This is a genomic window from Metabacillus niabensis (genome assembly GCF_020524345.1).
GTDB classification, from domain to species: domain Bacteria; phylum Bacillota; class Bacilli; order Bacillales; family Bacillaceae; genus Metabacillus; species Metabacillus niabensis_B.
The window spans coordinates 115344-157543 of the sequence record NZ_JAIVLH010000015.1; the positions used below are offsets into that span (position 1 = coordinate 115344).

At 37.1% G+C, this 42200-nt stretch carries 42 protein-coding genes (1 of these 42 only partly in view); 37 read left to right on the forward strand and 5 right to left on the reverse strand.

All coding sequences use genetic code 11. The features are described from left to right. Positions 1-1887, forward strand: partial view of a glucosaminidase domain-containing protein gene (locus LC095_RS27145; protein WP_226529262.1) — the 3' portion only. The gene continues 1182 nt to the left of window position 1, outside the view; the window shows 1887 of its 3069 coding nt (coding positions 1183-3069); the start codon falls outside the window, past its left edge; its stop codon occupies positions 1885-1887. A gap of 40 nt (positions 1888-1927) precedes the next feature. Here the strand turns inward: LC095_RS27145 and LC095_RS16985 are convergent, their stop codons facing one another. Next, on the reverse strand, positions 1928-3892 hold the full coding sequence (locus LC095_RS16985) for a S8 family peptidase (protein WP_226529263.1): 1965 nt from the start codon (positions 3890-3892) through the stop codon (positions 1928-1930). 87 nt (positions 3893-3979) lie between these two features. On the opposite strand from LC095_RS16985, the gene LC095_RS16990 reads away from it, so the two are divergent. The 4 genes from LC095_RS16990 to LC095_RS17005 all read left to right on the forward strand — a co-directional run bounded on the left by LC095_RS16990 (position 3980) and on the right by LC095_RS17005 (position 9373). Beyond that, entirely contained in the window at positions 3980-5983 is a 2004-nt protein-coding gene (locus tag LC095_RS16990; RefSeq protein ID WP_226529264.1) for a L,D-transpeptidase family protein, read from the forward strand. Between the two features lie 85 nt (positions 5984-6068). Then, the gene (wecB, locus tag LC095_RS16995) at positions 6069-7214 is read left to right on the forward strand and encodes a non-hydrolyzing UDP-N-acetylglucosamine 2-epimerase (RefSeq protein WP_226529265.1); all 1146 of its coding nucleotides are present in this window, start codon (positions 6069-6071) and stop codon (positions 7212-7214) included. Positions 7215-7365: 151 nt separating this feature from the next. Beyond that, complete coding sequence (locus LC095_RS17000; RefSeq protein ID WP_226529266.1) at positions 7366-8088, forward strand: hypothetical protein; 723 nt, start codon at positions 7366-7368, stop codon at positions 8086-8088. 475 nt (positions 8089-8563) lie between these two features. Next, positions 8564-9373 (forward strand): hypothetical protein, encoded by an 810-nt coding sequence (locus LC095_RS17005; protein WP_226529267.1) that lies wholly within the window; start codon positions 8564-8566, stop codon positions 9371-9373. 219 nt (positions 9374-9592) lie between these two features. Here the strand turns inward: LC095_RS17005 and LC095_RS17010 are convergent, their stop codons facing one another. Further along, positions 9593-10798 (reverse strand): glycosyltransferase family 4 protein, encoded by a 1206-nt coding sequence (locus LC095_RS17010; RefSeq protein ID WP_226529268.1) that lies wholly within the window; start codon positions 10796-10798, stop codon positions 9593-9595. Between the two features lie 56 nt (positions 10799-10854). On the opposite strand from LC095_RS17010, the gene LC095_RS17015 reads away from it, so the two are divergent. Further along, a complete protein-coding gene (locus tag LC095_RS17015; RefSeq protein WP_226529269.1) occupies positions 10855-12021 on the forward strand; it encodes a glycosyltransferase family 4 protein in 1167 nt (388 codons plus the stop codon). 169 nt (positions 12022-12190) lie between these two features. After that, on the forward strand, positions 12191-13264 hold the full coding sequence (locus tag LC095_RS17020; protein ID WP_226529270.1) for a glycosyltransferase family 4 protein: 1074 nt from the start codon (positions 12191-12193) through the stop codon (positions 13262-13264). Positions 13265-13337: 73 nt separating this feature from the next. Here LC095_RS17020 and LC095_RS17025 read toward each other — a convergent pair whose 3' ends face one another. Next, complete coding sequence (locus LC095_RS17025; RefSeq protein WP_226529271.1) at positions 13338-14357, reverse strand: LCP family protein; 1020 nt, start codon at positions 14355-14357, stop codon at positions 13338-13340. A gap of 17 nt (positions 14358-14374) precedes the next feature. Then, positions 14375-15013 (reverse strand): YigZ family protein, encoded by a 639-nt coding sequence (locus LC095_RS17030; protein ID WP_226529272.1) that lies wholly within the window; start codon positions 15011-15013, stop codon positions 14375-14377. A 164-nt stretch (positions 15014-15177) separates the two neighbouring features. On the opposite strand from LC095_RS17030, the gene LC095_RS17035 reads away from it, so the two are divergent. From LC095_RS17035 to LC095_RS17110, 16 genes are all read left to right on the forward strand, one after another. Further along, positions 15178-16314, forward strand: a complete 1137-nt coding sequence (locus LC095_RS17035; RefSeq protein ID WP_226529303.1) for a sensor histidine kinase — start codon at positions 15178-15180, stop codon at positions 16312-16314. Between the two features lie 81 nt (positions 16315-16395). Continuing rightward, the gene (locus tag LC095_RS17040; RefSeq protein WP_026559741.1) at positions 16396-17082 is read left to right on the forward strand and encodes a response regulator; all 687 of its coding nucleotides are present in this window, start codon (positions 16396-16398) and stop codon (positions 17080-17082) included. A gap of 508 nt (positions 17083-17590) precedes the next feature. After that, positions 17591-18433 carry a DegV family protein gene (locus tag LC095_RS17045; RefSeq protein WP_413467509.1) on the forward strand — a complete coding sequence of 281 codons (843 nt, stop codon included), beginning with the start codon at positions 17591-17593 and terminating at the stop codon, positions 18431-18433. A gap of 125 nt (positions 18434-18558) precedes the next feature. Continuing rightward, a complete protein-coding gene (locus tag LC095_RS17050; protein WP_226529274.1) occupies positions 18559-18768 on the forward strand; it encodes a Myb-like DNA-binding domain-containing protein in 210 nt (69 codons plus the stop codon). Next, positions 18765-20252, forward strand: a complete 1488-nt coding sequence (locus LC095_RS17055; protein WP_226529275.1) for a DEAD/DEAH box helicase — start codon at positions 18765-18767, stop codon at positions 20250-20252. The genes LC095_RS17050 and LC095_RS17055 overlap by 4 nt, the downstream gene beginning before the upstream one ends. Positions 20253-20336: 84 nt before the next feature. Continuing rightward, a complete protein-coding gene (locus LC095_RS17060) occupies positions 20337-20594 on the forward strand; it encodes a late competence development ComFB family protein (protein WP_226529276.1) in 258 nt (85 codons plus the stop codon). A gap of 269 nt (positions 20595-20863) precedes the next feature. After that, on the forward strand, positions 20864-21301 hold the full coding sequence (locus LC095_RS17065; protein WP_226529277.1) for a ComF family protein: 438 nt from the start codon (positions 20864-20866) through the stop codon (positions 21299-21301). Between the two features lie 58 nt (positions 21302-21359). Further along, positions 21360-21776: a TIGR03826 family flagellar region protein gene (locus LC095_RS17070; protein WP_226529278.1), complete on the forward strand. Its 417-nt coding sequence runs from the start codon at positions 21360-21362 to the stop codon at positions 21774-21776. 83 nt (positions 21777-21859) lie between these two features. Beyond that, positions 21860-22123 (forward strand): flagellar biosynthesis anti-sigma factor FlgM, encoded by a 264-nt coding sequence (flgM, locus tag LC095_RS17075; protein WP_226529279.1) that lies wholly within the window; start codon positions 21860-21862, stop codon positions 22121-22123. A gap of 24 nt (positions 22124-22147) precedes the next feature. Then, positions 22148-22633: a flagellar protein FlgN gene (locus LC095_RS17080; protein ID WP_226529280.1), complete on the forward strand. Its 486-nt coding sequence runs from the start codon at positions 22148-22150 to the stop codon at positions 22631-22633. A 22-nt stretch (positions 22634-22655) separates the two neighbouring features. Continuing rightward, the gene (gene flgK / locus LC095_RS17085; RefSeq protein ID WP_226529281.1) at positions 22656-24215 is read left to right on the forward strand and encodes a flagellar hook-associated protein FlgK; all 1560 of its coding nucleotides are present in this window, start codon (positions 22656-22658) and stop codon (positions 24213-24215) included. Positions 24216-24226: 11 nt separating this feature from the next. Beyond that, entirely contained in the window at positions 24227-25108 is an 882-nt protein-coding gene (flgL, locus tag LC095_RS17090; RefSeq protein ID WP_226529282.1) for a flagellar hook-associated protein FlgL, read from the forward strand. Between the two features lie 213 nt (positions 25109-25321). Then, complete coding sequence (locus tag LC095_RS17095) at positions 25322-25891, forward strand: DUF6470 family protein (protein ID WP_226529283.1); 570 nt, start codon at positions 25322-25324, stop codon at positions 25889-25891. 3 nt (positions 25892-25894) lie between these two features. Continuing rightward, positions 25895-26332, forward strand: coding sequence for a flagellar assembly protein FliW (gene fliW, locus LC095_RS17100; protein WP_226529284.1), 438 nt, complete (start codon positions 25895-25897; stop codon positions 26330-26332). 11 nt (positions 26333-26343) lie between these two features. Beyond that, the gene (gene csrA, locus LC095_RS17105) at positions 26344-26577 is read left to right on the forward strand and encodes a carbon storage regulator CsrA (RefSeq protein ID WP_226529285.1); all 234 of its coding nucleotides are present in this window, start codon (positions 26344-26346) and stop codon (positions 26575-26577) included. 172 nt (positions 26578-26749) lie between these two features. Continuing rightward, positions 26750-27994: a flagellin gene (locus LC095_RS17110; RefSeq protein ID WP_226529286.1), complete on the forward strand. Its 1245-nt coding sequence runs from the start codon at positions 26750-26752 to the stop codon at positions 27992-27994. A 448-nt stretch (positions 27995-28442) separates the two neighbouring features. Here the strand turns inward: LC095_RS17110 and LC095_RS17115 are convergent, their stop codons facing one another. Next, positions 28443-29315 (reverse strand): DNA endonuclease, encoded by an 873-nt coding sequence (locus LC095_RS17115; RefSeq protein ID WP_226529287.1) that lies wholly within the window; start codon positions 29313-29315, stop codon positions 28443-28445. A 172-nt stretch (positions 29316-29487) separates the two neighbouring features. On the opposite strand from LC095_RS17115, the gene flaG reads away from it, so the two are divergent. From flaG to cccB, 14 genes are all read left to right on the forward strand, one after another. Continuing rightward, positions 29488-29826, forward strand: coding sequence for a flagellar protein FlaG (flaG, locus tag LC095_RS17120; RefSeq protein WP_226529288.1), 339 nt, complete (start codon positions 29488-29490; stop codon positions 29824-29826). 12 nt (positions 29827-29838) lie between these two features. Beyond that, positions 29839-31353 carry a flagellar hook-associated protein 2 gene (locus LC095_RS17125; RefSeq protein ID WP_226529289.1) on the forward strand — a complete coding sequence of 505 codons (1515 nt, stop codon included), beginning with the start codon at positions 29839-29841 and terminating at the stop codon, positions 31351-31353. A 22-nt stretch (positions 31354-31375) separates the two neighbouring features. Beyond that, positions 31376-31777, forward strand: a complete 402-nt coding sequence (gene fliS, locus LC095_RS17130) for a flagellar export chaperone FliS (RefSeq protein WP_226529290.1) — start codon at positions 31376-31378, stop codon at positions 31775-31777. After that, positions 31778-32131, forward strand: a complete 354-nt coding sequence (locus LC095_RS17135) for a flagellar protein FliT (protein ID WP_226529291.1) — start codon at positions 31778-31780, stop codon at positions 32129-32131. Between the two features lie 9 nt (positions 32132-32140). Further along, positions 32141-32527 (forward strand): hypothetical protein, encoded by a 387-nt coding sequence (locus LC095_RS17140; protein ID WP_226529292.1) that lies wholly within the window; start codon positions 32141-32143, stop codon positions 32525-32527. Between the two features lie 112 nt (positions 32528-32639). After that, positions 32640-32777: a hypothetical protein gene (locus LC095_RS17145; RefSeq protein ID WP_319005811.1), complete on the forward strand. Its 138-nt coding sequence runs from the start codon at positions 32640-32642 to the stop codon at positions 32775-32777. 408 nt (positions 32778-33185) lie between these two features. Beyond that, the gene (hpf, locus tag LC095_RS17150; RefSeq protein WP_226529293.1) at positions 33186-33740 is read left to right on the forward strand and encodes a ribosome hibernation-promoting factor, HPF/YfiA family; all 555 of its coding nucleotides are present in this window, start codon (positions 33186-33188) and stop codon (positions 33738-33740) included. 52 nt (positions 33741-33792) lie between these two features. After that, on the forward strand, positions 33793-34683 hold the full coding sequence (gene rbsK / locus LC095_RS17155) for a ribokinase (protein WP_226529294.1): 891 nt from the start codon (positions 33793-33795) through the stop codon (positions 34681-34683). A 107-nt stretch (positions 34684-34790) separates the two neighbouring features. Next, positions 34791-35393 (forward strand): CBO0543 family protein, encoded by a 603-nt coding sequence (locus LC095_RS17160; protein ID WP_226529295.1) that lies wholly within the window; start codon positions 34791-34793, stop codon positions 35391-35393. Positions 35394-35899: 506 nt separating this feature from the next. Further along, on the forward strand, positions 35900-38410 hold the full coding sequence (gene secA, locus LC095_RS17165) for a preprotein translocase subunit SecA (protein WP_226529296.1): 2511 nt from the start codon (positions 35900-35902) through the stop codon (positions 38408-38410). Positions 38411-38713: 303 nt separating this feature from the next. Then, positions 38714-39815, forward strand: a protein-coding gene (prfB, locus tag LC095_RS17170; protein WP_226529297.1) for a peptide chain release factor 2 whose coding sequence is annotated in 2 segments (ribosomal slippage) — positions 38714-38785 and positions 38787-39815 — 1101 coding nt in all. Because the reading frame shifts where the segments join, the coding sequence is not laid out codon by codon here. A gap of 140 nt (positions 39816-39955) precedes the next feature. Beyond that, entirely contained in the window at positions 39956-40549 is a 594-nt protein-coding gene (locus LC095_RS17175) for a hypothetical protein (RefSeq protein ID WP_226529298.1), read from the forward strand. Between the two features lie 249 nt (positions 40550-40798). After that, the gene (locus LC095_RS17180; RefSeq protein WP_226529304.1) at positions 40799-41656 is read left to right on the forward strand and encodes a YitT family protein; all 858 of its coding nucleotides are present in this window, start codon (positions 40799-40801) and stop codon (positions 41654-41656) included. A 61-nt stretch (positions 41657-41717) separates the two neighbouring features. After that, positions 41718-42050: a cytochrome c551 gene (cccB, locus tag LC095_RS17185; protein ID WP_226529299.1), complete on the forward strand. Its 333-nt coding sequence runs from the start codon at positions 41718-41720 to the stop codon at positions 42048-42050. Positions 42051-42200 lie beyond the last annotated feature (150 nt).

Genomic DNA, 42200 nt, shown 5'->3' on the forward strand with positions numbered 1-42200 from the left:
GAATATACAAGCTGGTATAGTGTACTAGTTTCCGGTCGTGTGGGTTATGTAAGGAAAACAGATGTTAAGACAAATTTCTTTAGTACAGATAACTATTTTAAAGTTGTTAGTGACGGATTAAAGTTACCAGTCTACTCAAGTCGTGATGATGCTTCAAACGTAATCGGTTATTTGTATAATGGACAAGAATATCCACGTACTCAACAATATTCAGGTTGGCATGGTATTAAGTTTGGAGGAATTACAGGGTATGTTCGCTCTACCTCAACTACGCCTTCAAAAGGTTCTGCCATTAAAAATTTAGGAGATGGAAAAGCAACTAATATATCCATAACACCTCGCTGGGATTCAGTAGTATATGATAATACAAAGCCTGGCCCACTAGTTCCTTTCGCTGTTGTAAGAAGTAATAAATCTTATAAACTAATTAAGGAATATACAAGTTGGTACTCGTTTGAGGTGGCCGGAAGAATTGGATATATTCGTAAGAGTAATGCAATAAAAGAGTTTACTGAAAATGATAGGTTCTTTAAGGTAGAAGAAGAGAGTCTACCTATCTATGATAATCGTTCTGGTAAATTAGTACAGGTCGGATTAGTAACAAAGAACCAATCATATGAAAGAACCGGTAACTACACAAGTTGGCATCAAATCGAATTCGGTGATTTTAAAGCTTATGTCCCAAAAGAGGGGACTATTCCGGATAATGGTGGAAATATTAACAACTTGAATACGAAATATAAAAACACTAAGAAAACTTTTACAGCCTTAAAGGATTTAGAAGTAATGGATAATACAACCACTCCTTTAACACCGTTTGGTACAATTAAAGAAGGTCAAAGTTATCCTGTAATCAGTGAAGGAACAAAGTGGTGGGGCATTATATTGGCTGGTCGTGTAGGTTATGTGAAAAAAGATGATGCCCTAGGCGGAATCTATAAAGAAGTAACATATACAAACTATGATTATTCTCTTGACTATATGGTAGAGAAGCAAATGAAAGTCAATCCGCAAACAGACAAGTATCGAATTCAATATGCATATGTTGCGGGTTACTTGATATCTGCTACAGAAGTAAAAGACACGTATCCAAAACAGGCAGTTGTAAAGAGTACATCCGGAGTTAATTTACGGGAAGCGCCTAATTCTAACTCTTCAACATTTGTTTATAATACTGTACCATATGGTAAGACTTTAACAATTGTAGATTATGCTGGTAACGGCTGGTACAAAGTAGAATACCCTACTCATATCTTTGGTGGCTTTAGTGCTGCGTATGAGTCAGATGTTAGAGAATATGTAGATCCTATTAATTTTGATTTAACAACAAAGTCTATGTATCAATTTGTTCTACTATCTAAGTATGCAGGTGCTAATCCTTCTGAATTAAACAAGCTGTTAGAAGGCAAGGGTATTTTAGAAGGGAAGGGAGAAGCATTCTCTCAAGGTAGTAAACTAGTAGGTATTAATGAAGTATATCTAGTTTCTCATGCACTTTTAGAAACTGGAAACGGCACTTCTCCTTTAGCAACTGGTGTGAATTACACAGCACCAAACGGTAAAACTTATATGGTATATAATATGTTTGGAATAAACGCTAATGATGGGAACGCTACTGCAAATGCTTCGAAGTTTGCATACGAGCAAGGTTGGTTTACTCCGGAAGATGCTATTATTGGTGGTGCCAAGTTCGTTGCTGATAAGTATGTTTATAATGGATATGGACAAGATACCATCTATAAAATGCGTTGGAACCCTGCAAATCCTGCAACACATCAATACGCAACAGATGTAGGTTGGGCAGAAAAACAGACAAATAACTTTATGAAAATGTATAACCAATTAACAAGTTATCAGCTTTATCTTGATATACCAAAATATCAATAAGTAATAAGGGGCAACCATTTGGTTGCCCCTTATTACTTTATTATCGTCGAACAAATCCTGTTCGACCAGCAATATTAATTTCATACCAGCTTGTATAAGTCTGGATAATTGGATATTTAATTCCTTTTTTCAAGGTGAGAAACGGTATGAGTTTTCCTGATGAATTATCATAAACAATGTTATCTGACTTTGTAATAAAATACCGTCCCGTTTGAGGTTTTTTACTTTCAAGTTTTGCGTTAATGGAAGTAGCGGGCTTGGTACCAATTTTTCGGACGAAACCGCTAAAGTCACCAAAGGAGATTTCATGCCAACTTGTATAATCTTTTTTTCTACTATAAGTCTCTCCTTCTGTTAAGTAACCAACAATAACTAGTGAGCCTGACCTGTTATCGAACACAGGAATATCTTTTTCTGTTACCTTGAAATAACGGTCAGTGGATTTAAAATCAATTGAAATATCATTTGTGCTTACATATCCAACTCTTCCAGCAAAATTAACGCCGATCCAGCTTGTATAAGTAGAGGTGATAGAGAAAGATGTACCCTTTTTTATAGTCCCAAACGGAATCAAAGAACCTGATGAGTTATCATAAACTGGTGTATCGTTTAAAGCTGTAAATTGGCGATTTGATGTCTTTACCGAAGAAGAAATGTTTTTAAGGGTATGACTTGAAACTGGCAACCCATCACTTCTTCTTATAAATGCAGAGTAAGATCCAAAACGTATTTGATACCAACTAGTAAAGTGCCGTTCAATAGGGTAAACCTGGTCTTTTTTGAGATATCCAACTATGACAAGTGAGCCGGAACGGTTATCATACACAGGAACTTTTTCATTAAGCACTTTGAAGTAAGGCAGGTTTTGAGATACTTCTTTTCCCGTGTCGACAGATTCTTCTTCTGAAATAAAGCTTTGAATTAGTCCAAATCCATAATTAGAATCGCGTCCAACAATACCGAGATCTAATGTGTTTTTACCAAGTAAAGATCTAATTTCATCATTAGTTTTTGTAGGATATTTTTGCTTTAATAATGCCAGGTATCCACTTACATATGGAGTGGCCATAGAAGTGCCGTCCATTGTTTTATACTGATTGTTTATATAAGTGCTTCTAACTCCTACACCCGGTGCGGTTACTTCTATCTGTGGACCAGTATTTGAGAAATCAGCCAACTTTTTATTCTTATTGATTGCTCCAACAGCAATGACATTTCGGTTACTAGCAGGAAAAGATATTGAATTTTTCCCTTCATTACCTGCTGCCCCTACAATTAATATGTTTTTCTTATAGGCTTTATTGAGTAGTTCTGAAATAATTGGGTCACTTCCACTAAAACCAAAACTCATATTAAGTATGTCCATTTTATTCTCTATTGCCCAATCAATCGCATTTGCTAGATCTGTTGTTGATCCTTCGCCATTTTCATCTAGGAATTTTAGTCCGTAAATTTTTGCATCTGGAGCCACACCTAAAGTGCCTATCTTGTTATCTAAAGCAGCAATAATCCCAGCAACATGTGTTCCATGACCATTATCATCATTATATGCACTATTATTTTCAATGAAATTTTTTCCACCTGCAACATTAAGGTCCTGGTGTGCTTTATCTATTCCGGTATCAAGAATGGCTATTTTTATCTTATTACCTGTTAGAGAAGCACTTTTTATGAGCGGTATTCCTATCATGTTGTAACCCCAGTCAACAGACTGGATAGACGATATGCTTACTGTTTTTTCAGTATTAATTAACTCAATATCTGGAATATCTTGTATTTCTTTTATCTCATCTGCAGTTAGTAGTGCTGAGTATGCGGGAATCGTATCAAAATGATAAGTAATCCGATTGCTAGGTACAATAGATAAATCAACGTTCTGATGGAATAGAATCGTTACTTTCTCATACTCCTGGTGAGGTTCATCTGCGAGAAAAGTTGTTCCTCCGTAAGATATTAAGAGTAAAAATGTGGTAATAGCAAATATCATTTTTAAATAAGAATACATGAACAATTTCCTCCAGCTGAATTTATATTTTTTGATATCTAGATTATAATAGTTTAGTAGAATGAATGTAAAAAGATGGAGGTTGTTATGAAGCGCATATTATATGCATTAGGGTTCATACTCTGTTTCTCTTTACTCGCTTCTCATTATAATGCTTTTGCAGAAGATAATCTTGTGACATTTACTGTAACTTCGGATGAAGCAAGCATTTACGAAAAACGAAGTGGGTCTTTAGAACAGGTTGGTACTTTGGCTAAAAATCAAATATTTGCAAGTGAGCGTGAATACACTAGTTGGTATCAATTTAAACTGGCCGGTAAAGAAGTGTATATTCATAAAAATGATACGAAGCCATATGGAACTAGTAAAGTCATTTCTACTAACAAAGTGTCAGATAAAGAAATGACGATTACGACAGATACAATCGTTTATGATAATTCCGGTAAGCAATTAGTCCAATTTGCAACATTAAAGTCAGGTTCTAGCTATCATGTTCTAAGGGAATATACTAGTTGGGTCAGTATTCAGTTTTCTAACCGAATCGGTTTTGTGAAAAAATCAGATGTAAAGATAACCGTAAGTTCTACTAAACAAGAAACCGAACCGAAGAAATCATCCTTTTCTGCTAAGGATAAGTATTTCAAGGCCTCAGAGGACTTATTGGTTTATAAAAAAACATCGAGTGGGCTAAAGAAAATTGGGGTTTTAAAACAAGGACAGACATATCCAAGACTGAAGGACTTTTCAAGCTGGCATGAAATTCAGTTTAATGAAGGCGTGGCTTATGTTTCAAAAGCTAATACCGTACCAGGTGAGGAAAATAGCTTTAAGAATGAGGCAAATAAACAAAACGGTATAGGTAAAACAATAAAAACAACGGGTACTACGAATGTGTATGATAACTCTTCTGGTAAACTAGTGTCCTTTGCGGAAATTGATGAAGCAGTCACTCTTACCGTTGTGAAGGAATATAGTAGCTGGTATGAAGTCATTTTTGCTAATCGAAAGGGTTTTATAAAGAAAGATAAAGTCAAAATGATTTATACAAGCGATACCAATTACTTTAAAGCAAATGTTGACACTGGTATCTATGTGAAAGGAAAAACAAAGCTTCAACATATTGGTACAATAAAAAAAGGACAGATTTATCCTGTTGACAGGCACTATAGTAGTTGGATTGCAGTATCCTTGAATGGGAAAACAGCTTATATTCAAAAGGGGAAAACGTCACCAGTTCAGAAAGCCTCTTTAAAGAGTGAAGCGAAGACAAAACAGCCAGATGTTGGTACGGTCAAAATGAAAACGACAACTGTTGTTTATGATAATACTTCGGGAAATCTGGTTCCATTCGCTACTTTAAATAAGTCAACTACAATTAATGCTACAGATGTTTACTCTGGTTGGTTTAAAGTAGTAGTAGCAGGAAGAATTGGTTACATAAAGAGGAGTAATGCTACTTTTGAAAGTGGGTTTGATCAATATCTACAAAGTAAAGGGGTTAACTCAAAGCAAGTGATCGTTGTAGAATCGAATTCTACAAAATCAAAAGTTGCGAAATTAAGTGTGTATGAAAAAACAGGTGATACTTGGAGTAGAACTCTAAGTTCCAATGCGGTACTTGGGAAAAATGGGTCAACTAGTAAAAAGCGAGAAGGAGATGGCAAAACTCCTATTGGGTTATTCCCTTTAAGAACAGCTTTTGGAACAAGTTCAAAGCCAACAAATGTAACGTACCCTTATAAAAAAACAACATCAAATGATTACTGGGTCGATGATACTTCTTCTGCTGACTATAACAAATGGGTAACTTATAAAGGAAATCCTGCTTCAAAGTGGATGTCTTATGAAAAGTTAGCTATACCTCTATATAAATATGCGGTTGCGATTGGCTATAATGATGACCCTATTGTAAAAGGGAAAGGAAGTGCCATTTTCCTTCATGTTTGGAGAAGTTCAACAAGTCCAACGCTGGGCTGTGTAGCAATTCCAGAAAGTAATCTTGTAAAAGTTCTTAAAGAATTAAATTCAGACAAGAATCCACATATTCTAATTGGAACAAAGGATGTGCTTCCCAAAATTTTCACTGAATAAAAGGATATTTGTAGAAATTTCGCTGATATGCTAATTTAGTAAGTAGAATACTTATTATTGAAATATTAAAGGAGTTTTTAAACATATGGATCGAAAAATTAAAGTTATGACAATCTTTGGAACAAGGCCAGAAGCGATAAAAATGGCACCGCTTGTGCTTGAATTAGAAAAATATCCTGATGAAATCGAATCAATTGTGACAGTAACAGCTCAGCATCGTCAAATGCTTGATCAAGTCCTAGAGCTATTTGAAGTAACACCAGACCATGATTTAAATATTATGAAAGATCGTCAAACGTTAACAGGTGTGACAACACGTGCTTTAGAAGGTCTGGATGAGGTGATGAAAAATGTGAAACCAGATCTTGTTTTAGTACATGGTGATACTACAACAACCTTTGTTGCAAGTTTAGCAGCATTTTATAATCAAATAGCAGTTGGACATGTTGAAGCTGGATTAAGAACCTGGAACAAGTACTCTCCATTCCCTGAGGAAGTTAACAGACAAATCACAGGTGTTATAGCAGATTTGCATTTTTCACCAACAGATAAGTCTGAGCAGAATTTACTTCAAGAAAATAAAAAAGCTGAAACAATTTATGTAACAGGTAATACAGCTATTGATGCCCTTAAAACAACAGTGAAAGATTCTTACACTCATGAAGTGTTAGAAAAAGTAGGTTCTGACCGCATGATACTTCTTACAGCTCATAGAAGAGAAAACCTTGGAGAGCCAATGAGAAATATGTTCCGCGCTATTAAGCGCCTTGTAAATGAACATGACGATGTTCAAGTTGTCTACCCTGTTCACTTAAATCCTGCTGTACGTGAGGTTGCGGATGAAATCTTAGGTGATGACTCACGTATTCATTTAATCGAGCCACTTGGTGTATATGATTTCCATAATTTCGCATCCCGTGCTCATATTATCCTCACAGATTCAGGTGGCGTGCAAGAAGAAGCACCTTCTTTAGGAGTACCAGTTCTTGTACTTCGTGATACTACAGAAAGACCTGAGGGAATTGAAGCAGGAACATTAAAGCTTGCAGGTACAGAAGAGGAAACAATCTATAATCTGGCACATGAGCTTTTAAATAACAAAGAAGCATATGAAAAAATGTCTAAGGCTTCAAATCCTTATGGTGACGGTAATGCATCAAATCGGATTGTAAGAGCAATCCTCCATCATTTTGGAAAGCAAGATGACAAGCCTGTACCATTTCAATCATAATAAAAGGAAGCCCTACTCTGAGAAAAAGAGTAGGTCTTTTTTTGTAACTTTTTTCCTTACGAGTACGTCTCCTTCAATGACTATGTATTTAATTGAAAAGGGGAGATTTCGACTGAGAAAAATTGCCTATGTTTTATTTTGTATAATTGGATTGATAGGTTGTTCAAAAGATGCATCAGGTCCAATAAATGGGAATGTGTCTAGAAAAGTAGAAAGTCAATCGGTTATCTATGAAACAGACAATAATGGGTTGTTACTAAAAACAGAAATATCGACAAGTGCTCTCGAACCTAATAAGGAATTAATAGTCAAAGCAACTATAGAAAACATCAGTGATAAAACTTTACATTATAACGGGAGATGCGGTAATCCAATAGGAATCTCAGTTTTTTCTTCTACAGAATATCTCCATCTTTGGAGTGGAGAAGATATCGATATTGTTTGTAATGACATCTATGACCCAGATGACATTGTCTCTTTAGAACCAAACGAAATACTCTCAAAGGAGGCTACTTACCATCCTAACATCAGAATAGACCAAAGGAACATAATTGAGGCACCTGAAGGAGATTACAATGTTATCTTTTCTTTTATGACAGAGGAGAAAATACAATTAGATGCTACTTATCCAATAAAAGTTAAGAATACAGATTTTCCTTTACTTCCCTTAGAAGAAGCGATAAGCATTGCTAAAAAAGATCCTAGAGTGATGAAGTGGATGGAAACAATAGACCAACAGTATGTAAGAGGAAAACCTATCCTTTCTGAAGGGAATTGGCATATACCCTTTAAGAGTCAAAAGAGTCAATATGATCGAATAATTATTGCTATTGATTATCAAACAGGAGAGGTGCAGGATGTAAATGAAGTGTAAGGTTGTCTTATTCTTCCTTTTACTGCTTTTATATGGTTGTTCTAACATTGTTCAAAAAGAAACGATTAATGACGATAAAGTGGACAAATCTGATATTCGAGGCGGAATCCTAAGACTGTAGCTTTGTCTTTTGGCTGATTCGAAGTGCTTATATGGTATATAGAGAAAATACGAAAATTATTTGATGATATGTATATGTCATTGAGGCTGACGTTAAATCCTATTTTGGTACTATTCCAAATACCAGATTATTGGAAGAAGATTGAGCTGAAATTGTGGATGAGAGTATACTTTCTCTTTTGGAAAAGTGCGCCTACTCTATTTTATGAACAGATTCCCTTAAAGGGAGAGGGATTGAAATTAACTGAAAATTTTTGAATTGTGTTAGTTCTTAATACCCGTTTATTGTTATAGACATGATTTTGACTTTAAAGTAAACTATTAGTAAAATATGCATAAATTTGGGGGATACTATATGAAAAAATTATTTTCTATACTATTGGGAATTACCTTAGTCTTAAGTTTTTTTGTAATTCCAGGCAATATTGCTCATGCTGAAAAAATAACTACTGTAAATTGGGGAAAAGTTAAATTAACTTCTTCTCATGTTGGAAAGGTGACCTTATCAAAAGATGTCTATATTTATAGAGTAGACAAGAATAAGTCTCAATTGTTAAAAGTTTCTACAGCAAAGGCAGGATCAGAATATGCAGTTTATTCAAAAAAAGATACGAAGTATGGAGTTCTATATGCAATAGGATCTGGTAAATACATAAAACATCATAGTTCTATTTCTTATAAAACTCCTCATAAATCTTTAACTGAAATACTGGATAAAGATAGAGTTTGGCTAAGAAACCCTATTGATATTGAAAATTATGCGGGTAATCCTGTGAATATAAAAAATCTTACAGAAGCAATTATTTTAAGTAAAAAAACTGATACGTTGGATAAAAGCTTGTATGATGTAAAAATAAAAGTAGGAAAATATTATTATACGATGAAATATGTTGATAAAGATAATCAATCAGCATACTATACAGCTACAAATCCCTTTAAAAAGTATAAGTTTTCAGATTCAATGTGGAAATTAATCAAAAATGAAGAAATACTAATTGGTATGACTGAAACTCAAACTCTTCTGTCTTGGGGATATCCAACTGAAATAAATTCATATAGTGATAAATACGGATCTTTCGATCAATGGGTTTACGGAGATCCATTGTATGACTCTAGCTATCTTTACTTTGAAAATGGTAAACTAGTCTCTTGGCAAGAATTTTGACCTGAAACTGTGATAAATGGATGTCTCTCAAACGACTTGAACGAGTTAACGAATTGTTATTGGAGACTCAATATGATGAAAAAATTTAAGGATTATTAGTCAAACAGTTTAAAAGGGTTCGGAATATTTTATATTCCGAACCCTTTTGTATTTAAACTAAGTTTGAGTTTTATAATTACAACTTTCTTGAATTAAAATTTAATTTTCCTGAAACACTTTTTAAGTTCCTTCCGTCAAATGTTCTAGAGTCTTTGAAAGCTCCTTTGCTTGAATTTCGCGGTTGAACGATTTAAGAAGCCTGCCCTTTACATGATAAGTTATATCTTTTAGTTTTTCCGGACGACTCTGAGCATCCTTCAACACCCGAACAAAATCATCAGCATTTTCAGGTTCAAAGTAAAATCCGGCTTCATGCTCTTCAACAATTTCTTTTGCTTCTCCATCAACACCTATAAGAATCGGTGTTGACATCGACATGTAGTCAAAAACCTTAGAAGGAATTGTTATTTCAAACAAAGGATGTTTTTTTAACGAAACAATACCAACATCAGCTGCTTCATAATAGCCAAGGAGTTCTTCCTTTCTTTTGCTTTCTATAAACAATACGTTTGAAAGGTTGAGGGATGATGTTTTTTCCATCAATTTTAGCTTTTCAACACCTTCACCGATGAACATAAAAACAACAGATGGATCATCCTTTAATTTCTCAGCTGCTGAAATAATCGTTGTTAATCCTTGTGCAGCCCCGATATTTCCAGCGTATAACACAAGGAATTTATCTTCTATCCCATACTGGTGCTTTACAGAGGATGTACCTTTTAAGGATGGCAAAGAATTAGGATTAACACCGTTAGGTATGACAGTAATTTTTTCTTCCTGGATTCCAAGGTCGATGAGTCGTTGTTTATAACCGTGTGTTACAACAACGATATGATCTGCTTTCTTATAAAGAAAGCTTTCAAGCTTTCTTGCAAGCTGCAGAAGTTTTTTGTTTTTGAATTGGCCTAATAGTTCAGCAAAATCAACCCAAAGATCACGAATTTCAAAGACAAATTTCGCTCTGTGAATTCTGCTTAAAAAGTACCCTGTTACTCCTTGAAATAATTGAGGTGAGGTTGCATAAATGACATTCGGTTTTTTTACTAACAAGCCGGACATGCAACTTGAGACCATAAATGATAGGTAATTTGCAAGTCTGCGAATGGAGCTTGTTTTTGTATCTCGTATACGGAAGGATCTGTACACTGTCAAATCATTAATGTTTTCCTTCTTAAAGAATTTTTTTATCGGTTTTGAATTAGGAAAGGTCGTCAGCACATGCAGATCATGACCTAAATTTGAAAGGTTAGAGCTCATGTCATATGCCCGTCCTTGTGCAGCACCTATTTCAGGTGGGAAATGCTGAGTGATATAAACAATTTTCATAGAGATCCCTTTCCATAAAAAATTAGGAATTATTAATATAATAGTGTAAAGTATTAGTGGAAAAGTTACAACTTGGATATGTAAAAGGAAATGATATTATGACGAAAATTTGCGTAATTACAACTGTCCATCAGGCTTATGATGGACGAATCTATCATAAACAATGTAAATCTTTAAAAAAGGCAGGGTATGATGTCATACTTCTTGCTCCTAAGCCTGACAAACAAATAAAGGATGACGGAATCAACTTGGTACCGATTGAGAAGCCTAAAAAGGAATGGAAGAGATTTTTACATACTTTTACTGTATTTAAGCAAGCGAAGCAAACAAATGCAGACTTGTATCATTTTCATGATCCTGAATTGCTTCCAGTCGGAGTCTTACTACGTCTCTTTACAAGAAAGCCGGTAATTTTCGATGTTCATGAGCATTATCCTAATGCAATTATGAGTAAAAAATATTTAAAGAATTGGATGAAGAACCCTGTTCGTATAGCTTACGAAGTAATAGAAAAGATCTCATTGCCTATTCTATCAGGCATCATCTATACAACAGAAGAGGTAGGGGAGCGGTATAGAAAATATACGTCATGTAAAATTGAAAACTATCCCTTACCTGAGATGTTTCCGCCGACAACTCGGGTAAATAAAAAGGATGAAAACCTTTTATATTTAGGGGGTATAACCGCTATTAGGGGAATAGAGGAGCTGATTGAAGGGTTCTCACATGTTTCAAAGCAGAAGCCTGAAGCAAAGCTTTTATTTGTTGGCAGTTTTGAATCTACCTCATTTGAAGAGAACATACATGAAAAAATTAGTATGTTAGGTATAAAGGATAAAGTCGAATTTAAAGGAAAGGTCCCTTACCAGGAAATAGAAAAATACTTATCAGAAGCGACTATCGGTATTATTCCCTATTTACCTGTTCCTAACCACCTGGTATGCTTACCGAACAAACTATTTGAATATATGGCAGCAGGAGTAGCTGTTATAGCGTCGGATTTTCCGCATTATCGCAAAGTTGTTGAATCTTCCAACAGCGGGCTGCTTGTGAATCCGGAAAGGCCTCAGTCCATTTCAAAGGCGATGCTGACTTTATTAGAAAACGAAAGCTTAGCTAAAGAAATGGGGGGGAATGGAGAAGTTGCTTTTTTAAATACGTATAATTGGAGATCTGAGGAAGAAAAGTTATTTTCTTTCTATAAAAAGCTTTTAAAGAAGTAGGTAAATATTTCATTGAACTTTAATAGGCTATATGTTTTCATTCAAATGTCCATCCTAATTATATTGGTAGGCATTTGTCATATAACTTTAAGAAAAAAACAATTGAAACTTCATATATTTTTGCTATGATGTAAGAAGTGAAAATTTCTCACACAAGTGGGGGTAAACGATGCATTCTTATATTGACTATATTGTAGCTTTTATTCTTTCTTTTGCTGTCGCTGTGCTTATTACACCATTAGTTAAAAAACTCGCGATCAAAATTGGGGCTACAGATCAACCGAATAAAAGAAAAATCCATAAGGATATCATGCCTCGACTTGGTGGTCTTGCGATCTTTATTGGAGTTATTGCCGGGTTCTTATATTTAAAACCTCAATCCATGTATATGACTGAGGTTGTTATCGGAGCGGTTATCATCATCATTGTCGGAATCTTAGATGATCGTTTTACATTACCAGCTCATTATAAATTTTTAGGTCAACTTGTAGCAGCGATTGTAGTTGCTTCTTCTGGTTTACTTATCTCGAAGCTTACAGTTCCCTTCTTTGGGGTTATTTATTTAGACTATTTTAGTTATCCTGTTACAGTTTTATGGATTGTTGCGATTACGAACGCGATTAACTTAATCGACGGCCTTGACGGATTAGCAGCAGGGGTCTCATCTATAGCGATGGTGAGTATCCTAGTAATGGCAATTGCTGATTCTCAAATTGTCGTTATTGCTTTATGTACCATTCTGATTGGCAGCTCATTAGGTTTTCTAGTTCATAACTTTTATCCGGCTAAAATCTTTATGGGTGATACGGGTGCCTTGTTCTTAGGATACTCAATATCAATCATATCAATGTTAGGATTGTTTAAAAATATTACGTTATTCAGTTTTATAATTCCAATTATTGTTTTAGCAGTTCCTATATTTGATACCATTTTTGCGATAATTAGAAGGTTTTTGAATAAACGCAGTATTGCAGCACCGGATAAACTTCATCTTCATTATTGTTTAGTGGATTTGGGGTTTAGTCATAGAGCAGCAGTGCTGGTGATTTACTTCTTCAGTGCCTGTTTTGGATTATCAGCTATCATTTTTTCAAATGCGACTTTATGGTTATCCTTGTTAATTTTAATTATATTGTTACTTGCCATTCAAGTCATTGCAGAAATTGTAGGATTAATTGGCATGAATCGTAAGCCGCTTATAAATACATTTAGACGTATAATGAAGCCGCAAAAGGATAACTAAAAAGGATCAGTCAGCAGACTGGTCCTTTTTAATATGTAAAAAAGAGGACCAGTCATTTTGGTCCTCTTACCATTTATTCAGATGCTGCGGAAGTGTCAAAATCTGTTTCATCAGAACTATCAGTTACTGTCATGCCTAAGTGTCCCTTTAATTCATCCTGTATTTCAATAACACTTTCTTCTTCAGGTATCCAATAGGATATTCCGTTAATGTCTTCACCAACACCACTTAATGTAAGTGTCTCTATATTATTGGTGCTAAATCCAGAATACTTTTGGTAAAAACCAAGCAACTCAGAAACCTTCATATTTGTTTCTACATTTTTACCAACTTCATCTGTTAACTTGTCAACCTTTAATAATGTACCTGCGGAGGCAATTTCATCAATAATGGCTTTCACTACTTGTTGCTGTCGCTCATTTCGTCCTATATCGCCTTTAATGTCTGAATACCTCATACGTGCATATGCAAGTGCATAACGTCCGTCCAGTTCCATAGGCCCTTCATGAAACTGAAGTTTCTCTGCTTTAGGATCATCACTGTTTTGTTCAAAATCAAAAGGAACATCTACTGTTATACCGCCAACGATATCAACAATGTTCTTAAAACCGTCAAAATTGACAGTTGCATAATAATCAATAGGTATTTCAAGAAAATCTTCAACTGTTTCAATTGTCATTTCTTTTCCACCTTTGGAAAACGAGTGGTTTATTTTATCTAAACCTACACCAGGTATTTCAACCCTTGAATCACGTGGAATACTTAAAAGCTTCATCGTTTGATCTTCCGGGTTAAACGTTGCGACCATTAATGTATCTGAACGGCCACCTTTTCCACCACTTGAATAATCTTCAACACCAAGGAGTAATATAGATACCGGATCGTTCGAGATACTTACTGCACTGTCACGCAGCTTGGATTTTTCGCGACCAAGGTCATCATACGAATTATTTGCTGCCTCTAACGTTTGATAAAAGACATATCCAACATATGATCCAATTCCAATTAGTAATACAAGAGCGAGAAAAAGTAATCGCCTAAGAATTGGGCGTTTTTTCTTCTTTTTCACTCTCTTCATTTCATTTCTATTCATAAAGTTTCTCCTCTAAATTAAATTTGGACATCTTCTTCCAAGTACACAACATCACCCTCAGAAATGTCACCTTGTCCATTCGTCAGCTCTGTCATCCACTCGATAAAGTCTGTCTTTTTCTCTTCTTCTACATAGGCTTCCACATTTACATCATTTAAATAGTGGATTTCCTTTAATAAATATGTGGAAGATCGTAATTCATTTTCCACTTTCCCCAGCCATGTATAGTCAATATTTGTGTTCATGATGCGCATAAGCTTCCGTTCCACCATACCAGTTGCCTGTAAGCCCTCAGAAACAGATTTACCATAGGCACGGATTAATCCACCTGTTCCAAGCTTAATTCCACCGAAATACCGCGTGACAACAACAACAGTGTCTTTTAGCTTTTTTTTCTTTAACACCTCAAGCATTGGCACTCCGGCGGTTCCACTTGGTTCGCCATCATCATTTGCTTTTTGAATTTGATCATTTTCCCCGATTAAATAGGCTGAGCAATTATGATTTGCATCATGATGCTTCTTTTTTATTTTTTGAATGAACCCGATGGCTTCTTCTTCTGTTGTGACACGTTCTACATAGCAAATAAAACGCGATTTTTGGATAATTATCTCATGCTCTCCATAGCCTTTTACGGTATAATAATGTGAAAGCATGCTTGTACACCTCCTGACAAGCAAGCAAAAATAGAATAGCACATTCTTTTATTATAAAACGACATAATTTTTACTTCAATCGTAAAAAATGTGGCAAACTAAAAATATCTGTCGAAAAAGCGGAGGGATACGTGGTGAACTCCTATAAAAAATTAGATAGCAATATGCTTGATCTCATTTTAGATAAGATGATTGGTACGGTTGCCGGGAGCAAGGATGAAATTTTTAAAATTGGTGAAAATTCCCGACAGCAATACGAATCATTGGTTGAAGAATTAAAAGATATTAAAATTCAAGTAAGCAAGGTGATTGACGAAGGGGATAAGCTTGAGATACAAACCCGTCTCGCTCGCAATCGTCTCTCACAGGTGAGCAAGAACTTCAGAGAATTTTCTGAGGATGAAATCAGGGAAGCATATGAAAAGGCACATGGACTTCAGGTGGAACACACGATGCTTCAGCAGCATGAAAAACAGCTGCGTGATCGCCGTGATGATTTGGAAAGACGTCTTTTGGGTCTTCAGGAAATCATTGAACGATCAGAGGCGCTTGTTGGCCAAATTTCAGTTGTGCTGAATTACTTAAATAGTGATTTACGTCAGGTGGGCATGCTATTAGAAGATGCTCAGCAAAAGCAGGATTTTGGTTTAAGGATCATTGAGGCGCAGGAGGAAGAAAGAAAACGTGTGTCACGGGAGATTCATGACGGCCCGGCACAAATGCTTGCCAATGTGATGATGCGTTCTGAGTTAATCGAACGGATCTTCCGAGAACGTGGTACTGAGGAAGGCTTTAAGGAAATTAAGAGTTTAAAGGTAAATGTTCGGAACGCTTTATATGAAGTAAGGCGAATTATTTATGACCTAAGGCCAATGGCGCTGGATGACTTAGGACTTATCCCGACCCTCAGAAAATATATGGATACAATCGAAGAATATAATGGCAAAACTAAGATTCTTTTCCAAAGTGTAGGTAAAATGGAAGAAAAGCGACTTCCGCCCCGCTTTGAAGTGGCTTTATTTCGTCTTGCTCAGGAGGCTGTCACAAATGCGTTAAAGCATTCAGAGGCATCAGAGATATCTGTTAAAGTAGAGGTCACCTGTCAAAGTATAACCATGGTCATAAAAGACAATGGAAAAGGGTTTAATATTAAAGAAGCTAAAGGAAATAGAGATAAAAAATCATTTGGGCTTATTGGCATGAAGGAGAGAATCGATTTGTTAGGAGGAAAAATGACAATTGACTCCAAGATCGATTTAGGGACTTTTATCATGTTTCAAGTTCCGTTTAATGGAAATTAAGCCGGGTTGCATGACTATAGGCATATTGACGTAGGAATGAACTGGCAACTAGACTAAAAGAGATAATGGGGAGGCGTAAGCATGAAGACGAAAATTGTTATTATAGATGATCATCAATTATTTCGTGAAGGTGTAAAACGCATTTTGGATTTCGAACCAAGCTTTGAGGTAATTGCAGAAGGTGATGACGGGGAAGAAGCATTAGCACTAGTCGATGCACATAAACCAGACGTTGTCATCATGGACATCAACATGCCTAAAGTAAATGGTGTAGAAGCGACGAAGCAATTGATTGAAGCAAACGAAGACACAAAAGTCATTATTTTATCGATTCATGATGATGAAAACTATGTAACACATGCCCTAAAAACGGGTGCAAGAGGCTACCTATTAAAAGAAATGGATGCTGATACACTAATTGAAGCTGTAAAAGTTGTTGCAGACGGCGGCTCATATCTACATCCAAAAGTAACACATAACTTAGTAAACGAATTTAGACGACTTGCCGCAGCAAATGGACAAGCTGCAACCATGCAGCCATTACAACCAGAAATTCGTCGACCACTACATATCTTAACACGTCGCGAATGCGAAGTTCTTCAAATGCTTGCAGACGGTAAAAGCAACCGTGGCATTGGAGAAGCATTGTTTATCAGCGAAAAAACAGTTAAAAACCATGTAAGTAACATTCTTCAGAAAATGAATGTAAACGACCGTACACAAGCGGTTGTTGTTGCGATTAAAAATGGTTGGGTTGAAGTAAAATAAGGAACGTCACAAGAGTCAGGATCTTTTTAGGTTCTGGCTTTTTTGTACGTAAAAAGGTTATAAATTAGCGTTGTGGCTTATTAATTGAAATATAGTATAAGAGTGAAAAGACATCTTTTTTTCAGGCTCACTCAGACGAGATTTTTTTAATAAATAGAACTCTTTCTATAGTTTCTATTCTAAAAAAGTTAATTTTATTGTACAAAACTAAGTTTAGGTTGATTGAAGCGGAAGGTGCGAGACTCCTGTGGGAGCTGCGTGGCAGGTGAGATCCCACAGGCGCTAGCGCCGAGGAAGCTCACCGCACGCCCCACGGAAAGCGAGCAAACTGGAGCTTCAATCAACCACTACGAACACTTGTTACAGAGTGTCAAGGTCTGTGGAACATCATCAAATATAAACTGTCATAATTATCCGAACTTACTCCATATACTAAACGAATAGTGAAATCTTAAGGATTATCCGTTAAAATGGTGATAATAATATGGACAAGAAAGGATTAAAACTTATGAAAACGGCAATCGTCACAGATAGTACTGCCTATATACCTGAACAAATTCGTAAACAATACGATATACATATGATTCCCTTAAGCGTTAACTTCGGAAATGAATCCTACCAGGAAGAAGTCGAAATCACATCAGAACAATTTTTTGAAAAAATGCGAGGACAGCAACAACTTCCAACCACATCACAGCCACCGGTAGGAAAGTTTGTTGAACTATTTGAAACACTTTCCAAAGAATATGACGCAGTAATTTCAATCCACCTCTCCAGCGGAATTAGTGGGACATACAACGGTGCGGCAACAGCAGGAGACATGGTAGATAACATTGAAGTTTATGCATATGATTCCGAAATCAGCTGCATGGTCCAAGGCTTCTATGCCCTTGAAGCAGCGGAAATGGCTCATGGAGGTGCTAACCCAAAGGATATTTTGGCACGGATGGATGAAATGAAAAAAACAATCAATGCCTATTTTATGGTCGATGATTTAAGCAACCTTCAAAAGGGCGGGCGATTAAGCGGAGCTCAAGCCTTGATCGGCAGCTTGCTTCAAGTAAAGCCAATTCTTCATTTTGAAGATAAAGTTATTGTTCCATTTGAAAAAGTACGTACCCGTAAAAAAGCATTAAATCGGGTGTTTGAACTTCTTGATGAAGTAGCAAGCCAAAACGAACCGATGCGTGTCGTTGTCATCCATGCAAACCGGTCTGAAGAAGCGGAAAAGATGCAACAAGAGCTTTCAGCTAAATATCCCAATATTGAATGCATGATCAGTTATTTTGGTCCTGTCATCGGTACACATCTTGGTGAAGGCGCGGTTGGCGTTGGTTGGTATAAAAAGTAAATTTTTATGAGAAGAAAGGACTATTTATACATAGACCTTTCTTCTCATATTTAGGTAAATTCATAGACTTTTGGTTAATATTCCCTCATACTATGTATAGATTATGCAAGGAGGTATATTAACCATTGAATAATAGCGCAAACCAATCAATTGAATTACATGAAGAAAAAAAACGTACATATCGCCACTGGACAACCCTTGAAGACCGAAAGTTATTAGAATTGCGCCAGAGTGGAATGAGATTCAGACATATTGCTGAACAATTATCACGCACACCAATCAGTGTAGAAAAGCGTTACCGAAAAATATGCCAAACCTATATAGGTGGATCATGAGGTTTCACTTGGTAAATGGTTCCCTAACTCCAACATTCTCCAATGAAGAAGGCCTGCCGATATTACACCATCACCAACTACCTGAGATTACACCTAATCCATATTTTTCATATTTACCTGAACTCCAAACATATCTAGATGGAAAAGAGTTGCTTTTAACTGAAATTCCATTCCCGCTAGAAACATTGCAAGCTCACTATGAGCAAGGTTATGTGAGATTAACAGTTGGAATTCAAAAAAAACAAAAGCGCTTACTTTGTATTCGCTGTGGAAATTCGAACTCCTCATTATTCGCTTCATTTTCATGCTCGAAATGTGGAGAACAAAACTGCCATTACTGCCGAAACTGCATCATGATGGGGCGGGTGAGTGAGTGTACACCGCTTTATAGCTGGTGTGGTCCAGTGGTTCAGGTACCTCCATCCTCCGGTTTAGACTGGGAAGGTGAGTTATCAAAGGGACAAGCACTTGCGTCAGATCAAGTTGTCAAAGCTGTAAAAAATCATTCAGAACTGTTGGTCTGGGCAGTCTGTGGCGCTGGAAAAACAGAAGTTCTTTTCAAAGGAATTGAGCAGGCCCTCTCCGACAACAAAAAAATCTGTATCGCAACTCCACGTACAGATGTCGTTTTAGAACTAGCACCACGCCTGCAAAAAGTCTTTCCTTCCATATCTGTTTCCGCATTATACGGGGGCAGTGAAGACCAACACAAACACGCAACCCTCACGATATCAACAACTCACCAACTTCTCCGCTTTAAACAAACGTTTGATTGCATCATCGTTGATGAAGTTGACGCCTTTCCATACTCAGTAGATGCCTCTCTCCAATTCGCAGTACAAAAATCCCGTAAAGAAAAAAGCTCCCTCATTTATCTGACTGCAACTCCCAATAAAAAATGGAAAAATGAAGTGCAGCAAAACAAGAGGAAGGCTGTTCGAATTCCAGCACGATATCATGGTCACCCCTTGCCTGTTCCGGAATTTGTTTGGGTAGGGAATTGGAAAAAGCAGCTTGAAAAAGGAAGGTTACCTTCAAAAGTAATAGAATGGCTAAAAACGAGAATCACAGCCAATAAGCAGGCATTTCTTTTTGTCCCATCCATTTCGATTATTGATGATGTCGTCAAGATATGCAGAAAACTAGATGAACGAATCGAAGGCGTTTACGCAGAGGATCCAGAACGACGTGAAAAAGTGAATAAATTCCGAAGCGGCAGCATGCCTATTATTATCACATCTACCATTCTGGAAAGAGGAGTCACGATCCCGAACAGTGACGTTGCTGTTCTAGGCAGTGAAGATGATATCTTTACAGAAAGTGCCCTTGTGCAAATCTCAGGTCGTGTTGGAAGAAGTGCGAGCTTTCCAAGTGGGAATGTTACGTTTTTTCATTATGGCAAAACACAAGCAATGGTAGAAGCAAGAAAGCATATCTTGAAAATGAATAAGGAAGCTAAACGTGGCGGCTTTCTAAAAGAGTAGATACTTTTAGAAAATGGCTCTCTATGGCATAATAGAGTATTATCTGTAAAAATAAGGAGAGCGAGTTTGATGGTCATTAATGCAATGGAACAAATTATGAAAGATTTACTAGATGAATACAAAGGTCGACTGCAGTTAAATTGTACTTGCAGCACATGCCTGGATGATATTCTTGCATTAAGTCTAAACAAAACCACTCCTCGCTATGTAACAAATATAGAGAAAGCTATGTATATAAAAGCCGAATTCATTGATAAACAAGAAATGACTTCACTATTAGTGAAATTAGCAGAATGTGCAAAAATTGTTTCTGATCATCCAATGTGTGATAACTATCAGTAAAGGGGAAGATTTCAATTACATATTGTTTAATTTGTAATGAACAGGTCAATATTCAAATCACATGGAAAAGTCTCCTGCCAGGTTCTGAACCGAATACCTGCGCCACTTGCTATGAAACTCTGGTGAAGATTAATAATCCCACCTGTCCAAGCTGCTTCAGGCCCCAAAGTAACCACGATACTTGCTCAGACTGTCAATCTTGGGGAAATGACCCTGAATGGAAAGGAGTTCTAGAGCGAAATGTCTCAGTTTATGAATACAATGACGCCATGAAGGACATTCTCTCAACATTTAAATTCCGCGGTGATGCAGCCCTTGCAGCTGTTTTCAAAAAAGACTTCAAAACAAGCTATAAAGCAAACTTCAAGACAACCAAATTCGATGCAAGTATCCCAATCCCACTAAGTCCTGAAAGACTCTACGAACGCGGCTTTAACCAAGCAAAACTTTTAGCAGACATTCTTCCTCTCCCACAGCTAGAAGTCCTCGAGCGAACACACCATGAAAAACAATCTAAAAAATCCCGCCAAGAACGACTAACTTCTTCCAATGTGTTTTCTATTACCGACCGTAGTATAATAGAAGGGAAAAACATTTTATTAATTGATGACATCTATACAACAGGAGCCACGCTAAGACACGCAGCTAAACGCCTAAAAGACTCTGGGGCAGCATCTATCTATTCTTTTACATTAATTAGAAGTTAAAAAGTAAAAATCCTAGCCGATATAATAAATAGATAATGAATCGATAGGAGACATCATAATGGGTGAATTAGCGAATTGTCCGAAGTGTAATGGTTTATTTGTGCAAACACAGTTTAGAACGGTTTGTGATAATTGTTTTAAAGAGGAAGAAAAGGCTTATGAGACGGTTTATCAATTTTTAAGAAAACGTGAAAATCGCAAAGCTGAGCTTGATGTTGTCGTAGAAGCTACAGGTGTGTCAAAAGAACTAATCTTGAAATTTATCCGTCAGGGTAGAATCATGCTTTCAAACTTTCCTAACCTTGGATACCCATGTGAAAAATGTGGGAAAACAATAAGGGAAGAGCGTTTATGTAATGATTGTAAGAATGATATCCATAAGCAGCTTAACCAAATTGAACAGGAAAAAGCAATTAGTGATCGAAATAAAGAAATAAATCAAAATGCTACGTACTACTCCCAAAGGCCTAAATAGTATCAAAAAGCTAAACGTTTATTCGAAAATACCGATATAACTAATATAACCTTGTACGTTCGTAATGAAAGTGAGGGAACATGATGAAAATAAATAATCTAAATTCAATGGGTGTGAATCCGTACAAACGTAATTTAGAAAAAAATACAGCAGCAGCACAGAAACCACAAACAAAAGAAGATAAAGTAGAAATTTCATCAAAGGCAAAAGATCTTCAACAATCAAATGAAGTCGTAAAGGCTAGACAGGAAAAGGTACAAGCAATTAAAACACAGCTTGAAAGCGGAACGTATACAATCGATCCTCAAGCTATTGCAAAGGGATTACTTAATTTCTATAAAAAATAAACATGAAATACCGGAGGGTTACCTATGGGTGCGGAAAAATTAATTGAGTCATTAAATAAGTTATTACAATTACATCAGAACCTTTATCAAGTAACCCTTCAAAAAACAGATTACTTGAAAAACAATGACGTTGAAAAACTAAAAGAAATCCTTAAAAAAGAGCAGAAGTTTGTTCAAGCAGTTAAACAAATAGAAGATGAACGGATTCAGCTTACAGGTCAATTCCTTGCAAGAGAACAGGATTTGACTCTTTCAGCATGTATCGAACAGGCTGAAGGCGAACAAAAGCAGCAATTGATTGAAATAGAAAAAGAGTTTACCGATATTATGGGGAAACTGCGGGCTGCAAATGAGTTAAATCGTGAATTAACTCATCAAGCTCTTCAATTTGTTTCTCTATCTCTTGATATGCTCATGCCTCAGGAAAATATGACAAACTATCAGCGGCCAAATGGTCAGCAGTCTCAAATAGAAAATACAAGAAGATCATTATTTGATTCACAAGCATAAGCGGAAGGAGGAAAACAAACAAATGACATCAACTTTTTTTGGTCTTGAAATCGCAAAGCGCGGCATGTTCACACAACAAAGTGCACTTAGCACAACCGCGCATAACGTAGCAAATGCCAATACACCAGGCTACACTCGTCAGCGTGTAAATTTTGTGCAAACTGAACCATATCCGCCAGTCTCTAAAAACAGCCCGACGATACCGGGGCAATTAGGTACCGGGGTAGAAGCGGGAACAGTTGAGCGTGTTCGTGAAGGATTCTTGGATATTCAATACCGAAGCGAAAATAACAAGTTGGGCTACTGGGAAAACCGTGCCAATGCATTAGAAAAGATGGAAGAAATCATGAATGAACCATCAGATACAGGCCTTTCCATTACGATGGATCGCTTTTGGCAGTCATTACAGGATTTAGCCTTAGATCCAACAAATGCAGGGGCACGTTCTGTTGTACGTGAGCGGGGAGTAGCGGTTGCGGAAACATTCAATTATTTAGCTACATCGTTAAAATCCATTCAAGGTGACTTGAAAAATGAATTAGATGTATCTGTCAAACAAATCAATTCTCTAGCAGCGCAAATCAATAATATTAATAAGCAAATCTCTGAAATCGAGCCAAATGGCTATCTGCCAAATGATCTCTATGATGAACGTGACAGATTAATTGACCAGCTTTCATCACTTGCAAATGTAAAAGTTTCGAACACAAAGTCCGGCGGAAACGCTCTAGACATTGCTGAAGGTGCGGTAACAATTGAAATTGTTGATGATAATGGAAAATCACTAGGAACACTAGTTGATGGAAAGCAAAAGCGAGCAAACCAATTATCTGTCGGTTATAACGCTCAGAATGGATTAGTAGAGAAGGTTGCAATTGGTTTAAAAGAAGTGAATGTTCTTGACTTTAACAGCACTGGTAAAATCAGCAGCTTAATAGATTCATATGGATATACGTACGAAAGTAATGCAACAGTATTCGAAAAAGGACTATATCCTGATATGCTTGGCAAACTTGACACAATGGCATTCGAATTTGCCAAACAGTTTAACCAAACACATAGCGAAGGTTGGAGTATCGAGGATTACAACTCAGGTACACATACACCTGTAGATTTCTTTGACTTTGGTGGAACACAGTTAACAGATTCTAGAGGTGCAGCTTCGATCCTTAGTGTGTCACAAGACATTATAAACTCAACGGATCATATTGCTGCAGCATATCCAGATTCAACAGGAGCTGTAACAGTTGGAAACAGCGCAAATGCGATCCGTCTGGCTGAAGTGAAAAACAGCACATTCCGTATTGGAGGAGAAACAACAAATTTCCAAAACTACTATGAAGGAATCATCGGTGAAATGGCTGTTAACTCACAAGAAGCAACTCGGTTAACAACGAACAGCCAAACATTACGAGATTCTGTAGACGGACGCAGACAATCAGTCAGTGCTGTCTCATTAGACGAAGAAATGACAAACATGATCCAATTCCAGCATGCATACAACGCATCAGCTAGAATGATCACGATGCAGGACGAAATTCTCGATCGCATCATCAACGGATTAGGAGTATCAGGAAGGTAGGTTAGAATAAAATGCGCGTAACACAAAGTATGCTGGCGGCGAATTCGCTGCGTCACTTAAGCAAAAGCTATTCAAATATGCAAAAATATCAAGATCAGCTCGCGACAGGCAAAAAAATCAACCGACCTTCTGATGACCCAGTTGTTGCGATTAAAGGGATGTTTTATCGTACGAACTTGACTGAGGTTGAACAGTATAAGCGCAACCTTAATGAAGCCTATCAGTGGATGGAGAGTTCGGAGCAGGGGATTGAGCATGCGACACAGGTGACGCAAAGGATTCGGGAACTTGTGGTTCAAGGGCAAAATGGTTCAAACAGTCCTGAAGATTTAAAAGCGATTGCGGTTGAGATTGGACAGTTGAAGGAAGATCTTGCTGGAGTTGCGAATACTCAGGTTGCAGGGAGATATATTTTTAACGGTACAAAAACTGACGGTAAGCCGGTAACAGTTAATGCTGATGGAACATTAACATTTGATCAAAACACAGAGGCTTTTAATGTCGAAGTTTCGAAAGGTGTTCAGTTAAAGGTTAATGTTAATCCTACAAACGTATTTGGTGAAGACTTCTTTAATACAATTCAATCAATTGAAGATGCTCTGAACAGTGGGGATATGTCAAATGGGGATCAATTATTAGGGGATTTGGACAATCATTTTGATGTGATGTCTGCTGAACGTTCTGAAATTGGTGCAAGATATAATCGTTTAGAAATGATTGATTCAAGGATTCAAGATCAGGAAATCATTGCGAACAGAATTCTATCAGAGAATGAGGATGCTGATCTGGAACGAGTTATTACTGATTTAACGATTCAAGAGAGTATTCATCGAGCATCTTTAGCTGTTGGATCTAAAGTTATTCAACCAACGTTAATTGATTTCTTAAGATAATAAAAGAGAGGGTCTGACATAAAAGTCAGACCTTTTTATACAGAAATTATTAAAATTTGCACCTAGTTTTGGTGTCTATCTCCAGCGCCTAGCTCCTCGAGGTCATAAGCCACAAGTGAATTGAAGACAAAGAACGTCTTCTATTCATTTGCGTCTTATGCTTGTCGGAGCTGATCAAGGCGCTTGCGCATTTCTTTATAGGGAGTGAACATGATGAATGTACCCCAAATACGATTGCAAAGTATATCTGCCCAAATTAGCATTCATACTAATAAAGGTCAACAATCGATTGAACAGCCAAAAGCGGAACTCTCGATCGAACAACCTAAGGCAGATTTGAAAATTGAAACAACTCCATCGACCCTATCCATTGATCAAACCGAAGCATGGGCAGATATGGATTTAAAGCATATCTCAAGGCGGGTCGCTGAAATGGCTAGTCAGGCAAAACAGGATGCACTTGAAGGAATTGCAAGAAGAGCTCAAGAAGGACAGCAATTAATGAGAATTGAAGATGGTGGCAATCCGATTGCTGACATTGCAAAGAAAAATAGCGCAAAGCCGATTTATCCATTTAATATTGGTTACATACCTTCGGCAGGCAGTGTGAAGATTCAATATGAACCAGCAAAAGTGAACATTGATGTTACTCCTAATAAGCCAAATATAAATATATCGATAAATAAACCAATTATCGACTATCAACCAGGAAGTGTTGATGTTCAATTAGAAAGAAGAAATGAGCTGAAGATAGATTTTGAAGAAGTTAGTAAAGGAGAATAAAACATGGAAATCCATACAAAGTACCATGGAGTAATTAAAGCTGAACAGAAAGATATTGTGCATTTTCAGAACGGAATACCAGGATTTCTAGAAGAGAAGTCCTTTATATTACTCAAATTGGATCAAGATTCACCTTTTTATATTTTGCAATCTACTAATACTGCTGAGTTAGGGTTTGTCATTGTTAATCCGTTTCAGTTTTTTACAACTTATGAATTTGATTTATCGGATAATGATAAAGCGCAACTGAAACTAGAATCAGAACAAGACGTAGTAGTATATACAATCCTAAATGTGAAGGATCCGTTTGAAGATTCAACAGCTAATCTTCAAGCGCCGATTGTACTAAATACTAGGAAGAATGAGGCAAAGCAAATTATATTAAACGACCCGCGTTATCAAACAAAGCAACTTTTGTTTGCAGAAAGAGTAGTGAAATAGGAGGTGGAAGTATGCTAGTACTAACAAGAAAACTAAATGAATCCATTCAAATTGGTGATAATATTGAGATTACTGTTCTATCTGTACAAGGAGATCAAATCAAGCTAGGTATCAAAGCACCAAAGGACATTGAAGTACATAGAAAAGAAGTCTACATGTCCATTCAAGAATCAAACAACGAAGCTGCTTCTATCCTTCCTAACATCCTTGATATCTTAAAAAACACTTCAAAAAACTTTAAGTAAAAAAACTTAAGGTTTTTTTTTTTTCTACAAAAAACTATTAAACAATCCAAACCCATGTCGATATATAAAGTAAGAGGTTGATCAACTGGCGGCCGACAGATGAGAGACCTTAAACTATAGAAGATTCACAAGGATGTGAATCATTCAAACATATTCAAGGAGGAAATTTAAAATGAGAATTAATCATAATATTGCTGCATTGAACACATATCGTCAGTTGAATAGTGCTTCAGGCGCTCAATCAAAATCAATGGAGAAATTATCTTCAGGTCTTCGTATTAACCGTGCTGGTGATGACGCTGCTGGTCTTGCGATTTCTGAAAAAATGCGTGGGCAAATCCGTGGATTAGACCAAGCGTCTAAAAACTCTCAAGATGGTATTTCTATGATTCAAACAGCTGAAGGTGCTTTGAACGAAACACACAGTATTCTTCAACGTATGCGAGAATTATCAGTTCAATCATCAAATGATACAAATACTGCTGAAGACCGTAGTAATATACAAGATGAAATTAACCAACTTGGAGAAGAGATTCAAAGAATTGGTGAGCAAACTGAGTTCAATACTAAGAAATTACTGAATGGTGATATGGGAGCTGGACAAGCTACAGCTACTCATAAAATTTCAAACACAATGAATGCGGCTAACGTAACAACTACTACTTTAGACTCGCTTCTTGATGCCAACGGAAATAATCTAGGTCTTGCAGATGGTGATACGATTACTGCGACTTGGTCAATCAATGGTACGCAACATACTGCAAATTTAAATGTAACTGATATCACTACTCAAACTATCGATAATATCTTTGCAGCTGTTAGTGCTGAAGGTTCAGCGACAGCAGCATTTGATGGTGTAACAGGAAACCAAATGGAAATTACTGCTGCAGGTGCAGGTACAGCTGGACAAATCAATGGATTCTCTATTGAAGTAAAAAGTTCTGCAGGTGTTCGTAAAGAAGCAGCCTCTAATGCACTATCTAACTTCTCTACAGAAACGGAAGCAAAAGATGTTCGTGCTGATGGAAGTGCCGACTTCCAAATCGGGGCTAATCAGGGTCAAACATTAAACTTATCTTTTGAAGATATGAGAGCTGATACTCTTGGAGTGCGTAATCTTCAAGTGTCTACAAAGAGCCAAGCTGGTACAGCAATCAGCGTGCTAGATGAAGCAATTCAAAAGGTTTCTAAAGAGCGTTCAAAACTTGGAGCTAACCAAAATCGCTTAGAGCATACAATCAACAACTTGAACACATCTTCTGAAAACTTAACTGCTGCTGAGTCTCGTATCCGTGACGTAGACATGGCGAAAGAAATGATGAACCAAACAAAGAATTCTATTCTTTCTCAAGCAGCACAAGCAATGTTGGCTCAATCAAATCAAATGCCTCAAGGTGTATTACAACTCTTAAGATAATTTGATTAGAGGGCGTCTAGCTTGGTAACGAGCTAGAGTATAACTGGGTGAATTGCTGGAACTTCCTAAAGCTTCATCAACCACAACGTAACTGGAAACGGTCAGCGTAAAGGTTTGAAAATGATGAAGATGGCACAATGGATAATCAGCAGCCAAGCTCCTGTGAGGAAACTCTGGAGAAGGTTCAACGACTAGAGAAGTACGGTCTAAGGCGAAAGCTATGACTATGAATCTCGTAGGGCAGCAAGAGCTGTTCGAAGTGCCCAGCTCCATGAAAAACATGGATGAAGATATAGTCTATTCTGTTATCGAAAGATACAGTCGCAAAGCAAGCGAACCAACAACCACAAGGAGTTCTACAACTTCTTCGTTAATTATCAATACAAATGGGTTTCTAGATTTTCTAGAGCCCATTTTTTATAAAAATGATATGTGCTAAATAAATTATTTAAGATAAAGAGTTATGGAAGCAACCTCTCTTTCTCAACTCTCTTATCTTATATACCACAGACCAATAAGTTCGATTCAAGTATTCAGCAATAGCCTTGTCTGTTTTACCTTCCAATTTCAACCTAACTATGTCTATTTCTTCTTTTTCTGTGTACTTTGAAAATCTTTTAGAGTCTGATTCAATAACCGTATAATCTGGATAATCAAATTGCAATTTCTCTTTTTCAACATTAAAACGATATTGCCAATCAAATTTATACCGCATACTATCACAATTACTTATTTTAGATTTGATCTCATTTAAAAAGTTGTACACATCTTTTGTCTTTGTCATTTTTAAAATATATCCTTTCCCATCCTTTCGTTTATTCAGTTTAAGCTCAAATTTGAATTGCTCTGAAATAAATTGTCTAAGAAGTTCTAATTCTTCCTTTTTGTAACATTGAAGATAAAAGGATATCGCGGGCATCAGATAGATCTTCTTGGATTTATCATTAATTCGTTTACTTAAAATTAATGATCCATCGTCGAGGTATAATACAAGCAAAAAGTAAAATGAACTGCAAAACATTAGTAAGTCTATTGGAATATGCTTTTCACCGTCATCGCCATAAAAGAAAGGAAATAATGTAGTAAATAGTTGTATAGATTTAGATCTCAAGCACATACTCTTTTTTGTTAAATAAAAATATTCTGGTAATTGCTTAGTTTTCCATATTCGATATTCTAACTGTTTGACACTAAAATGTTCTCTATAACTATTATTAATTCTCCTAGATCTAGGATAAATCTTCGTAATTTCTCCATCACCAATAATGCTGGCAATAAGTATACTTCTTTTATCAACACACATAGTTTTTAAATTATTCATTTATATCACCTCAATCCAATTATGACGAACGTTTGTTTGATTAACGTTAAAACTAGAATAAGTTTATGTAAATAATCTAATAGAATGCTTAGATCATTTACGAAGTTCAGTATAAACAATTCCTGAAATTAACCGATAAAAAGAATAGACAATAATAATAGGAGTGTTGACAATGCCTGTTGAAAACCTTACATCACAGACTTCACTTCCAAGTATAAATACAAATTATGATATCGAAAGAAAAATAAAAAATGAAGAGCAGTCTCAATTACCTCTTGAGCAGCCATCAAAAGAACAACTAGAAAAAGCAGTCAAAGGAATAAACAATTTTATTGAATTCTCAAGCACACATATTGAATTCAAACTACATGAAAAACTAAATGAGTACTATGTTACAGTCGTAGACAATGCCACAAAAGAAGTTGTTCGGGAAATTCCTTCTAAAAAAGTACTAGATGTATACGCAGCGATGACAGAGTTCATCGGTTTAATAGTAGATAAAAAGATATAAGGTGGTGTCTTTATGGCAATGCGAATTGGTGGATTAGCAAGTGGGATGGATATTGATACGATTGTAAGTGACTTGATGAAAGCGGAACGCATCCCCCTAGATAAGTTGACACAAAAAAAGCAGACAGTAGAGTGGCAGCGTGATGATTATCGGGAAATGAATAAATTATTAAAAGAACTCGATGATATGCTTTTTGTTAATCAAAATAGTATAGGAAGAGAAGCTACTTTCTTAAAGAAGTCAGTCACGAGTTCTGATGATTCAAAGGTGACAGCCAAAGCAGTTAATGCACAGACGAATGTTTCTGCAACAATAGATGTTCTAAACTTAGCTAGTTCAGCTAGCTGGAAAACGTCTAATCCAGTTAACTATACTCCACAGGATATTGAATTGAAATTTAAAGTAAGTGATCCTGGTGCTACTGATGATCGGTATGCGTCTGTTAAGTTATCTGCAACAGATAGCATTGATCAGGTAATAAGTAAAATAAACTCCTCTAATCTAGGTGTAACCGCAATGAAAGCGAACATTAACGATGGAGGCACATATAAGGAAACCATCATTTTTACAAATCATAAAACTGGGTCAGGTTCAGAAATTTCTTTAGATGATCGAGATCCGGATGCCGCTTCAGCTACACAATCATTTATGAGTAGTCTTGGATTTACATGGACAGGGACTACTCTAGATTCAGATCCTGCTAGACCGGGACAGGATGCAACCGTAAAAGTAAATGGATATGAAATGCAAATGAGTTCAAACACCTTTACCATAAATGGAATTGAATACACTGCAAAAGGAGTTACAACCAGTCCAGTATCAGTTTCATCAACAACAGATGTTGACAGCATTATGGATTCGATTGTTCAATTTGTAAATAAATACAATGAAGTGATTGAAAAAATAAATGGTAAAATTTCTGAAGAACGCTATCGTGATTATCAACCACTAACAGATGAGCAAAAGAGTGATATGGAAGATAAAACAATCGAGCTATGGGAAGAAAAAGCCAAAAGCGGATTATTAAAAAATGATTCCATTCTATCGAGTGGACTAAATAATATGAGAATGGATTTTTATGCTCCAGTTACAAATACTTCAAATGTTGAAGGGGTTAAACAACTAGCCGATATTGGCATCACTACAACATCTAATTATTTGGACAAAGGTAAATTAACCATTGATGAAACAAAATTACGAGAAAAAATTCAAGAAAACCCTACGGCAGTCTATCAACTTTTTAATGCAACTGGAACAACTGAAGAAACAACAGGAATTGCGAAAAGGCTGCGTTCAACGATAAAAGATACAGTAACTAAGATTGAGGAAAGAGCCGGTAATGCCTTGAAAGTGAATAACCAATTTACCCTTGGCAAAAACCTAAATCAAATAGAGGATCAAATTGATCGATTCAATGACCGATTAGCTCAGATTGAAGACCGCTACTGGCGCCAATTCACAGCAATGGAAAAAGCAATCCAGCAATCAAACTCACAAATGTCCTATCTCATGCAGCAATTTGCATAATAAATAAAAGGGAGTTTTATACATGGCAATGAATAACCCATATGCAGCCTATCAACAAAATTCAGTCACAACTGCATCACCTGGTGAAGTAACCTTAATGCTATACAACGGCTGCCTAAAGTTTATCAAACAAGCTACACTTGCTATCGAAGACAATAACTTTCAAGATAAAAATACAAATATCCAAAAAGCACAAAAAATCATTACCGAGCTGATGATTACATTAAACATGGATATTGAAATCTCTCAAAACATGTCTGTGATGTATGATTATATGAACTATCGTTTAACAGAAGCGAATGTGAAAAATGATGCGTCCATTTTAAAAGAAGTGGAAGGTCTTGTTGTGGAATTCCGTGATACGTGGAAACAAGTGATCCAAATGAATCGTCAGCAACAACATCGTCAAGGTGGACAAGCGTAAGTGAGTGCGTTTGAACAGGTTTATCAACTATCAGAACAGCTCTATCAGCTTGTTTTACAACCTCTAGCAAAGGATGAAAGAGAGGAACGGATTGAGAAGATAACATCTTTGTTAGAGAAGCGTGAACAGCTTTTACCTAAGGTGCAACCACCGTTTACATCTTCGGAGAAAGAGTTATTTCAGCAAATACTCACCTGGAATGATGTGATCACAGCTAAATTCACTGAGCTAAAAGCACAGATTCAACAAGATATGATTCAAACAAAAAAGAGTAAGAAAACATCACAACAATACGTCAATCCATACCAAAACGTCTCCACATCAGATGGTATGTTCTATGATAAACGAAAATAGGTGAAAGACATGACAACCTTAACAGAAAATCATTATGAGATGATTCATTTCTACTATAATCTCTTAACCACCATTGAAGAGGGATTTGACTATGTGGTCCAAAGCTTTTCAAACCTTGAGTTAACAGAAGGGGACCGTATCTTCAAAGATATTTTAGCTGCCTTCTATCATGTAGATTCTACTCATAAGACACTTCATGCTGTATTACAGGAAGAACGTGAGCTTGTTGAAGAGTTGGAGAAGTTTGATCAGGTGATCATGGCATTAGATGAGGAGTCATCAATTTTTACATCCTTAGCTACTCATCAAGACTTTGTGAAAAATCAATTATTCCCTGCTTATTTAGCCTGGAAGGAATCCGTTCAGAGTCAGCTTCAGCCGTATATTACACAGTAAAACTCGTCCAATTGGCGAGTTTTTTCTGTAAGAAAAGTTATAACTACATCATCTAGTAAAACAATGTAAATTCCGCTATGATAAGGTTGAAAATAGTGAAGGAGGTGCAGTCATGGAACAAGAAACCATGTTTAAAGAAATCCTACATGCTTTTAAGTTACATTCAGACAAAGTGGATCAAAGATTCGACCAAATGGAAAGACGGTTGGACAGAATGGAAAAGAAAATGGACGGTTTCCGCGTTGAATGATCCGAAACACAAGAAACCGTTGATTTCATTTTAGTTAAAACATTACAACATGATAAAAAACGACGTGAATGAAACCAATCTCAATTCACCTAAACCACAAGTCCTCAAAGATTCCCCCTTAAGCCACTACACCAAATCTACCCATAGAGATGAAAAACTAAGAAAAAGGAATCCCTGTGATTCCATTTAAAAACTCACCAATTTCAATTGAGTTTTTTCATTTAATCAACCCACAAATCATAAACTATTTACATACCCTTAATGCCCCCTTCACAAACTTTACCTAACCATACAAACTTCTACAAAAAGTCACAAAGTTTTCAAAGTTTTTTTAAGTTTATGCAGGAGACAAGCAGGGAAATATAGAAATAGTACTACATAGCTTTATCATAAAGGAGGAGTTCAATCATGAGATATAACGTCAGAGGGGAAAACATTGAAATAACTCCAGCATTAAGAGAATATGCAGAAAAGAAAATTGGTAAGCTTGAGAGATACTTTGAAGAGTCTGTTGACGCGAATGTCAATGTTAACTTAAAGTACTATAATGATCAGGAATCTAAAATAGAAGTGACCATTCCAATGACAGATCTGGTTCTACGTGCAGAGGAAAATCACCAGGATATGTACGCAGCGATTGATCTTGTGGTGAATAAATTAGAGCGACAAATTCGAAAACATAAAACAAAAGTGAACCGCAAGCTTCGTGAGCAGGGTGCTCCAAAGTTTGTGTTTAGCAATTACCAGCCTGAGGATCTGCCACAGGATGAGCTGGATGAAGATGAAGAGGTTGTTCGGACAAAACGATTCAATCTTAAGCCGATGGACAGTGAGGAAGCCATTCTTCAAATGGATATGCTTGGACATAGCTTCTTCGTTTACACGGATGCAAAAACGAATAAAACAAATGTTGTATATAAACGGAAAGATGGAAAGTACGGCTTAATTGAGCCACATGTATAAAATGAGCAGCGCCTTTAAGGGCGCTGTTTTACGTTGAGGGGGAAAACACACGATGAAGAAACCAAAAATCGTTGTCATTGGCAGTATCAACATGGACCTTGTAACTCAAACAAACACAATTCCAAAAGTTGGCGAGACCGTTCTAGGTGAAAAGTTTATCACAGTACCCGGTGGAAAAGGTGCAAATCAAGCAGTGGCTGCTGCAAAACTGGGAGGGGATGTGACCTTACTTGGCTGTGTGGGTGATGATGCGTTTGGCAGTGAGCTAAAACAACATCTACAGAAACAAGGTGTCGACACATCACACATCCAAACCATGTCCGATACTTCGAGCGGTGTCGCTGCAATTACATTATCAGAAGGAGACAACAGCATCATCGTGATTCCAGGTGCCAATCATAAACTCAGACCAGCACTTGTTCAACAACATGAACAGCTAATTGCAAATGCGGATATTATTTTACTTCAATTAGAAATACCAATAGAGAGCGTTATTGAGGCAACTGAATTAGCACATAAACATAATGTACCAGTCATCCTAAATCCAGCACCAATGCAGGAGCTGCCTAAAAAGTTGGTTCTCCAGTCAAGCTATCTCACACCAAACGAACATGAACTAGAGAGCCTTCTTTCAAGTGCAAATCTATCACAGGAAGAAGCAGAGGCATTAAAAACAAAAAGCATTGTTACAAGAGGATCAAAGGGAATTCAGCTCCAACAAGAGGGGAAGGAGCAGCTTATTAGCGGATATCAGGTCAACGTAGTTGATTCTACTGGGGCGGGAGATACGTTCAATGGGGCATTGGCTTTTTCTCTTAGCAGTGGACGATCATTGATGGAGGCCAGTCGGTTTGCCAATGCTGCAGCTGCTCTATCTGTTACTAAGCTAGGTGCACAATCAGGAATGCCGACAAAGGAAGAGGTGGAGTCCTTTCTTCGCTGATCGTTCCTTAACTATATGAATTATTTTTTTGCAGAATAAAAAAGGGGGATTTTATTTCCATACAATTGCCAATAATAAGACGACCAACTTATATAAGAGGTGGATGTATGAGGAAGGATCTCCCACAAGAACAGCTGAATCAGCTAAAAGAATTAAAAGAAACTCAAGAAAAGGTTTCAAATGGATGGATCGATTACTGGCTGGATTATTCAGCTTTCGATACTTGGCAATTTTGGTTAAATGTTAGTTTTATTATTATTCCATTAGTTGTTCTATATTTTCTTATTGATAAAAAAAGGGTATTTTTATTAGGTTTCTATGGTTTTAATATCCATGCATGGATGGTATACACGGACGCAATAGGGACAAGATATAATTTTTTTGAATATCCGTATAAAGCAGTCCCTTTTTTACCGATCCATGTTGGAATTGACACTTCTTTAGTACCGGTGTTATTTATTTTGTTGTATCAATGGATCTTAAAAAATAAGAAAAACTTTTATCTTTATAATTTGGGGTTAATCTTATTTTTATCCTTTATATTTAAACCAATAATTGTGGCTCATCATCTCTTTCATCTGAAAAATGGAGCAAATTACTTTTATATTTTTTTGTTATATGTATTTGTTGTTTTATTTTCAAAAATGATTACGAATGTGTTTTTACATCTTAATAAAAAAGCAAAAGTGAGTGAACCTGAAAACCTGTAAATCACTTTTAAATAGGGTCTGTAAATAAAATATCGGAGTAATGAAAGTTATGCCAGATAACCCTTACTCATTTTTACTTTAAGTAAGCACTCATGATATAAAACTTGTATACAATACTGTTACGTAATGGTTTATGCTAGATATAATTTCGGCAACGATAGTGGAATGGAGCGGAATACACTTGACTCCTGCAGGAAGTGAAAAAAGGCCGAGACCCCGCAAGCGAAGCTGGGGATGCTCGGCTTCCTCCCGGCGAATCTTGTGTCTAGAGCGAAATGAAACGAACCGGTTCTTACGTTTAACGGTTTAAAAAACACCATGAATAACTTTACTTTTAAGTGTTTTAAAGCAAATACACCTACACAAGCAAACTTTCAAGTTTTCCTCCCCAGACAATTTCCCACTTAGTCATCTGTTCAGTTGTCCCCCACCATAAATAGTGCTAAAATAAAGGGTAGACAATAGTTTTATATGATCTTCACTCTAAACACAGAGGAGCGTATTACATGCTTGGAATTTTAAATAAGGTGTTTGATTTTAACAAACGTGCGTTAAATCGTTATGAAAAGATGGCTGATCAGATTGAAGCGTTAAGCGGTCAAATGAACGGCTTATCTGATGAGGCTTTAAAAGCAAAAACAGAAGAATTTAAAGATCGCGTAGCAAAAGGTGCTTCGCTTGATGATTTATTAATAGAGGCGTTTGCTGTTGTTCGTGAAGCAGCGAAGCGTGTATTGGGATTATATCCTTATAAAGTACAGTTAATGGGTGGTATTTCCTTACATGAAGGGAATATTTCCGAGATGAAAACAGGGGAAGGGAAAACATTAACTTCCACGATGCCTGTTTATTTAAATGCACTTTCCGGTGAAGGTGTACATGTTGTGACAGTCAATGAATACTTAGCTAGTCGTGATGCGCATGAAATGGGACAGCTGTTTGAGTTTTTAGGCTTAACAGTAGGTCTTAACTTAAATTCACTAAGCAAAGATGAAAAGCGTGAAGCATATGCTGCAGATATTACGTATTCAACAAATAATGAATTAGGTTTTGATTACTTACGTGATAACATGGTTCTTTATCGTGAACAGATGGTACAGCGTCCGCTTAATTTTGCCGTTATCGATGAAGTTGACTCGATTTTAGTCGATGAAGCGAGAACACCGCTGATTATCTCCGGACAGGCGGCAAAATCAACGAAGCTTTATATTCAAGCGAACGGATTTGTCCGTCAACTTAAACAAGAAGAAGACTTCACATATGATGTGAAAACAAAGGCAGTTCAGCTAACTGAAGAAGGTATGACGAAAGCTGAAAAAGCGTTCGGAATTGAAAATCTCTATGATATTTCACATGTGGCGCTTCTACACCACATTAATCAGGCGTTAAAAGCCCAGTTCGTAATGCAAAATGATGTGGATTATGTGGTGGAAGAAGGACAAGTTGTCATCGTCGACTCGTTTACAGGTCGTTTAATGAAGGGGCGTCGCTATAGTGATGGACTTCACCAGGCGATTGAGGCAAAAGAAGGCCTTGAAATCCAAAACGAAAGCATGACACTAGCTACAATCACATTCCAAAACTACTTCCGTATGTACAAAAAGCTGTCTGGTATGACAGGTACAGCCAAAACAGAGGAAGAAGAGTTCCGTAATATTTACAACATGCAGGTTGTGGCGATTCCAACAAACAAACCGATCGCTCGTGATGATAGAGCCGACTTAGTATACCGTTCTATGGAAGGTAAATTCCGTGCTGTTGTGGAAGAAGTGAAGCAACGTTATGACTTGGGTCAGCCTGTGTTAGTTGGGACAGTTGCGGTTGAAACATCTGAATTACTTTCACAGCTTTTAAAGAAAAAAGGCGTTCCGCATCATGTCTTGAATGCGAAAAACCATGAAAAAGAAGCGGAGATCATCGAAAACGCAGGTCATCGGGGATCAGTAACAATTGCGACAAACATGGCTGGTCGTGGTACTGATATCAAGCTAGGCGAAGGTGTTCGTGAACTTGGCGGGTTAGCTGTTATCGGGACAGAGCGTCATGAATCTCGTCGTATTGATAACCAGCTTCGTGGACGTTCCGGTCGTCAAGGTGATCCTGGTATTACGCAATTCTATCTTTCCATGGAAGATGAATTGATGCGCCGCTTTGGCTCTGAAAATATGATGAACATGATGGATCGTCTTGGGATGGATGATACCCAGCCAATTCAAAGCAAAATTGTTTCACGTGCAGTTGAATCAGCGCAAAAACGTGTAGAAGGTAATAACTTTGATGCACGTAAACAGTTACTTCAATATGATGATGTTCTTCGTCAACAACGTGAAGTTATTTATAAACAGCGCTTCGAGGTTCTTGATTCTGACAACCTTCGAGAAATCGTTGAGAAAATGCTGAAATCAACAATCGAGCGTGCAGTTGCCATGTACACTCCTAAAGATGAGGTAGAGGAAGAGTGGAATCTTGAAGGAATTCTTGATTATATGAACGCGAATATTCTTCAAGAGGATGAGCTGGCAATCGGTGATCTTCGTCGTAAAGATCCGGAAGAAATGGTTGAGTTTATCTATGCAAAAGCACATGCACACTACGATACGAAGGAAGAAGATTTCGGCCAAGAACAAATGCGCGAATTTGAAAAAGTAATCCTTCTTCGTGCTGTTGATACAAAGTGGATGGACCATATCGATGCAATGGATCAACTTCGTCAAGGTATCCATTTACGTGCATACGGTCAAAACGACCCGCTACGTGAATACCAAATGGAAGGCTTCGCCATGTTTGAAAACATGATCGCTGCCATCGAAGAAGATGTCGCAAAATTCATCATGAAAGCCCAAATCCGCAACAACCTTGAACGCCAGGAAGTGGCACAAGGACAAACAGCCGTACACCCAAAAGAAGGCGACGAAGCACCGAAAAAGAAACCAAAACGTAAAGTGGTCGAAATCGGCCGCAACGACGCTTGTATCTGCGGAAGCGGAAAAAAATATAAAAACTGCTGCGGACAATAACTAGCATTCCACAGCCATTACAGGATATAATAAACAATTATTGAAGAAGAGAGAGGTTGAACACCTCTCTCTTGTTTGCGAGTAAATAGCAGTTAGAATGTTAATTTTATTCTTACGATTTTTATAGCAATAAGTTGATTGGAGCGGAAGGCATGAGACTCCTGTGGGAGTACGTGTCCTAGGGAGACCCCGCAGGCGCACAGCGCCGAGGAGGCTCCCGGACCGCCCACGGAAAGCGAATGCCTGCAGCGGAAATCAACGGCCAATTTAAGAAGACTTAATTTTATAAATGGAGTGAACAATATGGAACTAGTAGAAATTCGACAAGAACTTGAAAAAACAGCTAAACGTTTAGCGGACTTCAGGGGGTCTCTTTGACCTCGACATCAAAGAAGCACGAATCCAACAACTAGAAGCACAAATGACAGCCCCGGACTTCTGGGACAACCAAAACGCAGCACAAGCCATTATCAATGAAACAAACGCACTAAAAGAAATGGTGGACCAATTCCACAACCTAAACGAATCCTACGAAAATCTTCAACTAACATATGAACTTGTAAAAGAAGAAGAAGACGAAGACCTGCAAGGTGAACTTGTGTCCGAAATGAAAGAACTTGTTTCACAACTTAACGACTTTGAACTTCAACTCTTACTAAGCGAACAACACGATAAAAACAACGCCATCCTTGAGCTTCACCCGGGTGCAGGTGGAACTGAGTCACAGGACTGGGGCTCCATGCTTCTTCGTATGTACACTCGCTGGGCAGAGAAAAAAGGCTTTAAGGTTGAAACCCTTGATTACCTACCAGGTGACGAAGCAGGGATCAAGAGTGTAACACTTCTCATTAAAGGTCATAACGCATATGGCTATTTAAAAGCTGAAAAAGGCGTACACCGATTAGTCCGTATTTCTCCATTCGACTCATCAGGGCGTCGTCATACGTCATTCGTTTCCTGTGAGGTCATGCCTGAATTCAATGAAGAAATCGACATTGAAATCCGTACAGAAGATTTAAAAATTGACACGTACCGTGCAAGTGGTGCCGGTGGACAGCACATCAATACAACAGACTCTGCCGTTCGTATCACACATACACCAACAAACATCGTTGTAACATGTCAAACAGAGCGTTCACAAATTAAAAACCGTGAACGTGCGATGAAAATGCTTCAAGCAAAACTTTATCAAAAGCGTATTGAAGAGCAGGAAGCAGAGCTTGCGGAAATCCGTGGTGAACAAAAGGACATTGGCTGGGGAAGCCAAATCCGTTCATACGTATTCCACCCATACTCAATGGTAAAAGACCACCGTACAAACACAGAAATCGGGAACGTTCATGCGGTAATGGATGGAGAGCTAGATCCATTTATTGATGCCTTTTTACGTTCAAAACTTTCATAATATAAAAGTAAAAAATCACACTGATTATGTATTAAATTCAGTGTGATTTTTTACTTTTGGCTATTTTTCTTCTGAAAAAAAACATGTCATAATAATGGTAAATACATAAGGTGAAAAATCTAAGAGAGGTGATAGAGACTATGGAGAAACAAATACTGAACATCTTATTAGAACTACAAAAGGATATGAAAGGAGTAATATCTAACGTTAAGATATTAAAAGTAGACACGAAAGAACTAAGGGGAGATGTCCAGTCATTAAAAACGGACACGAAAGAACTAAGGGGAGATGTCCAGTCATTAAAAACGGACACAAAAGAATTAAGAGGAGATGTCCAGTTATTAAAAACGGACACAAAAGAATTAAAAGGAGATGTCCAGTCATTAAAAACGGACACGAGAGAACTAAAAGGAGATGTCCAGCTATTAAAAAGGAACACGAAAGAACTAAGAGGAGATGTTCAATTATTAAAAACAGACACGAAAGAACTAAAAGGAGACGTCAAGCTTCTAAAAACAGATACAAAAGAACTTAAGGTGAATGTTCAATTATTAAAAAACGATACACAAGAATTAAAGACCGAGGTTAACCTACTTAAAAATGACACCGGAAAATTAAAATCAGATGTAATAGATATTAAAGAAACAGTAAATCGAATAGAACGGTCTCAAACAGAAGACGTTGTCGCCCTATTAAAAATACTGAACCAAAAAACAGAGGATGAATGCCATTAATTGAACAATCGAATGACACAGAATGATTTCGTGAAAATAACTAACGCCTACATAAGTGCGTTTTTTTTCTCCCCCAAAAAACATCACCCCAAAGTTTCCTTGTGTAAAATCCCCACATCTAACAAACACTAACCATAACTTCTTTACCTCACTACCACGTTATCTAGCTGTTATTCACATAGGAAAACTCAGGTGCTATACTCTTCTAGGATCATTCACTATGTGAATAGGGAGGAAAATGGTTTGAACATGAAAAGAAGAAATATCGAAAATCCAAAAATAGAAAAAATCATGGAGTATATATACATAGTAGTTGGTTCTGCATTTGTCGCCATCGGTTTTAACTTATTTTTATTACCTAATCGAGTGGCTTCTGGTGGTGTGAGTGGAATCAGTACAATTCTTGACGCCACATTTGGATTTGAGCCGGCTTATGTGCAATGGTCTTTTAATATCCCGTTATTTATTGCAGGTGTTATCCTTTTAGGAAAACAATTTGGTTTCAAAACATTGATTGGAACGATTTTTGTTCCATTCGTGGTGTACCTCACCAGAGAATGGGAGCCTGCAACAATGGATCCGTTACTAGGATCACTTTTTGGCGGGATTTGTATAGGACTTGGTCTTGGCATCGTCTTCCGGGGAAAAGCATCTACAGGCGGAACAGATCTTGCGGCGCAAATTATCCATAAATATACAGGTTTATCACTTGGGACATGTGTGGCACTTATAGATGGATTAATTGTGTTATCAGCTGCTTTTGTGTTTGATATTGAAAGAGGTCTTTATGCGCTAATTGGTTTATATGTAACAAGCAAAACGATTGATATTGTCCAAATTGGTTGGGGCCGTTCAAAAATGACAATGATTATTACGAATAAACAGCAGGAAGTGCAGGATGCAATTTTACATGAAATTGATCGCGGTGTCACAAGGCTTGCTGCACATGGGGGATTCACTAACAATGAACGTCCAGTGTTAATGTGTGTGGTTGATCAAACAGAATTCACAAAATTGAAACAAGTTGTCAGACATATCGATCCACATGCTTTTGTCACGGTGACAGACGCATCTGAGGTGCTGGGTGAGGGTTTCAAAAGGGTATAGATAGGTTATAATATCCTTGAATTGGAGTATTTACCATAATGATGTGCTAGGAGTGGCAGTTATGAAAACAAAATTATTGGCCTTATTATTTGGAACAGTTCTTGTGTTAAGTGCTTGCGGAGGTGCTGAAGAACCAGCAGAAGAAACAACGGAAGGCGGTACTACAACTGAAACAGCGGGCAATGCTGAGGAAATCGTTCAAAAAAGCTGCATCGGTTGTCATGGTCGGGACCTTGAAGGCGGATCAGGTCCAAAATTACAAGAAGTTGGTGCAAAATACAGTGAAGATGAAATTAAAAGCATCATTATTAATGGACAAGGCGGTATGCCAAAAGGATTATTAAATGATGCAGATGCTGAAGTTGTCGCTTCTTGGTTAGCGGAAAAAAAATAAGGTGAAAAGCAAAAAAAGATAGCCCGCATAAGAGGCCACTGAAAAACTTACGTTTTTTAGTGGCCTTGCAAGGATGTATATTGAAAAAGGCGACTATCCGTTCAAAAATGAACGGATAGTCGCCTTTCTTTATAGATCTTTTACTTTATT

What these genes read in the sequence shown, in the direction of transcription:
- LC095_RS17180 (WP_226529304.1), top strand. Translation starts at nt 40,799, where the DNA reads ATGAAAAGAAGAAATATCGAAAATCCAAAAATAGAAAAAATCATGGAG.
- LC095_RS17005 (WP_226529267.1), top strand. Translation starts at nt 8,564, where the DNA reads ATGAAAAAATTATTTTCTATACTATTGGGAATTACCTTAGTCTTAAGT.
- flgL (WP_226529282.1), top strand. Translation starts at nt 24,227, where the DNA reads ATGCGCGTAACACAAAGTATGCTGGCGGCGAATTCGCTGCGTCACTTA.
- secA (WP_226529296.1), top strand. Translation starts at nt 35,900, where the DNA reads ATGCTTGGAATTTTAAATAAGGTGTTTGATTTTAACAAACGTGCGTTA.
- LC095_RS17115 (WP_226529287.1), bottom strand. Translation starts at nt 29,315, where the DNA reads ATGAATAATTTAAAAACTATGTGTGTTGATAAAAGAAGTATACTTATT.
- LC095_RS17020 (WP_226529270.1), top strand. Translation starts at nt 12,191, where the DNA reads ATGCATTCTTATATTGACTATATTGTAGCTTTTATTCTTTCTTTTGCT.
- LC095_RS17025 (WP_226529271.1), bottom strand. Translation starts at nt 14,357, where the DNA reads ATGAATAGAAATGAAATGAAGAGAGTGAAAAAGAAGAAAAAACGCCCA.
- LC095_RS17040 (WP_026559741.1), top strand. Translation starts at nt 16,396, where the DNA reads ATGAAGACGAAAATTGTTATTATAGATGATCATCAATTATTTCGTGAA.
- LC095_RS17045 (WP_413467509.1), top strand. Translation starts at nt 17,591, where the DNA reads ATGAAAACGGCAATCGTCACAGATAGTACTGCCTATATACCTGAACAA.
- flaG (WP_226529288.1), top strand. Translation starts at nt 29,488, where the DNA reads ATGCCTGTTGAAAACCTTACATCACAGACTTCACTTCCAAGTATAAAT.
- LC095_RS17065 (WP_226529277.1), top strand. Translation starts at nt 20,864, where the DNA reads ATGAAGGACATTCTCTCAACATTTAAATTCCGCGGTGATGCAGCCCTT.
- cccB (WP_226529299.1), top strand. Translation starts at nt 41,718, where the DNA reads ATGAAAACAAAATTATTGGCCTTATTATTTGGAACAGTTCTTGTGTTA.
- LC095_RS16990 (WP_226529264.1), top strand. Translation starts at nt 3,980, where the DNA reads ATGAAGCGCATATTATATGCATTAGGGTTCATACTCTGTTTCTCTTTA.
- fliS (WP_226529290.1), top strand. Translation starts at nt 31,376, where the DNA reads ATGGCAATGAATAACCCATATGCAGCCTATCAACAAAATTCAGTCACA.
- LC095_RS16985 (WP_226529263.1), bottom strand. Translation starts at nt 3,892, where the DNA reads ATGTATTCTTATTTAAAAATGATATTTGCTATTACCACATTTTTACTC.
- LC095_RS17080 (WP_226529280.1), top strand. Translation starts at nt 22,148, where the DNA reads ATGGGTGCGGAAAAATTAATTGAGTCATTAAATAAGTTATTACAATTA.
- flgM (WP_226529279.1), top strand. Translation starts at nt 21,860, where the DNA reads ATGAAAATAAATAATCTAAATTCAATGGGTGTGAATCCGTACAAACGT.
- rbsK (WP_226529294.1), top strand. Translation starts at nt 33,793, where the DNA reads ATGAAGAAACCAAAAATCGTTGTCATTGGCAGTATCAACATGGACCTT.
- LC095_RS17035 (WP_226529303.1), top strand. Translation starts at nt 15,178, where the DNA reads ATGCTTGATCTCATTTTAGATAAGATGATTGGTACGGTTGCCGGGAGC.
- LC095_RS17055 (WP_226529275.1), top strand. Translation starts at nt 18,765, where the DNA reads ATGAGGTTTCACTTGGTAAATGGTTCCCTAACTCCAACATTCTCCAAT.
- LC095_RS17110 (WP_226529286.1), top strand. Translation starts at nt 26,750, where the DNA reads ATGAGAATTAATCATAATATTGCTGCATTGAACACATATCGTCAGTTG.
- LC095_RS17060 (WP_226529276.1), top strand. Translation starts at nt 20,337, where the DNA reads ATGGAACAAATTATGAAAGATTTACTAGATGAATACAAAGGTCGACTG.
- wecB (WP_226529265.1), top strand. Translation starts at nt 6,069, where the DNA reads ATGGATCGAAAAATTAAAGTTATGACAATCTTTGGAACAAGGCCAGAA.
- LC095_RS17010 (WP_226529268.1), bottom strand. Translation starts at nt 10,798, where the DNA reads ATGAAAATTGTTTATATCACTCAGCATTTCCCACCTGAAATAGGTGCT.
- LC095_RS17160 (WP_226529295.1), top strand. Translation starts at nt 34,791, where the DNA reads ATGAGGAAGGATCTCCCACAAGAACAGCTGAATCAGCTAAAAGAATTA.
- LC095_RS17095 (WP_226529283.1), top strand. Translation starts at nt 25,322, where the DNA reads ATGAATGTACCCCAAATACGATTGCAAAGTATATCTGCCCAAATTAGC.
- LC095_RS17030 (WP_226529272.1), bottom strand. Translation starts at nt 15,013, where the DNA reads ATGCTTTCACATTATTATACCGTAAAAGGCTATGGAGAGCATGAGATA.
- fliW (WP_226529284.1), top strand. Translation starts at nt 25,895, where the DNA reads ATGGAAATCCATACAAAGTACCATGGAGTAATTAAAGCTGAACAGAAA.
- csrA (WP_226529285.1), top strand. Translation starts at nt 26,344, where the DNA reads ATGCTAGTACTAACAAGAAAACTAAATGAATCCATTCAAATTGGTGAT.
- LC095_RS17175 (WP_226529298.1), top strand. Translation starts at nt 39,956, where the DNA reads ATGGAGAAACAAATACTGAACATCTTATTAGAACTACAAAAGGATATG.
- LC095_RS17140 (WP_226529292.1), top strand. Translation starts at nt 32,141, where the DNA reads ATGACAACCTTAACAGAAAATCATTATGAGATGATTCATTTCTACTAT.
- flgK (WP_226529281.1), top strand. Translation starts at nt 22,656, where the DNA reads ATGACATCAACTTTTTTTGGTCTTGAAATCGCAAAGCGCGGCATGTTC.
- LC095_RS17125 (WP_226529289.1), top strand. Translation starts at nt 29,839, where the DNA reads ATGGCAATGCGAATTGGTGGATTAGCAAGTGGGATGGATATTGATACG.
- hpf (WP_226529293.1), top strand. Translation starts at nt 33,186, where the DNA reads ATGAGATATAACGTCAGAGGGGAAAACATTGAAATAACTCCAGCATTA.
- LC095_RS17145 (WP_319005811.1), top strand. Translation starts at nt 32,640, where the DNA reads ATGGAACAAGAAACCATGTTTAAAGAAATCCTACATGCTTTTAAGTTA.
- LC095_RS17070 (WP_226529278.1), top strand. Translation starts at nt 21,360, where the DNA reads ATGGGTGAATTAGCGAATTGTCCGAAGTGTAATGGTTTATTTGTGCAA.